The sequence below is a fragment of the Bradyrhizobium sp. UFLA05-112 genome, assembly GCF_053572325.1.
The window spans coordinates 1-54177 of record NZ_JBANBK010000007.1; the positions used below are offsets into that span (position 1 = coordinate 1).

63 protein-coding genes and 1 pseudogene (1 of these 64 only partly in view) are annotated in these 54177 nt (G+C 64.3%); 34 read left to right on the top strand and 30 right to left on the bottom strand.

Annotated elements, in window-relative coordinates:
• From SO180_RS05695 to SO180_RS05710, 4 genes and pseudogenes are all read left to right on the top strand, one after another.
• Window positions 1-246 (top strand): annotated as a pseudogene (locus SO180_RS05695) (AAA family ATPase); the annotation flags it as partial.
• Complete coding sequence (locus SO180_RS05700; protein WP_449377842.1) at window positions 243-1451, top strand: vWA domain-containing protein; 1209 nt, start codon at window positions 243-245, stop codon at window positions 1449-1451. The pseudogene SO180_RS05695 and the gene SO180_RS05700, both read left to right, overlap by 4 nt.
• Window positions 1452-1464: 13 nt before the next feature.
• Complete coding sequence (locus tag SO180_RS05705; RefSeq protein ID WP_449377843.1) at window positions 1465-2364, top strand: XdhC family protein; 900 nt, start codon at window positions 1465-1467, stop codon at window positions 2362-2364.
• Complete coding sequence (locus SO180_RS05710) at window positions 2324-2812, top strand: SRPBCC family protein (protein WP_449377844.1); 489 nt, start codon at window positions 2324-2326, stop codon at window positions 2810-2812. Before SO180_RS05705 ends, SO180_RS05710 begins: the two co-directional genes overlap by 41 nt.
• Here the strand turns inward: SO180_RS05710 and SO180_RS05715 are convergent.
• Both SO180_RS05715 and SO180_RS05720 read right to left on the bottom strand, forming a co-directional pair.
• Window positions 2787-3359 (bottom strand): DUF1700 domain-containing protein, encoded by a 573-nt coding sequence (locus SO180_RS05715; protein WP_449377845.1) that lies wholly within the window; start codon window positions 3357-3359, stop codon window positions 2787-2789. The two genes, SO180_RS05710 and SO180_RS05715, sit on opposite strands and share 26 nt — an antisense overlap.
• Entirely contained in the window at window positions 3356-3685 is a 330-nt protein-coding gene (locus SO180_RS05720) for a PadR family transcriptional regulator (RefSeq protein ID WP_449377846.1), read from the bottom strand. The genes SO180_RS05715 and SO180_RS05720 overlap by 4 nt, the downstream gene beginning before the upstream one ends.
• A 96-nt stretch (window positions 3686-3781) precedes the next feature.
• On the opposite strand from SO180_RS05720, the gene SO180_RS05725 reads away from it, so the two are divergent.
• Window positions 3782-4867: a serine hydrolase domain-containing protein gene (locus SO180_RS05725; RefSeq protein ID WP_449377847.1), complete on the top strand. Its 1086-nt coding sequence runs from the start codon at window positions 3782-3784 to the stop codon at window positions 4865-4867.
• Here SO180_RS05725 and SO180_RS05730 read toward each other — a convergent pair whose 3' ends face one another.
• From SO180_RS05730 to SO180_RS05765, 8 genes are all read right to left on the bottom strand, one after another.
• Window positions 4868-5902, bottom strand: coding sequence for a D-alanine--D-alanine ligase family protein (locus SO180_RS05730; RefSeq protein ID WP_449377848.1), 1035 nt, complete (start codon window positions 5900-5902; stop codon window positions 4868-4870). It lies immediately after the preceding gene.
• Window positions 5899-6927 carry a putative zinc-binding metallopeptidase gene (locus SO180_RS05735; RefSeq protein ID WP_449377849.1) on the bottom strand — a complete coding sequence of 343 codons (1029 nt, stop codon included), beginning with the start codon at window positions 6925-6927 and terminating at the stop codon, window positions 5899-5901. Before SO180_RS05735 ends, SO180_RS05730 begins: the two co-directional genes overlap by 4 nt.
• 218 nt (window positions 6928-7145) lie before the next feature.
• The gene (locus SO180_RS05740) at window positions 7146-8099 is read right to left on the bottom strand and encodes a ribose-phosphate pyrophosphokinase (RefSeq protein ID WP_449377850.1); all 954 of its coding nucleotides are present in this window, start codon (window positions 8097-8099) and stop codon (window positions 7146-7148) included.
• Window positions 8100-8290: 191 nt separating this feature from the next.
• The gene (locus SO180_RS05745; protein WP_449377851.1) at window positions 8291-8908 is read right to left on the bottom strand and encodes a hypothetical protein; all 618 of its coding nucleotides are present in this window, start codon (window positions 8906-8908) and stop codon (window positions 8291-8293) included.
• 102 nt (window positions 8909-9010) lie between these two features.
• A complete protein-coding gene (gene pgeF / locus SO180_RS05750) occupies window positions 9011-9790 on the bottom strand; it encodes a peptidoglycan editing factor PgeF (protein ID WP_449377852.1) in 780 nt (259 codons plus the stop codon).
• Entirely contained in the window at window positions 9787-10905 is a 1119-nt protein-coding gene (locus tag SO180_RS05755) for a class I SAM-dependent methyltransferase (protein ID WP_449377853.1), read from the bottom strand. The genes pgeF and SO180_RS05755 overlap by 4 nt, the downstream gene beginning before the upstream one ends.
• A 21-nt stretch (window positions 10906-10926) precedes the next feature.
• Window positions 10927-11769, bottom strand: a complete 843-nt coding sequence (gene lgt / locus SO180_RS05760) for a prolipoprotein diacylglyceryl transferase (protein ID WP_449377854.1) — start codon at window positions 11767-11769, stop codon at window positions 10927-10929.
• Between the two features lie 205 nt (window positions 11770-11974).
• Complete coding sequence (locus SO180_RS05765) at window positions 11975-12706, bottom strand: dienelactone hydrolase family protein (RefSeq protein WP_449377855.1); 732 nt, start codon at window positions 12704-12706, stop codon at window positions 11975-11977.
• Window positions 12707-12879: 173 nt separating this feature from the next.
• Between SO180_RS05765 and SO180_RS05770 the strand changes: the two genes are divergently transcribed.
• The 4 genes from SO180_RS05770 to ychF all read left to right on the top strand — a co-directional run bounded on the left by SO180_RS05770 (window position 12880) and on the right by ychF (window position 16004).
• On the top strand, window positions 12880-13143 hold the full coding sequence (locus SO180_RS05770) for an accessory factor UbiK family protein (protein ID WP_449377856.1): 264 nt from the start codon (window positions 12880-12882) through the stop codon (window positions 13141-13143).
• Between the two features lie 237 nt (window positions 13144-13380).
• Window positions 13381-14106, top strand: coding sequence for a 50S ribosomal protein L25/general stress protein Ctc (locus SO180_RS05775; protein WP_449377857.1), 726 nt, complete (start codon window positions 13381-13383; stop codon window positions 14104-14106).
• A 60-nt stretch (window positions 14107-14166) separates the two neighbouring features.
• Window positions 14167-14772, top strand: coding sequence for an aminoacyl-tRNA hydrolase (gene pth / locus SO180_RS05780; protein ID WP_449377858.1), 606 nt, complete (start codon window positions 14167-14169; stop codon window positions 14770-14772).
• Between the two features lie 134 nt (window positions 14773-14906).
• The gene (gene ychF, locus SO180_RS05785; RefSeq protein WP_449377859.1) at window positions 14907-16004 is read left to right on the top strand and encodes a redox-regulated ATPase YchF; all 1098 of its coding nucleotides are present in this window, start codon (window positions 14907-14909) and stop codon (window positions 16002-16004) included.
• 119 nt (window positions 16005-16123) lie between these two features.
• On the opposite strand, the gene SO180_RS05790 is transcribed toward ychF, so the two are convergent.
• Window positions 16124-16417, bottom strand: a complete 294-nt coding sequence (locus SO180_RS05790) for a DUF4282 domain-containing protein (RefSeq protein WP_449377860.1) — start codon at window positions 16415-16417, stop codon at window positions 16124-16126.
• Between the two features lie 156 nt (window positions 16418-16573).
• Here SO180_RS05790 and SO180_RS05795 point away from each other — a divergent pair, with 156 nt between their 5' ends.
• From SO180_RS05795 to SO180_RS05805, 3 genes are all read left to right on the top strand, one after another.
• Entirely contained in the window at window positions 16574-17026 is a 453-nt protein-coding gene (locus SO180_RS05795) for a MaoC family dehydratase (protein WP_254098346.1), read from the top strand.
• A complete protein-coding gene (locus SO180_RS05800; protein ID WP_449377861.1) occupies window positions 17026-17508 on the top strand; it encodes a MaoC family dehydratase in 483 nt (160 codons plus the stop codon). Before SO180_RS05795 ends, SO180_RS05800 begins: the two co-directional genes overlap by 1 nt.
• Window positions 17509-17703: 195 nt before the next feature.
• Window positions 17704-17850, top strand: a complete 147-nt coding sequence (locus SO180_RS05805; protein WP_027523110.1) for a hypothetical protein — start codon at window positions 17704-17706, stop codon at window positions 17848-17850.
• Between the two features lie 43 nt (window positions 17851-17893).
• Here the strand turns inward: SO180_RS05805 and SO180_RS05810 are convergent, their stop codons facing one another.
• The 3 genes from SO180_RS05810 to SO180_RS05820 all read right to left on the bottom strand — a co-directional run bounded on the left by SO180_RS05810 (window position 17894) and on the right by SO180_RS05820 (window position 19793).
• Complete coding sequence (locus SO180_RS05810) at window positions 17894-18031, bottom strand: hypothetical protein (protein ID WP_449377862.1); 138 nt, start codon at window positions 18029-18031, stop codon at window positions 17894-17896.
• A gap of 257 nt (window positions 18032-18288) precedes the next feature.
• The gene (locus SO180_RS05815) at window positions 18289-18705 is read right to left on the bottom strand and encodes a hypothetical protein (RefSeq protein WP_449377863.1); all 417 of its coding nucleotides are present in this window, start codon (window positions 18703-18705) and stop codon (window positions 18289-18291) included.
• A 182-nt stretch (window positions 18706-18887) separates the two neighbouring features.
• Entirely contained in the window at window positions 18888-19793 is a 906-nt protein-coding gene (locus tag SO180_RS05820) for a hypothetical protein (RefSeq protein WP_449377986.1), read from the bottom strand.
• Between SO180_RS05820 and SO180_RS05825 the strand changes: the two genes are divergently transcribed.
• Window positions 19735-20004 carry a hypothetical protein gene (locus SO180_RS05825; protein ID WP_449377991.1) on the top strand — a complete coding sequence of 90 codons (270 nt, stop codon included), beginning with the start codon at window positions 19735-19737 and terminating at the stop codon, window positions 20002-20004. The genes SO180_RS05820 and SO180_RS05825 overlap by 59 nt on opposite strands.
• Window positions 20005-20085: 81 nt before the next feature.
• Here the strand turns inward: SO180_RS05825 and SO180_RS05830 are convergent, their stop codons facing one another.
• The 3 genes from SO180_RS05830 to SO180_RS05840 form a co-directional block, all read right to left on the bottom strand.
• On the bottom strand, window positions 20086-20526 hold the full coding sequence (locus SO180_RS05830) for a nuclear transport factor 2 family protein (RefSeq protein ID WP_449377864.1): 441 nt from the start codon (window positions 20524-20526) through the stop codon (window positions 20086-20088).
• 182 nt (window positions 20527-20708) lie between these two features.
• Window positions 20709-20975: a hypothetical protein gene (locus SO180_RS05835; protein ID WP_449377865.1), complete on the bottom strand. Its 267-nt coding sequence runs from the start codon at window positions 20973-20975 to the stop codon at window positions 20709-20711.
• Window positions 20976-21152: 177 nt separating this feature from the next.
• The gene (locus tag SO180_RS05840; RefSeq protein ID WP_449377866.1) at window positions 21153-21602 is read right to left on the bottom strand and encodes a nuclear transport factor 2 family protein; all 450 of its coding nucleotides are present in this window, start codon (window positions 21600-21602) and stop codon (window positions 21153-21155) included.
• Window positions 21603-21902: 300 nt separating this feature from the next.
• Between SO180_RS05840 and SO180_RS05845 the strand changes: the two genes are divergently transcribed.
• Window positions 21903-22133, top strand: a complete 231-nt coding sequence (locus SO180_RS05845) for a hypothetical protein (RefSeq protein WP_449377867.1) — start codon at window positions 21903-21905, stop codon at window positions 22131-22133.
• Window positions 22134-22211: 78 nt separating this feature from the next.
• Window positions 22212-22598: a hypothetical protein gene (locus SO180_RS05850; RefSeq protein ID WP_449377868.1), complete on the top strand. Its 387-nt coding sequence runs from the start codon at window positions 22212-22214 to the stop codon at window positions 22596-22598.
• Between the two features lie 182 nt (window positions 22599-22780).
• On the opposite strand, the gene SO180_RS05855 is transcribed toward SO180_RS05850, so the two are convergent.
• The 5 genes from SO180_RS05855 to SO180_RS05875 all read right to left on the bottom strand — a co-directional run bounded on the left by SO180_RS05855 (window position 22781) and on the right by SO180_RS05875 (window position 28329).
• Complete coding sequence (locus SO180_RS05855) at window positions 22781-23482, bottom strand: hypothetical protein (protein ID WP_449377869.1); 702 nt, start codon at window positions 23480-23482, stop codon at window positions 22781-22783.
• Window positions 23483-23766: 284 nt separating this feature from the next.
• On the bottom strand, window positions 23767-26718 hold the full coding sequence (uvrB, locus tag SO180_RS05860; RefSeq protein WP_449377870.1) for an excinuclease ABC subunit UvrB: 2952 nt from the start codon (window positions 26716-26718) through the stop codon (window positions 23767-23769).
• 87 nt (window positions 26719-26805) lie between these two features.
• Entirely contained in the window at window positions 26806-27036 is a 231-nt protein-coding gene (locus tag SO180_RS05865; RefSeq protein ID WP_449377871.1) for a hypothetical protein, read from the bottom strand.
• 46 nt (window positions 27037-27082) lie between these two features.
• Window positions 27083-27313, bottom strand: a complete 231-nt coding sequence (locus SO180_RS05870) for a hypothetical protein (protein WP_449377872.1) — start codon at window positions 27311-27313, stop codon at window positions 27083-27085.
• Window positions 27314-27414: 101 nt separating this feature from the next.
• Window positions 27415-28329: a LysR substrate-binding domain-containing protein gene (locus SO180_RS05875; RefSeq protein ID WP_449377873.1), complete on the bottom strand. Its 915-nt coding sequence runs from the start codon at window positions 28327-28329 to the stop codon at window positions 27415-27417.
• 180 nt (window positions 28330-28509) lie between these two features.
• On the opposite strand from SO180_RS05875, the gene SO180_RS05880 reads away from it, so the two are divergent.
• From SO180_RS05880 to SO180_RS05890, 3 genes are all read left to right on the top strand, one after another.
• Window positions 28510-29289: a TSUP family transporter gene (locus SO180_RS05880; protein ID WP_449377874.1), complete on the top strand. Its 780-nt coding sequence runs from the start codon at window positions 28510-28512 to the stop codon at window positions 29287-29289.
• Window positions 29286-29516, top strand: a complete 231-nt coding sequence (locus tag SO180_RS05885) for a hypothetical protein (RefSeq protein WP_449377875.1) — start codon at window positions 29286-29288, stop codon at window positions 29514-29516. Before SO180_RS05880 ends, SO180_RS05885 begins: the two co-directional genes overlap by 4 nt.
• A gap of 178 nt (window positions 29517-29694) precedes the next feature.
• Entirely contained in the window at window positions 29695-30390 is a 696-nt protein-coding gene (locus tag SO180_RS05890; protein ID WP_449377876.1) for a glutathione S-transferase family protein, read from the top strand.
• A 15-nt stretch (window positions 30391-30405) separates the two neighbouring features.
• Here SO180_RS05890 and SO180_RS05895 read toward each other — a convergent pair whose 3' ends face one another.
• Window positions 30406-30636 carry a cysteine-rich CWC family protein gene (locus tag SO180_RS05895; RefSeq protein ID WP_449377877.1) on the bottom strand — a complete coding sequence of 77 codons (231 nt, stop codon included), beginning with the start codon at window positions 30634-30636 and terminating at the stop codon, window positions 30406-30408.
• Between the two features lie 101 nt (window positions 30637-30737).
• On the opposite strand from SO180_RS05895, the gene SO180_RS05900 reads away from it, so the two are divergent.
• The 3 genes from SO180_RS05900 (at window position 30738) to hmuQ (ending at window position 34024) form a co-directional block, all read left to right on the top strand.
• Window positions 30738-32342, top strand: a complete 1605-nt coding sequence (locus tag SO180_RS05900; RefSeq protein WP_449377878.1) for a DUF1800 domain-containing protein — start codon at window positions 30738-30740, stop codon at window positions 32340-32342.
• Window positions 32339-33559 (top strand): DUF1501 domain-containing protein, encoded by a 1221-nt coding sequence (locus SO180_RS05905; RefSeq protein WP_449377879.1) that lies wholly within the window; start codon window positions 32339-32341, stop codon window positions 33557-33559. The genes SO180_RS05900 and SO180_RS05905 overlap by 4 nt, the downstream gene beginning before the upstream one ends.
• Before the next feature lie 141 nt (window positions 33560-33700).
• The gene (hmuQ, locus tag SO180_RS05910) at window positions 33701-34024 is read left to right on the top strand and encodes a heme-degrading protein HmuQ (RefSeq protein ID WP_449377880.1); all 324 of its coding nucleotides are present in this window, start codon (window positions 33701-33703) and stop codon (window positions 34022-34024) included.
• A 16-nt stretch (window positions 34025-34040) separates the two neighbouring features.
• On the opposite strand, the gene SO180_RS05915 is transcribed toward hmuQ, so the two are convergent.
• From SO180_RS05915 to SO180_RS05940, 6 genes are all read right to left on the bottom strand, one after another.
• Complete coding sequence (locus SO180_RS05915) at window positions 34041-34982, bottom strand: aldo/keto reductase (protein ID WP_449377881.1); 942 nt, start codon at window positions 34980-34982, stop codon at window positions 34041-34043.
• A gap of 254 nt (window positions 34983-35236) precedes the next feature.
• Window positions 35237-35692 carry a GNAT family N-acetyltransferase gene (locus SO180_RS05920; RefSeq protein WP_449377882.1) on the bottom strand — a complete coding sequence of 152 codons (456 nt, stop codon included), beginning with the start codon at window positions 35690-35692 and terminating at the stop codon, window positions 35237-35239.
• A gap of 156 nt (window positions 35693-35848) precedes the next feature.
• On the bottom strand, window positions 35849-36661 hold the full coding sequence (locus tag SO180_RS05925) for a PAS-domain containing protein (protein WP_449377883.1): 813 nt from the start codon (window positions 36659-36661) through the stop codon (window positions 35849-35851).
• A gap of 178 nt (window positions 36662-36839) precedes the next feature.
• Entirely contained in the window at window positions 36840-36986 is a 147-nt protein-coding gene (locus SO180_RS05930) for a hypothetical protein (protein WP_449377884.1), read from the bottom strand.
• A 76-nt stretch (window positions 36987-37062) separates the two neighbouring features.
• Entirely contained in the window at window positions 37063-37239 is a 177-nt protein-coding gene (locus SO180_RS05935) for a hypothetical protein (RefSeq protein WP_449377885.1), read from the bottom strand.
• A gap of 145 nt (window positions 37240-37384) precedes the next feature.
• A complete protein-coding gene (locus tag SO180_RS05940) occupies window positions 37385-38035 on the bottom strand; it encodes a glutathione S-transferase family protein (RefSeq protein ID WP_449377886.1) in 651 nt (216 codons plus the stop codon).
• 518 nt (window positions 38036-38553) lie between these two features.
• Here SO180_RS05940 and SO180_RS05945 point away from each other — a divergent pair.
• The 7 genes from SO180_RS05945 to SO180_RS05975 all read left to right on the top strand — a co-directional run bounded on the left by SO180_RS05945 (window position 38554) and on the right by SO180_RS05975 (window position 47062).
• Window positions 38554-39756, top strand: a complete 1203-nt coding sequence (locus tag SO180_RS05945; protein ID WP_449377887.1) for a pyridoxal phosphate-dependent aminotransferase — start codon at window positions 38554-38556, stop codon at window positions 39754-39756.
• A 158-nt stretch (window positions 39757-39914) separates the two neighbouring features.
• Window positions 39915-40394 (top strand): DUF992 domain-containing protein, encoded by a 480-nt coding sequence (locus tag SO180_RS05950; RefSeq protein ID WP_449377888.1) that lies wholly within the window; start codon window positions 39915-39917, stop codon window positions 40392-40394.
• Window positions 40395-40635: 241 nt separating this feature from the next.
• Complete coding sequence (locus SO180_RS05955; RefSeq protein ID WP_449377889.1) at window positions 40636-42684, top strand: elongation factor G; 2049 nt, start codon at window positions 40636-40638, stop codon at window positions 42682-42684.
• A gap of 213 nt (window positions 42685-42897) precedes the next feature.
• Window positions 42898-43731 carry a shikimate dehydrogenase gene (locus tag SO180_RS05960; RefSeq protein WP_449377890.1) on the top strand — a complete coding sequence of 278 codons (834 nt, stop codon included), beginning with the start codon at window positions 42898-42900 and terminating at the stop codon, window positions 43729-43731.
• Between the two features lie 56 nt (window positions 43732-43787).
• A complete protein-coding gene (locus SO180_RS05965; protein WP_449377891.1) occupies window positions 43788-44414 on the top strand; it encodes a hypothetical protein in 627 nt (208 codons plus the stop codon).
• Between the two features lie 119 nt (window positions 44415-44533).
• Window positions 44534-45193: a single stranded DNA-binding domain-containing protein gene (locus SO180_RS05970; protein WP_449377892.1), complete on the top strand. Its 660-nt coding sequence runs from the start codon at window positions 44534-44536 to the stop codon at window positions 45191-45193.
• A 324-nt stretch (window positions 45194-45517) separates the two neighbouring features.
• Window positions 45518-47062, top strand: coding sequence for a L,D-transpeptidase (locus SO180_RS05975; protein ID WP_449377893.1), 1545 nt, complete (start codon window positions 45518-45520; stop codon window positions 47060-47062).
• Between the two features lie 167 nt (window positions 47063-47229).
• Here SO180_RS05975 and SO180_RS05980 read toward each other — a convergent pair whose 3' ends face one another.
• Window positions 47230-48366, bottom strand: coding sequence for an alpha-hydroxy acid oxidase (locus tag SO180_RS05980; RefSeq protein WP_449377894.1), 1137 nt, complete (start codon window positions 48364-48366; stop codon window positions 47230-47232).
• Window positions 48367-48456: 90 nt separating this feature from the next.
• Between SO180_RS05980 and SO180_RS05985 the strand changes: the two genes are divergently transcribed.
• From SO180_RS05985 to SO180_RS06010, 6 genes are all read left to right on the top strand, one after another.
• On the top strand, window positions 48457-48624 hold the full coding sequence (locus SO180_RS05985; RefSeq protein ID WP_449377895.1) for a hypothetical protein: 168 nt from the start codon (window positions 48457-48459) through the stop codon (window positions 48622-48624).
• 225 nt (window positions 48625-48849) lie between these two features.
• Window positions 48850-50193: a phosphoglucosamine mutase gene (gene glmM / locus SO180_RS05990; RefSeq protein WP_449377896.1), complete on the top strand. Its 1344-nt coding sequence runs from the start codon at window positions 48850-48852 to the stop codon at window positions 50191-50193.
• Between the two features lie 266 nt (window positions 50194-50459).
• A complete protein-coding gene (locus SO180_RS05995; protein ID WP_449377897.1) occupies window positions 50460-51713 on the top strand; it encodes an MFS transporter in 1254 nt (417 codons plus the stop codon).
• Between the two features lie 225 nt (window positions 51714-51938).
• Window positions 51939-52766, top strand: coding sequence for an outer membrane protein (locus SO180_RS06000; protein ID WP_449377898.1), 828 nt, complete (start codon window positions 51939-51941; stop codon window positions 52764-52766).
• A 166-nt stretch (window positions 52767-52932) separates the two neighbouring features.
• Entirely contained in the window at window positions 52933-53808 is an 876-nt protein-coding gene (locus SO180_RS06005; protein ID WP_449377899.1) for an outer membrane protein, read from the top strand.
• A 72-nt stretch (window positions 53809-53880) separates the two neighbouring features.
• Window positions 53881-54177, top strand: partial view of a glutathione S-transferase family protein gene (locus SO180_RS06010; protein WP_449377900.1) — the 5' portion only. Its footprint extends 294 nt past the window's final position; only the first 297 of its 591 coding nucleotides appear in the window; it begins with the start codon at window positions 53881-53883; the stop codon falls past the right edge of the window.

Below are 54177 nucleotides of genomic sequence, written 5' to 3' on the forward strand. Positions count from 1 at the left end.
AGCCCGTCCCTGTCGCTCCAGATCGCGCGCATGGTCGAGGGCGTCCGCAAGGAAGAATTGCGGAAAGTACCTGGTGTTGCCGAGACGCTGGACTGGGCGGCCGCGCTCGTCGGCCTCGACATAAGTGATCTCCACGATGCGCCCGGAACCGTGCACGAAACGTTGATCTGCCTGTTGAAGACACATGAGGACCGCGCGCGTGTCACGCGCGAGGTGACGGAGCGCCTGCTCGGGAGGGTCGCATGAGCTGCTGCGGCGCAAGCCCGGAGTTCGATGATCTCAACGAGGTCTCCCGACTTATCTCCGCAAGGCTGGCGGCTTTCCTGCGCACCTTGCGTGACGCCGGCTTTCGGGTCGGGCTTGCGGAAGGGCAGGATGCCGCGGCGCTGATGTCGGCGGGCTATGCTGCGCGTCCGCGCCTCTTGCGCTCCGCGTTCAAACATCTGTTTTCGGCGCGGAAGTCAGACTGGGACAAGTTTGACGGCCTGTTCGACGCATTCTGGCTTGGCAAGCGCGTGCGTTCGCGCTCGCGGACGGTTGGCTCGGCGCAGGGCGCGAGCAGCCCGTCAATCAAGAACTTGCAGGATAGGGCGATGGAACAGCGCGACGATCGCCCGCTGACCGATCAGATTCCGTCATCCGACGATGCGCCGGATGGGCGCGGCCGCGAGGGGCGGATGGAAGGCGCCTCACGCGCGGAGAGCCTTGCCGAAGTCGACTTCCGCAAACTCAGAGACCCCGACCAGATCGCGCAGGCACATGAGGCCGCGGCGCAGCTCGCAAAAGTGATGCGCACGCGGCTAACGCGGCGCGATCTCGCGCGGCGGCGCGGCTACCGACTCGACCTTCGTCGCACCATCCACCGCAATATCAGCCATGGCGGCGTGCCGATCAGCCTGGTGAGGAGGCAGCGCAAGGACAAGCCGCTGCGGCTTGTTGTTCTACTCGATACGTCTGGCTCGATGAGCGCCTACACATCCGTGTTCCTGCGCTTCATCCACGGCGTGCTCGACGAATTCCACGAGGCCGAGGCGTTTTTGTTCCACACGCGCCTCGCCTACGTCTCCGACGCGCTGAAGGAGAAGGATGCGGGCCGCGCGCTCGACCGCCTCTCGATCATGGCGCAGGGCGCGGGCGGCGGCACGAAGATCGGCGAGAGCCTGCAAAGCTTCAACCGCTGGCACGCGCAGCGCGTGATCCATTCGCGCAGTTGCGTGATGATTGTGTCCGACGGCTACGAGACCGGCGATGCCGTATTGCTCGGACGGGAAATGGCCGCGTTGTCGCGGCGATGCCGGCGCATCGTCTGGCTCAATCCGATGATGGCGTGGGAGGGCTATGCGCCGGAGGCGAGGGGCATCAAGGCCGCGCTGCCCTATGTCGATCTCTACGCGCCCGCCAACACGCTGCAAAGCCTGCGCGCGCTCGAACCCTACCTGGCGAAGCTCTGACGGAGGCGACCAAATGATCAGTAACGCGACAGCGAATGTCGAAGTGCTGGATCTCGTCGCGCAGATGAAAGCCGCCGAGCATGCCTTCGTGCTTGCGACTGTGGTGCGCACCGTGTCTGTCACGGCAGCCAAAGCCGGCGCGAAGGCGATCATTGCGGCCGATGGCCGTATCGTCGCGGGCTGGATCGGCGGTGGCTGCGCCCGGGGCGCGGTGCTGAAAGCAGCGCGCGAGGCACTCGCCGACGGCGTGCCGCGCATGGTCTCGGTGCTGCCGGAGAATCTGCTCGCCGAGCTTGGCGTCAGCTCGGGCGAGAGCCGCGACGGCATCCGCTTTGCCAGCAATATGTGCCCGAGCAAGGGCACCATGGACATATTCGTCGAGCCGGTGCTGCCGCATCCCTCGCTCGTCATTCTCGGCGCGAGCCCGGTGGCGCTGTCGCTCGCGGCGCAAGCGCGCATGCTCGGCTTTCACGTCACGCTGGCGGCGCCATCGGCCGACCTGTCGTCGCAACCCGACGTGGACACGCTCATCGACGGTTACAGCGTGGGCGAATTGACCGAGGCAAAACGCTTCGTCGTGGTCTCGACGCAAGGCAAAGGCGACGAGGTCGCGCTGCGCGCCGCGGTCGCAACGGAGGCCGCCTATCATGCCTTCGTCGGCAGCCGCCGCAAGATGGCGGCGCTGCGCGCAAAACTGATCGCGGAAGGCGTCGACGCCGCCGCGATCGATCGCGTAAAGGCGCCGGCCGGACTCGATCTCGGCGCCATCACGCCGGAGGAGATCGCGATGTCGATCCTCGCCGAGATCACGCAAGCGCGCCGCCGCGGCCAGCGCGCCGCCACCTCGCTCACGGACAAGGAGAGGACCGACCATGCAGATGAACGACAGCCAGCGCATTCCCGCATCCCGTGACAAGGTCTGGGCGGCGCTCAACGATCCCGATCTGCTGAAGCAGTGCATCCCCGGCTGTCAGTCGCTGGAGGTGACCGGTCCAAACGAGATGACAGCGACCGTCGTCTTCAGGGTCGGCCCGGTGAAGGCAACCTTCGGCGGCAAGGTGACGCTCTCCGATCTTCGGCCACCGAACAGTTATCGCATTTCGGGTGAAGGCTCTGGCGGCGTCGCCGGCTTCGCCAAAGGCGGCGCCGTGGTGCGGCTGGAATCAGACGGCGCCGAGAGCACCGTGCTCCACTATGATGTCGACGCCCAGATCGGCGGCAAGCTCGCCCAACTTGGGGCGCGGCTGATCAACTCCACCGCGACCAAGCTCGCCGGCGAATTCTTCGCGTCATTTGCCGAGGTCGTCGGCGCGAAGGCTGGCGCAGACACCTCACTCACGCGATGGGCTGCTCAGGCTTGAGCAGCCGATAATGCAGGCGCGCGTAGCCGCCGAGCCATCTGACGGCGGCATTGAGCCCTAGCGCCAGCAAGGAAGCGAAGCCCACGCCGGTCGTGACCAGCGCGACGCCGGCAAGCCCGCGCAGGATCAGGTTGACGACCTGTCCGTCGCCCAAATGCTTGTAGACGCTAATCAGCAATCCGATGCCGACGATCCCGAGCACGAACATCACGAAAGCGATCACGAGCAGGATCAGCAGCACGGCGAGCAGCAACGGGAGCAACAGCAGGATATCGACCACGGCGAGGCCGCCAAGCGCGAACAGCGCGGCTGTCGAGTTGCGCAAGGAATGATGGTTCTCCCACCGGCGAAGCCCCGTCTCGGCGCGGAGCTCGCGCGCCAGCCGCCGGGGATCGCCGAGCGCGGAGGCGACCTCGTGCTCGACCCGGCCGGAGGCGCGCGCCTCCTCGAAATGGGCGGCGTAGTCGGCGAGGATGTCGTCGATCTCGGCACGGGGGAGCCCTGCGAGCCCGTCGCCGAGGATGTGCAGGAAATCGGCGCGGTTCATTTGGCGTCTCCGAGCAGCCGGTCCACGGCGTCCGAAAAGCTGCGCCATTCCCGCTTCTGCGCGGTGAAGGCGGCGCGGCCGGCGGCCGTCAGGCGGTAGTATTTGCGCGGCGGCCCGCTGCTGGATTCCTCGAGGCGGGTGTCGACCAGCCCGTCATCCTGCATCCGCCGCATCAGCGGATAGATCGTTCCTTCGCCCATGCCTACGCCGGCCGACAGCATGCTCGCGATCTCATAGGCATAGCTCTCGCCGCGCGCGAGTAGAGCGAGCACGCAGAGCTCCAGCGCACCCTTCTTGAGCTGAACCTGATTCGTCGAGTCGGCCATTTCCTCCTTGACTACACCGCTTTCAAAGAAGCTTATATAGCAAGGTACTATGTATTGCAAGGTACCTGTGTATACCCCATTCCGGAGAATGAACCCGTGACCCATCTCAATCGCCGCCATCTGCTGGCTGGTCTTGGCGCGAGCGTGGCTCTGCCACGGGCCATGCCTGCCATTGCCGCATCGTTCGATGCTGCCGAGCGCCTCTCCGGACTGGAGCGGGCCGGAAAGTTGCCCGGTTTGCACGCGTTTCTGGTGAGCCAAGGCGGCAAGCTCGTGTTCGAGCATTACGGTCAGGGCGAGGATGAGGCCTGGGACCGAGCGCTCGGCCATATCACTTTTGCACCGGATGTGCCGCACGATCTGCGCTCGGTCTCGAAGAGCATCGTCGGTCTCGCCTACGGCCTCGCGCTCGCCGAAGGCAAGGTGCCGCCGCCGGAGGCGAAGCTCTACGCGCAGTTTCCGGAATTTGCCGATCTTGCCGCACAGCCCGGCCGCGACAGGATCACGATCCATCATGTGCTGTCGATGACGCTGGGCTTCGAGTGGGATGAACTCACCATTCCCTATGGCGATCCGCGCAACAGCGAGATGGCGATGGAAGCCGCGGCGGATCGCTATCGGTTCGTCCTCGAGCGGCCGATCGTCGGCGAGCCGGGCGTGAAGTGGACCTATTGCGGCGGTGCCACGGCGTTGCTCGGCCGGCTCATCGCCAAGGGGACCGGCGAAGCCTTGCCGGCCTATTGCCGTCGCGTCCTGTTCGATCCGTTGGGCTTTGGCCCGTCCGACTGGAGCGTTGGCCGCGACGGCGAACCGCGTGCTGCGTCAGGGGCGCGTCTGTTGCCACGCGATCTCGTCAAGATCGGTCAACTCATGCTGGCGAACGGCAGCTGGAATGGAAAGTCCGTGGTTGCGGCGGATTGGGTGAAGCGCGTGACCACGCCTGTTGTTCAGACCAGGGTTGGCCGCGACTATGGCTATCAGTGGTACATGGGCGATTTCGCCACCGCGCGACCGTTGCACTGGTTCGGCGGTATCGGCTGGGGCGGCCAGTATCTGTATGTCATCCCGGCATGCGATCTCGCTGTGGTGATCCACTGCGGAAATTACAAGCGATCAGGCCAGGAGCAGGCCGCCGTGCTGGTTGCACTCTTGAGCGACGTCGTGTTGCCGGGCTTCACCTGATCACCCGAGGGACACGCCGGCCTTCGCCCGGCTGATGCCGAGGGTCAGGATGCGCTGCAGGAGGTCCGGATATTTGAGCCCGTCGTGCTGAGCTGCCGTGGCGAACTCCTGGCTCTTCGCGATTTCGGGATTTGGGTTTGCTTCGATGAAATACGGGGTGCCGTCGGCCGAGAGACGAAAATCGATGCGCGCGTATCCATCGAGTCCGAGCGCCCGATAGACGCGTTTCGCAGCTCGTTGAATGCGTGCGGTGACGTCGGGCGCCAGGTCTTTCGCTGGCCCGTCGACGATTCCGACGCGCTCCTGATAATCTGGATCGTGCTTGGCCTTTTCGGTAGCGATGTGCCGCGACCTGTGACCGCCCATGCTGCCGAATTTCAATTCCCAAACCGGTAGAACGCGCAAGCGGTTGTTGCCAAGCACGCCGACGTAGAGCTCCCGTCCCTCGATGAACTGCTCGGCGATGGCGGCGGTCTCGCTCCGATCGTGGATGAACGCTACCCGCTCGGCGAGCTTCTCGTCGGTATCGACGATCGATGCCTGAGAGATGCCGAAGGATCCATCGAGGTTCAGGCTCTTGACGATCAGCGGCAGCGCGAGACGAGCTGGCCGTTTGACCTTGCGGCGCATCGGGAAAACGGCGAAGGCCGGCACCGCGATCCGGCGATGATGCACCAGCGTCTTGGAAAGGTCCTTGCCGCGCGCCAGGATCAGGCCGCGAGGGTTGCAGCCGGTATAGGCGACCTTCATCAGCTCGAGATAGCTTGCGATGTGCTGGTCATATGCGACGTTGGAATGGAATTCTTCCAGCAACGTGAAGACCACGTGCGGCTTGAAGTCCTCGATCGCCACGCGCACTGGCTTGATTTCCTCCTGCGCACCGAGCGGGCGAACATCATGGCCGGCCGCGCGCAGCGTGCTCACGACGTCGTATTCAGTTTTCCACGCATTGATTTCCTGCGCCGTGTATCCGTCTGTGGTTTCCGGCGGCATGAAGTCCGGATGCATGAGCACGAGAATACGGAGGCGTCTCATAGCGCGATCCATTTGCGTCGTGATGGGCCGAACAGGGCGTGCATGGTCTTGGCGGTGACGAGCACGGTGAAGTCGAGAATGAGCTTCTGTTCAGCGCCAACCGCACGCAGATCGAGCTCGCGGCAGCGGGAAATCATGTCGTCAAGCACTGCGTCGAGCGTAAGCTGGTTCTCGCCCGTCCATCGCGCGACCAATTGCCTGATTTTTGCGCGATGCCGCCTGATCAGTACCGAAGCCGGCTTTGACGATTGATGCCGTGGGTCGGCGGAAAAGAGCCTTCGGAGGTCACGGTCGTAGGTCTTCGGCGGCGTGAAGGCGTAGAACGCCTGCTTCTTCTTGTAGTGGTCCTCCAGCGTCTCGCTGAGTCGACTCAGTGGATCGATGCGCTGCCGCGTTGTGATTGCCGGTCGCTGTCCCGCGATCTCGGCCATCAGCTCGTCGACATATTCGAGCTTCTTCAACGCCGGCCAACCGGCATATCGCGTCCGCCAGTTCGAACGCGGCCGCAGCCACACCGCAAAAGTTTCGGCGAAATCCTCGTCCGGATGGCTCTGCGCGTACCAGAGCCTAAGATGCTGGACGTAACGCCGGCTGGCCGGATTGGGTCGGTAGTAGCGCGGGTAGTGTTTCGATGAGGGGCCGAACAGCTGCTGCCAACGCCGGCGCCGCTGCAGCTGGTAGCCGTGCTGCACGGCATGGCCGGCCTCGTGTCGAAGGATGGCCATGCATTCGCGCCAGGTTCCGCCCTCGACGTCGAACATCATTTTCTTCTCGAGCTTCATCAGCCGGGGATGTGCGAGATAGAACGGGACGGCGATGCCTGGCACATCTGCCGGGCTAAACCATTCGCTCGATATCCATGCGTGTGGCCGCAGCCGGATGCCCCGCTCGTCGAGTTCCTCGTGAAGCGTGCCGACACAATCCTCAAGCCAGGTGCCTTCGACCGTCACCCTCAAACTGCTCAGGCGTTGCTGAAGCAACTGCTCATCCGACAGCTTTTCCCAAGCAAATTTCCGGCGTGGCATCAGGCATCCAGAAGGCAGCGATGACTCGGTATCTGGATGATGTCACGGGCCGCTGCGCGCAACAACCAATCTTCCAGGCGTGCGGCAGCTGCGTCAGTCCCAGACTGTAGATCGTAGGGTGGGCAAAAGCGAAGCGTGCCCATCGCTTGCATCGCAAAAGAAAAGGTGGGCACGGCGCTTCGCGCCTTTGCGCACCCTACGACGCCGTGTAGCGAAAATCAGTCGAACAGGCTCGACACCGATTCTTCCGCTGCGGTGCGCGCGATCGCATCCGAAATCAGGCTGGCGATCGGCAGCGTGCGGATGTTCGGAGACTTGATCACCGCATCCGTCGGCAGAATCGAGTCGGTGATCACCAGCTCTTTCAGCTTCGAGGAGGCGATGCGGGCGGCCGCGCCGCCGGAGAGGACGCCGTGGGTGATATAGGCGTAGACGTCCTTGGCGCCCTTGGCGATCAGCGCATCGGCCGCGTTCACCAGCGTGCCGCCGGAATCGACGATGTCGTCGACCAGGATGCAGGTGTAGCCGGCGACGTCGCCGATCACGTTCATGACCTCGGATTCACCGGGACGCTCGCGGCGCTTGTCGACGATCGCGAGCGGAGTGTTGATGCGCTTGGCAAGCCCACGCGCGCGCGCCACGCCGCCGACGTCGGGGGAGATCACCATCACCTTGGAGAGGTCGAACTTCTCCTTGATGTCGCGCACCATTAGCGGCGCCGCATAGAGATTGTCGGTCGGGATGTCGAAGAAGCCCTGGATCTGACCGGCATGCAGATCGAGCGTCATGACGCGGTCGACGCCGGCTTGGGTGATCAGGTTCGCGACCAGCTTGGCCGAGATCGGCGTGCGCGAACCCGATTTACGGTCCTGCCGCGCGTAGCCGAAATAGGGCAGCACCGCGGTGATGCGGCGCGCCGACGACCGGCGCAGCGCGTCGGTGATGATCAGGAGTTCCATCAGATGGTCGTTCGCGGGGAACGAGGTCGATTGGATGATGAAGGCGTCCGAGCCGCGGACGTTCTCCTGGATCTCGACGAAGATCTCCATGTCGGCGAAGCGTCGTACCACCGCTTTCGTCAGCGGCAGGTCCAGACCTTGCGCGATCGCTTGCGCGAGCGCCGGATTGGAGTTGCCGGCAACCAGCTTGATTGAGCCGTTTTTGGCCGACATGATCGCTTCCTCCCGCGCCTTGCTGGACACGACGTTCAACATCTCGGATACCCATGGAGCACGGTTTCGACGGGCGAGCAAATATCAGGCCCAAGGCCGCACTGGCAACCCGGGATGCTACGATATCCCGTCGAAAATCCTGAGTCCGGCCAACGCTTTGGCCGGTAGTTGGGATGAGGGTTTAGCGCTGGTTATCGGTCAGCATAGCCAAGCGCCGCGGCAGGCATCTCGGCGTTCTCTGAGGTCGGCGACATGCTTGCCACCGCGGGGCCCCGCAGGTCCGGGGCGGTCGTCGGCGCATCAGACGGGGTCCCGTTGATCATGTTGGAAAGTCCGCTGAATCCAGCCTGCGCGATCTTCCGCAGGACCATGTCGTCGGCGGCCGACCAGGGGTCGCGGCCGGCCTTGCCGCCAGGTTCCTCACCGGACAGGCGCAGCGCCCGCTGCTGGCTGGCATCATAGACGTCCCAGACCCAGGCGATCATGGTTTTGCCGCGGACGACCTGAGCCGAGAGATAGCTGCGCACACGGTAGGCAGACGTGCCTTCGCGCGAGACCACCGTCAGGCTGCGCAGCTTCGATTCGCTGTCGAGCACGCCGACCATGCGGTCGAACACCTGCGGCGGCGGCCCGTCGATGGATTCGAAGGCCACCGTTGTCCCGCTGCCGCCACTCGGCGGCGCCATCGCATAGGAGTTGCTCGCCGCCCCGCCGCCGGCACAGCCACCAAGCGCACACGATGCCGCCAGCAGCATGGCCGCCAGCGCGCGCGTGCCCGCGCGGCGCAATAATGATGACGCTTCCCACATTATGGAGGGCAGCGATATCGTTAAAATGCATTAACGTCTAGGGCGAGGGAGCCACAGGTCACCGCCATTCCGGGGCTGGTGAAGCACATGTTGCCGTTGTGTTCACGCTTCGAGCGCGATCGCGTGGATGTGGCGGCCGTAGTCCGGCTCCTTGCGATGCACCGAGCGGCGATAGCTGAAGAACCGCTCGTCGGCATAGGTGTCGAGGCCGAGATCGTCGATCATCAGGATGCCGGCGGCCTCCAGCCGCATCCGGATGAAGCCTGCGAGATCGAACATCGCGTGGCCTTCGCGCACCGAGGGAATGAAGAATACCGCGTTGTCCGCGTCTGTCTCGATGAAGCGCGCGACGAACTCGTTGCCGACTTCATAGCTCTCCTGGCGGATCAGGGGCCCGATCGCAGCGATGATGCGGCCGCGCTCGGCACCGAGCTTTTCCATCGCCGAGATCGTGGACTCCAGCACGCCCGTCAGTGCGCCCTTCCAGCCGGCATGTGCGCCGCCGATCACCCGCGCGTTCGGATCGACGAAGAGCACCGGCCCGCAATCCGCTGTGGAGACGCCGAGCGCGAGGCCGGGCGTGCGCGTAACCATCGCATCGCCTTTCGGCCGCGGACCGCTCGGCCAGGCGCCATCGGCGACGAGCACGTCGGGCGAGTGGATCTGGTGCAGGCTGATGAAACGTTCAGGCCGAACGCCGACATGCTCGGCCATGCGGCGGCGGTTCTCCGCAACAAGGGCCGGATCGTCATTGGAGCCGAGGCCGCCGTTGAGCGCGGCATAGATGCCGCTGGAGACGCCGCCCTCGCGGGTGAAGAAGGCATGGCGCAGGCCGGGCACGGCCGAGAGCAGCGAGGAGCCAAGGGTCGTGCCAAGCGTCATGATGCGTCGTCGCCTTCCTCAACAGGGTCGAAGGCCGCGAGCGAGGTGAGCCGCGGCTCGGAGATGGCGAGCACCTTGAACATCGAGCCCATGCCGCCGCGGCCGGTATCGGTCAGTCGCTTCAGCGCTGCGGCGATGTCGGCGGAGACGTCTGGCGTCGCCTTTTGCATCAGTGCCGCCGCACGAGTGTCGACGCCGAGGCGCTTCAAGAACTCGCCCTGCGTCACCGGGCCATGGACGCGGGCGCCGACGTCCTCGGCGGCGCGCGACAGCGCCTGGAAGTCGACATGGGCGGTGACGTCGGCCTGGCCCGGCGCCTTCAGGGGATCGGCAAAGGTGTGGCGCGCGATCGCCTGAAAGGTGTCGCCGGCATCGCTGCGCAGGTGGCCGTAGTCGACAATCAGCGCCGCGCCGTCCTGGTCGCGCACGCGGCTCGCGAGCTTCATGATCTCGGCATCCGGCCGCCATTCGAACACCGCGCCGACGGGCGCTGCCCGCACCAACGGCGGTAGCAGCACGTCGAAGCGCGGGGTCGGATCAGCGGCGGCGCCGAACTGAAGCTTGCCGCTCGCATCGACATCGACGACGCGCTCGTGCCAGCCGCTTTCGCGCTTCACCATCTGGTGGATCGGCAGCACGTCGAAATATTCGTTGGCGAGGATGATCGAAGGGCCTTCGGGCACGTCGTCGATCCTGTCGTGCCACGTGATGTTGCGCACGCTCGACAGCGTCGCCTTCTGCCGCTCGCGCAGCACGGGATTGACGTCGACCATGTGGACCTGGAGCGCCTGGTAGAGCGGCGGCAGCACCCGGAGCGCGCGCAGCGCGTCCGCCATCATGGTGCCGCGGCCGGGCCCGAGCTCGATCAGCCGCAACAGTTGCGGCGAGCCCATCTGCTTCCACACCGACGCCGTCCATAACCCCAGAAGCTCGCCGAACATCTGGCTGACTTCCGGCGCGGTGGTGAAGTCGCCTTCACGCCCGAGCGGATCGCGCGAGATGTAGTAGCCGTGAAGCGGGTGCATCAGGCACAGCTCCATGTACCTCCACACCGGCATCGGGCCGGAGGATTTGATCAGCGCCTTGATCTCGTTCAGCAGCGGCGAGTCGGTCACAGCCTGTGTTCTCGAAATGAATTAACGAATGGCTTGAAGCGGTTTGGGCGTACCGCGCCGCACTGCAAATACAATAAGGATGGCGCCGACGATAAGCATGGGGATCGACAACAGCATGCCCATGGTTAACCCGCCCCACAAAAATCCGAGCTGTGCGTCCGGCTCGCGAAAATGCTCGCCGATAATTCGGGTGAGGCCGTAGATCAGGACGAAGCTGCCGAGGATCATCCCCGGCCGTTTCAAGGCGCCGAGACGGATCATCACCGCGAGCACGGTGAACAGCAGAATGCCTTCCATGCCGGCTTCATAGAGCTGGCTCGGATGGCGCGGGATGTTGCCGCCGGTCGGAAAGATCATCGCCCAGGGCAGGCTGGGATCGGCAGCGCGGCCCCACAGCTCGCCATTGATGAAATTGGCGAGCCGCCCCAGGAACAGGCCGATCGGCCCCACGGCGGTCGTGATGTCGCCGAGCGACAGGATCGAGATGCCGTTCCGGCGCGCAAACCACATCACCGCGACGACGCAGCCTAGGAAGCCGCCATGGAAGGACATGCCGCCTTCCCACAATTTGAGGATCGCCGAGGGGTGCTCGATGAAGAAAGGCAGGTTGTAGAACAGCACATAGCCGGTGCGGCCGCCCAGGATGATGCCGAGTGTCACCCAGAGAATGAAATCGTCGAGCTGGACCAGTGAGATCGGAGCGGGTCCAGCCCAGAGTTTCTCCTTTTTCAGGAGTGAGCGTGCGTAGAGCCAGCCGATCACGATCCCGCCGATATAGGCGAGCGCATACCAGCGGATGGCGAACGGCCCGATCGCAATCGCGATCGGATCGAAGGAGGGGAAGTTGATCAGAAGAAGCGGCATCGCGCCTTGGTTCTAGAAGGTGAAGGTCGGTATGTAACGGAGACGGAGGTGCGCTCCCTCCCCCGCTCGCGGGGAGGGTGGGGGAGAGGGTGCTTCCGCCGAAAGATTCCCAGCGAGGATAGAGCTCTCACCCGGCGCGGTGCGCCGACCTCTCCCGCAAGCGGGAGAGGTGAAGAGAGATCGTGGCCGCACCGATCCATTCCGTTCACTCGAGATTGCGGCGATAGAGCGCCAGCAGACGCTCCCAGTGTCGCTCGGCGGCGTCGCGGTGATAGACCGGACGCTTGGGGAAGGCGAAGCCGTGATGGGTGCCCGGATAGATCTCGACCTCTGCCTTCGCGCCTTCCACGGCCGCCTTCACCTTGTCGATGATCTCCTGCGGTGCGTAGATGTCGGTCTCGGCGCAGGCGAAATAGAGCTCGGCCTTGGTCTTGCTCGCCGCGAGATGCGGGCTGTTGGATTCGTCCGTCGCCAGATGCGTGCCATAGATCGAGGCGGCAGCCTTTACACGATCGGCAAAATGCGTGGCGGCGTTGATGGCGTAGCGGCCGCTCATGCAATAGCCGACGGTGCCGACCAGCTTGGTGTTGGCGGCTGCCTGGCCTTCGGCATAGGCGAGCAGCGCGCGCGTGTCGTCCATGATCGCGGGGATGTTGATCGAGTTCATCAGCTCGTACATGCGCTTGCGTTCCGGCGCATTCGGATCCGGCGGCACCGGCCCGATTTCCATCACGCCAGAGCGGTAATAGAGATTCGGCAGCATCACGTAGTAGCCGGACGTACCGAGCCTGCGCGCCATGTCGCGCAGCTCCTCGCGGATCGCCGGCGCATCCATGTAGAAGATGATGACGGGAAACGGGCCGCCGCGCTCGGGATGGGTGATGAAGGTGGTGGTCGAGCCGTCCTTGGTCGGGATCTCGATCTGCTGGTCGATCATGGTCTCGCGCTTTGCTTTCTGAGTCTTGTTATGCCCAGCCAATCAGTACGATTGCAAGGAAACCAGGGCATGACAAGGACGCGTCAGATGTGCCTGCGGGCCCTTGATCGGCCGTGCCCGGATTGCCATTGTCTTTCCGAGTTCAGTTCGCGCAAGGATATCCGGAGATCGCCATGACCCAGACCACCAACCGGTTTTTCGACGAGATCGGACGTCTCATGAATGACGCCGCCGGTGCCGCCCAGGGCGTCAAGCGCGAGTTCGACACGGTCATGCGCACCCAGGCCGAGAAATTCCTGCGCGACATGGACCTCGTGAAGCGCGAGGAGTTCGAGGCGGTCAAGGACATGGCGCGCCTCGCCCGCGAGGAGAATGAGGCCCTGAAAACCCGGATCGCGGCGCTGGAGGCCAAGCTCGGCGGAACGCCGGCGTCTTAACTGGCTTCGTTCCGGGGCAGGACCGAACCCGGAACCTCGAGATTCCGGGTTCGCTCGCTGTCGCGAGCGCCCCGGAATAACAGTGTACTCGGATGCCCATTCTCCTTGTCATTTCCGCAGCTTCCGGCTAAAAGCCCACCACGTCCGCAGCCCCCGCACCCCTGGAGGCTTGCTGCGGCGACAGCCATGGGCCGCGTTGCGGCCCATTAACTTTTGCAAAAACAAGGACTTAACGTTATGGCGACCGTCAAGGAATTGAAGGCGACCGCACGTCCGAAGAGCGGCAAGGGGGCCGCCCGGGCAGAGCGTCGCGCCGGGAGAGTGCCCGGAGTGATCTATGGTAACAACCAGCCCCCGCTCCCGATCTCGGTTGACGATCGCGAACTGCGCCAGCGCATCCTCGCCGGCCGGTTCCTCACCACGCTTGTCGACATTGACCTCGAAGGTAAGAAGCATCGCGTGATTCCGCGCGACTTCCACCTCGACCCGGTCAAGGACTTCCCGATCCATGTCGACTTCATGCGTCTCGGCGAAGGCGCCACCATCCGCATCAGCGTGCCGCTGCATGTCGTGAAGGCCGAAGGCTCGCCCGGCGTGAAGCGCGGCGGTACCGTCAACATCGTCGCGCACGCGATCGAGCTTGAGTGCGGTGTCGAGAACATTCCGCAGTACGTCGAGGCAGACGTCGGCACGCTCGAAATCGGTCACTCGCTCCATCTGTCGGACATCAAGCTGCCGACCGGTGTCAAGGCGCTGACCCGCGAGGACGCGACTCTCGTCACCATCGTGCCGCCGTCCGGCTACGCCGAAGAGCAGAAGGCGGCGGCTGCGGCTGCGGCCGGTGCTGCGGCTCCGGGTGCTGCGCCTGCAGCGGCTCCGGCGGCTGGTGCGGCGGCTCCGGCAGCGGGTGCTGCCCCGGCAGCGGCTGCGAAGGCTCCCGCTGGCGGCGACAAGAAGAAGTAATCTTTTGGAGAGCTGGCGCGCGGCTTCTCACCGCGCGCCAGGCGAGGGGCGCGCCGCGTCATGCGACTCTTTGTTGGGCTCGGCAATCCCGGCGCGAGATACGCACGCAACCGGCACAATATCGGCTTCATGGCCGTCGACGAGATCGCGCGGCGTCATGGTTTTGCACCATGGCGCCGCAGATTTCAGGGCGAGACCTCCGAAGGCACGCTCGGGACTGAGCGTGTCATGCTGCTCAAGCCAACGACCTACATGAACGAGTCGGGCCGCGCCGTGCAGGAAGCCTCGAGCTTCTTCAAGATCGCGCACGGGGACGTCACCGTGTTCCAGGACGAGCTCGAGCTGCCGCCGGGCAAGGTGCGGGTGAAGATCGGCGGCGGCATCGCTGGCCATAATGGTCTGCGCTCGATCTCGGCGCATATCGGCAACGAGTATCGCCGGGTGCGGCTTGGCATCGGTCATCCCGGCGTCAAGGCGATGGTCCACAGTTATGTGCTGGCTGACTTCGCCAAGGCCGACGACGAATGGGTGACGACGCTGTGCGACGCCGTTGCCGAGCACGCCGCCCTGCTCGCCAAAGGCGCGGACGCGACATTCGCCAACAAGGTGCATCTCGCCATGCAGGCGAAGGGATTCTTGACCAAGGACGACAATAGCAAAGAGTAGGGTGGGTTAGCCCGGCCACGTTGGCCCAAGCTTCAACGAGCAACGGCAGAAGGCGTAACCCACCATGCCACGGCTACAAGAGTTGGTGGGTTACGCTTCGCTAACCCACCCTACGCACTGCGTTAGAGGACACGATGGGATTCAAATGCGGGATTGTCGGGTTGCCCAATGTCGGCAAGTCGACCTTGTTCAATGCGCTGACGGAGACGGCGGCGGCGCAGGCGGCGAACTATCCGTTCTGCACCATCGAGCCGAACGTCGGCGAGGTCGCTGTGCCGGATCCGCGGCTCGACAAGCTGTCGGCGATCGCGAAATCCGCGCAAATCATCCCGACGCGTCTGACCTTCGTCGATATTGCCGGCCTGGTGCGCGGCGCTTCCAAGGGCGAAGGCCTCGGCAACCAGTTTTTGGCCAATATCCGCGAGGTCGATGCGATCGCGCATGTCGTGCGCTGCTTTGAAGATTCCGACATCACCCATGTCGAGGGCAAGATCGCCCCGCTTGCCGACATCGAGACCATCGAGACCGAGCTGATGCTCGCCGATCTCGACAGCCTCGAGAAGCGCGTCGACAACCTCACCAAGAAGGCCAAGGGCAACGACAAGGACGCCAAGGAGCAGCTCGACCTCGTCAACCGCACGCTGGTGCTGCTGCGCGACGGCAAGCCGGCGCGCCTTGTCGAGCGCAAGGCCGAGGAAGAGCGCGCCTTTTCGATGCTCGGCCTCTTGTCGTCGAAGCCCGTGCTCTATGTCTGCAACGTCGAGGAAGGCTCGGCCGCCACCGGCAACGCCTTCTCCAAGGCAGTCGAGGAGCAGGCTGCGAAGGAGGGCGCCGTCGCCGTCGTCATCTCCGCCAAGATCGAATCCGAGATCGCGACGCTATCGCGCGAAGAGCGCGTCGACTTCCTGGAGACGCTGGGTCTCGAAGAAGCCGGCCTCGATCGCCTGATCCGTGCCGGCTACACCCTGCTCGACCTCATTACCTATTTCACGGTGGGGCCGAAGGAAGCGCGCGCCTGGACCATCCATCGCGGCACCAAGGCGCCGGCGGCGGCCGGTGTCATCCACACCGATTTCGAGAAGGGTTTCATCCGCGCCGAGACCATCGCCTATGACGACTACGTCGCGCTCAATGGCGAAGCCGGCGCCCGCGATGCCGGCAAGCTGCGCCTCGAAGGCAAGGACTACACCGTCGCCGACGGCGACGTGATGCATTTCAGGTTTAATACGTAGACGAAGATCGCGCTTGCGTAGGCAAAGGCGCGCGGCCTGCGCGCCGTGCCCACCATCTCTCCGGGAATGCGGCAGAAGAGGTGGGCACGCTTGGCTTTGCCCACCCTGCGATTCCGTCCTCACCGCACCCCGCCCTGCTCGCGGATGGCGCCGAGATGCTCGTTGATGCGGAAGACGATCAGGATGAACTCCGCGACGATGCGCGAGAACACGATGCCGACGATGACGCTCGCAATCGACGAGAGCACCACCAGAAATCCGCCGAACGGGCTGATCGCCATTGCTGCGAGCCCTGAGAAGATGCCGGAGATGCCAAACAGGCAGATCAGCGCGATCACCAGCCAGTAAAAGGTCTTGATGATGGTCGGCGTGATGAAGCGGTCCCACTGAAACAGGTCGCTGAACGTGAACATTCTCTCTCCCCCGGCAAATCGGACCTGACCCGCGTCGATCCGACTCAAGGCAGGCAAGCCCTGCCGCATCGAATGTAGCACGAGCCATGCGGGCGGGCGGGTTGAGATTGCCGCAAAGTGCGGCCACAATCTGTCATCCCTGCTGATCTCACCAAGATGACCCTGACCTTCGAAGACTTTCCCACCGGCCGTTTCGGTACGTTCGGCCCGCGCCATGTCAGCCGCGACGAGATCTTGGCCTTTGCCGCCGAGTTCGATCCGCAGCCGATGCACCTCGACGAGGAGGCTGCCAGCAAAAGCATGCTCAAGGGCCTGTCCGGCTCGGGCTGGCATCTGTGCTCGCTGATGATGCGGATGATGGCCGACGGCTTCATCACCCGCGCGGCCTCGCTCGGCTCGCCCGGCGTTGACGAGGTACGCTGGCTCTCGCCGTTGCGCCCGGGCGACGAACTGACCCTCGATGTCGACGTCGTGGAGGCGCGGGCCTCGAAGAGCCGGCCCGAGCTCGGCATCGTCAAGTTCAAATGCACCGCGCGCAACGCAAGAGGCGAAGCATTATGTGAAATGACCTCGCCGATCCTGATCAAGCGGCGCGAAGGGCTTAAGTGATGCGGTTCTTCGAAGACATATCGATCGGCCTGCGCCGCGAGATCGGCTCGTACACCTTCACCGCGGAAGCCATCAAGACATTCGCCGCGAAATTCGATCCGCAGCGTTTCCACCTCGACGAGGAAGAGGGCAAGAACTCGCTGTTCGGCGGGCTTGCTGCGTCCGGCTGGCATGTTGGCTCCGCCTGCATGAGCCTGCTCGTCGCCGACGGCCAGCGCCTTGCGAAGGAAGCTGCCGCACGCGGCGAGAAGATTGCGGTGTGGGGCCCGTCACCAGGCTTTCGTGACCTGCGCTGGATCAAGCCGGTGCTCGCCGGCGATACCGTGAGCTTCGTCAGCGAAGTTACCGACAAGCGCGTCTCCGCCTCGCGCCCCGGCTGGGGCATCCTGCAAGGCATCACGACCGGTACCAACCAGCGCGGCGAACAGGTGTATGCGATCGCCACGACGGCCTTCGTGCCGATGCGCGGGCAGGTCGGTTAGACCAGTTCCATTCTGAACGACCAAAATGCGCTGCAAGTGTTGCCCGCGCGCTATGGACGGGATTGGCGCCCACTGCCATAAGCCTCGCATGCGGTTCGTCGCGAAGCATTTCGCGGAACCATTGATTTGCTAACCAATTGTGAACCTGTCGCTGTCTATTTGAACCAACGGGATAGAGGACAGGGGACGAGGACCATGGCAGACCGCGGCGCACTCAAGCTGGTCGGATTCATCTTCGCCACCGCAACGCTCGCAGTGATGCTGATTGCCGGCATGGTGGTGCGAGGCTATGCCGATGGCGGCTATACGCTCGAAGCTTCGACCGTCGCGGCCGACCGCTAACCGTTCATTAACCCATCACATCGCCGGCGCGAGGCGATGCCGTTCATCGGCTGTAGACCAGCGCCAGGATCACGATCGCGACCACCAGCAGTCCGACGAAGCGCAGCATGATCGTGCCGAACTGCGTCGGCGCGGGGCGCAGCGGAATGGGGTCCGTGTTTTCGGGCCGAATGCTTTCCATTTGAAACTTTGTCCCTGCTAAGCCCCGCTAAGGGGGCCGGCAAATGCGGTCCGCGCTAGGCTTTGGTCGCAGCAAGGCAGTGGAAAGTTCAAATCAAGATTTCGCAGGTGGTGGCTGCAAAGCTTGCCACATTCGTGGTCGTGATGCCCTGCGCAGGCTTTCGCGGGTGATGACGCCTGCAATTGGGATGCATCTTCCAGAAGTAAAACCGCCGCACTCCCGGGGGGACGCGGCGGTCAAACGTTGCGTTACGGCGATCAGCTGTTGCGCAAGCCGTCGGCGGCGCGTTTCCACTGCGCGACGTTATCGGAGATCATGCGAGTCGACTTCATCGCGGCCTGGCTGAGCTGGGCGTAGCCGGAGATCTCGCGCTGGACGCGCTGGCCTTCGGCATGCAGCAGGTCGCGCAGGCTCTCGAGCTCGGAGATCAGGTTCTCGATCTCGGCGAGCGAAGTGCCGGCGACGCGCTGGATCAGCGAGTTGACGTTGGTGACGGTCGCTTCCGCCGACGAATCGAGCGCCGGCTCGCTGCCCGCGGCCGGGCGGCGCAGATAGGCGATGTCGTTGCGCACGAAGTCGCGGATGCCGGCCTCGACCTCAGTGACCGCGGCGAGGTTGCTGTCCGTGACCTCGGTCTCAGTTGATTCAATCTTTTCCGAACGAATGGCGTTCATCGTTGTTTCCCTGTTCGCGTTGGGCGCAGCGCGAGTGTCCCCCGCACGACGACGTCTGTAAGGCGGGACGCATCAGGGCGTCTGATTTTGACCGCATATGGGCCGAGATGCGGCAAGGATCGACCATTCGGCGGCTTTGCCGTGGCGGCGCTTCGTCTTCCGCAGGCGGGGAGACGAAGCCATCACCAGCTCTTCTTGAACCCAGCCGTCAGGCTCTTGTTCGTGGTGCCCTGCGCGGTCTCGCCGACGGAGCCGGAGACGGTGACGTTGTCGAACAACTTCTGTTCGGCGCCAACCTTGCGCAGCCATTTGTCGTCTGATGTCGACATGGTCTGGCCGGCGATGATGCTCGTGCCGGTCTCGCCGAAGGTGACCTTGGCGGACTGGTCGGTCTCGTAATTGCGGGTGGTGCGGCCGGCGATGCCCGGAATCGGCGTCGTGCCCTGCTGGTTGACGCTGTAGCCGTTCTGCAGCGTCAGGGAATGCTCGTCCGATAACGGCACCGATTTGCTGAGAGAGGCGCCGAGCCTGCTGTTTTCGGCGCCGGGATCGACGCGGGCTTCCACGGCGGTCTTGTCCCAGATCGCGCCCGCGCCCGGTGCGGTCGCCGTGGCCCAGGCGCTGCCGGAGGATTGCGGCACGCTGCCGCCATTGGCGGCCTTCTCCGCCAGAAGCTCGGACATCGTGGTGGGCTCGCGCGCCACCGTCATGTCGGCGCCGACCTGGGTATTCCAAAACGGGGTGATCGATTGCTTCACCGTCACCGCCGATGTCCCGTTGGCGCGCCGGTCGTTCGACCAGTTCGGCTCGCCATTGGCCGCCTGCGCGCGCTTCTTCGCCGCCATCAGCTCATTGAGCGTGGCGGCGTCGATGTTGAGCTGGCTCCAGTCGAGCTTGTCGACGTCGATGCCTTTCAGCACGTCGGGATCGTTGACGTCGGCCGTTTCCTCGGCCTCCTCGGGCGCGGCGGCGGCCTGGTCGGGCTGCATCGGGACGATCTGCGCCGGCACCACCGTCATGGATGCCAACATGAACGCGGCCGCCAGCATCGGCAGCCTGGTCCAGCCAAACCCTGTCGAGAATTCCATCGTCCTGCCCGCAAGCCCACCGCATGATCGGGAAAACTGTGCGGGGTTTTCCGACACGATCATGCGATTCATTCCGCATCCACGATGCGGAGATATCGTCGCAAAATTGTGGCGGCAAGGCTTGAAGGACAAGGGGAGGGCGAAACGTCACATCAAAGGGAAGACCAACGGGCCGCGCGCAAAAGCGCACGCCCGGCGACATGGCGACTAGCGGAACGACCCAGCGGGGCTGGTGGCCAGGCGCTCACGCGCGCGTCGTCGGGCCCGGGAGAGACGGGACCCGTTGGTGCCCTCACCCCAACCGGCTCATCTTCGGCAGATGAATGGGACGGCCGAGCGCCTGCTCGACGAGATCGAAGGTGTCGACCAGCACGCGCATGCTGAGCAGCCTGCCGGCCTTGAACTGCGCGAACTGCGCCACCCGCAGCGAGATCGGCTTGTCGGAATCGAGCGCCGTGAGCGAATAGCGCAGCATGGACGAGGCGGAATCCACGCCCAGCATGATGGTCTCGCGGTCGAAACGGCGGACGCGGAAATTGTCCGCGATCTGACGTATGACGTCGAGCACGGCCTCCTTGCCGTGGCGGGCGCCGAGGAAGGGAAACATGTCGATCGGGCCGTAGATCGCCCAGTCGACGTCCTCGTCGATCAGGGTCTCCAGATCCTCAAAGTGCCGGTCGTTGATCGCGCCATGCAACGCGCGCGAGAAACGCCAGAGACTGTGCTCTGTCATTTGGGTCGTTCCTGAAACTGGCTGCAAAAAAACGGAAAACAACCCCATGCACAGTAGGCGCCGCGGGGTTGCCGAATTCATTTGTAGGCAAACAAATAGGCGCGATTTGCGAAAACGCAATTCACGTTTTTGCAATGCGCAATTGAACGCGCTTTGTGAAATTTACAATAGAACCCCGTAATTTACCGGTCGGTCCGGGCGACGGGTTCCCGCTCGACCGCGATCGCGTCATCGCGCATCGCAAGCAGGCCGAACAGCACGGCGCCGGCGATTCCGCCGATCCCGGCCCCCAGGGGCATGAAGGTGAAGAACACCAGCATGCCGCTATAGCCCTCGAAATTCGTGGTCTTGAAGATTTCGACCCAGGCGAGTCCGGCCCCGATGCCGAGCGCGGCTCCGGCCAGCGACCCCAGAAACAACCCCAAAACGGCAAGCAACGCGATTTTCATCGGCCCGCATTCAGTTAGCCGGCGTCCACAACGCCCCGAGATGGGTCTGGGCAAAAAGAAGGGAGGTTCAATGGGAGTTCCGCCCTGCCCGCTGCAGTGTGAGCGAAGCGCCCGCACATGCGATGTCGTCCTGGCGAAAGCCGGCTTTCGCGAGGACGACCTTGAGGAGACAGCGCGCTACCCCTCGATCCGCTCGCCCACGATCAGCGGAGCGATCTCACGCTCGAGCACCTGCTGCACCAGATCATAGGAATCGATGATCTCGCGGATCTCTGATACGAGCCCGTCGCGCAAGCGATAGAATACGGCCATGTCGAACTGCACGATGCGCTCGTTGGTGCGCTTCCTGAAGAAGGCGCGCAAGTATGTCGCGACCTCTTCGCCGTCGGAGACGACATGCGCCGCCTCGTAGCGGATTTCGGAGTAGCGCGACCACACCGTCTGCCAGAGTTTTCGCAGCTCGGCCTTGCCGTGCCGCGGCACCATGTGCGGCAGCACGTCGATCGGCACGTGGGTGAGGAAGTCGACGTCGTCGGTGCAGCACGCCAGCGCGGCATCGAGGTCGCCGCGCGCAAAAGTCTCGAGGAGATGCAGCACGCGCTGCCTGTTCAAACTCTCAACCGTCATTCTCCGCCCGCCCTCGTTGGCCCGCGCATAGCAAAACTATCGCGGCCCGCCCAACACCAGCAATCCGCAAAAACACCGGGGATTACAGGGGTTTTGACGCGGCGGCGCAATATCAGGTTCGTGACATGCAATTGCAAATTGTGTGACTATTTTCCTGCAAGGATTTCTGGTGCGGGATGCGCCTCTGCGATGACGTGACAGACGTGGTGGGCGGCGCCTGGTGCCATGCCGATGGTTCAGGGAACTCCGGCGCCGCTGCGTTCGTTGGAAAGGCGACATCGAACCCGGAGGCACAAGTCCATGAAATTCCCGCTTCTCATCCTCGCCGCCACGCTCTCGCTCGTCGTGCCGCCGGCCGCCAACGCCAAGGGCTGCATCAAGGGCGCCGTTGTCGGTGGCGTCGCCGGTCACTATGCGGGCCATCACGGCGTGCTCGGCGCCGCGGCCGGCTGCCTCTACGGCCGGCATCATGCCAAGGAGCAGGAGAAGCAGCAGCAACAGAGCCAGGTGAACGGGCAGGGCAAGCTGTAGCGGAGCTCGTGACCCAGCTCACATCAGGGGACGCCGGCAAGGGCTAGTGTCATACGCGTGTCATCAGGGAGACGCGCCATGGCCGTGACTGCCGCCGCTCGGAAATCCCGCCTGCAAAACCTGCTCGAAGGCCTGGCGTTGACCGCGATCTTGCAGAGCTTTCCGACCTTTGCGACCGCCGCGCTGATGCTCAAGCTCGCCGGCAACAAGGACCTCGTCGGCGACGCCGGCGTCGCAATGTTCGTGATCGGTGCCTCGCTGGTCCAGGCGGTGCTCGCGGTGTCGCTGGGGCCGAAGCTCCCGAGCCTGTTCAAGCTGATCTACGAGCCAAAGTTCTTCGATGGTCAATTGTCGCTGTCCGACAAGATCGCCGAGTGGCGGACGCAGCCGACCGCTTCGCTGCAACTGCTGACGATCGTGCTGATGCTGTCGGTGCTGGCCGTAGTCGTGGCGAGCGTCGGGTAAGCGCGATGAGATCGGATGCAGACCGCGTTGCAGGTGCGCTCCATCTCCCGCTTGCGGGAGAGGGCGGGGGAGAGGGTTTTTCCGCAATCGGGATTTCCTGAGTGGAGAGAGCCCCCACCCGCGTCGCTTTGCGCCGCGACCTCCCCCGCAAGCGGGAGAGGTAGGGCGAGCCCGTGGCTCAATCAGACGACGACGGTGGTCGGCGTCCGCAGCCACGCTTCGTGGGTGATCGCCACCATCGACGGCACGTCGATAATGCCGATGCTGCCCCAGGTGAACATCGCGTAGGCGGGTTGTGAACCGTCGATGCCTGATGGCACCGAGGTATCGAGCTGATGTGCCAGCCAGCTCATGGTGCCGTAGCCGCACAGGCTCACGCAATGATCCTCGTTATTGTCGGCCGTGTAGCCGGTGGCGAACCAGCCAGTCTTGAAGTTGTGCGCGCGGCAGGTGGTCTCGAGCTGGTCGGCGGCGACGCCAATCTTGACCGGACCGTGATACAGCGCGCTCTTCAGCACCGCCGGGTTGGTCCAGTCGACCGTGCTCGCGTGGCCGTCGTCATAGGAGTGGTCGCTCTGGCTGAAGCCTTCCTTCTGCATCGCCTTCAGTACGTTGATGAGCACCGCGCCCTCGTAGACGCCGTGGGCCTTCGCCCATTTCTCCACCTCGGCGTCGCTGATGAAGATCTCCGGCTTGTGGCAGGCCTTGGCGAAGGCCTCTTCCGCGGTCACGCAGTCGCCATGGAGGTCGTTGTGCCAGATCGAAAGCTTCTTGGGGAAGAACAGGTGATGCGCGGGGACGTGAGCCAGCGCCACATGCGGCATCGCCGCTGCCAGTTCGTGTCGCGGGCTCGGAATTGCACCACGTTTCACTGCCGTTGCCATGTCTATCGCTCCTGTAAGATTTCCACCCCAGCAACTCGTAATTGAAACGCGGAAATCCTTTGGTGAAGTAGGTCACACCGGCAGGCCGGCTGCTCACACTCCCGCTTCACAAGCGTGTGTGCAATTGTTGCGCGTAATGCGGACATATGTGCCGTTATCGGCTTGGCACGGTAATGCGTGCGGGGAGGCGGCAATCTCTCGTCGTCATTCCGGGGCGCCGCAAAGCGGCGAGCCCCGAATGCATCGCGGTTCTTGCTCCGTTGGTGAAATGCGAGCGGGTAGCTCTACCGCTTCTTCCACCCGCCCCGTCGTCCCGGCGCGCCGCCGGTCGACTTCGGCGCTGGGCCGAACTCCGGTCCCGACTGCCGCGAGTCGGTTGGCTGGATGATCCGGCTTTCGCCGCCGAACGGCTTTGCCGGCAGCGCGCGGTTCGCGCGGTAGGGCAGCGACTCCGGACCATGCATCTCGTCGAGATGCGGCTTGTGCACCTTTGAGCCGCCACTGGCTCCGCCGCTCGCTTTCAGCGCGGAGCCCACGGTCTTCTTCTTCATCGCGCTGACGGGAAGGTTGGCGGCGTCGCCGTATTTCTTCGTGCCGGCGTACGTACCGGCCTTGCCCTGCACGGTGCGTTGTTTTGCGGTCGGATCATCGACCACCGCGAGCTCGGTGGCGCGCAGGCGTTTGACCTCGTCGCGCAGGCGGGCAGCTTCCTCGAAGTTCAGGTCGGCAGCGGCCTCGCGCATGCGCGTCTCGAGATCGGCGAGCACGGCCTCGAAATTGTGGCCGATGGAAATGACGTCGTCGGTCATGTCATGGCCGCCGACCTCCACCAGCACGTGGTCGCGCTCGTAGACGGAGTTGAGGATGTCGCCGATCTGCTTCTTCACGCTCTCCGGCGTGATGCCGTTGGCGTTGTTGTACTCGACCTGCTTCTCGCGGCGGCGGTTGGTCTCGGCGATCGCGCGCTCCATCGAACCGGTCATCTGGTCGGCATAGAGGATCACCTTGCCGTCGACATTGCGCGCGGCGCGGCCGATGGTCTGGATCAGCGAGGTCTCGCTGCGCAGAAAACCTTCCTTGTCGGCGTCCAGGATCGCGACCAGCGCGCATTCGGGAATGTCGAGGCCCTCGCGCAAGAGGTTGATGCCGACCAGCGCATCGAACGCGCCGAGCCGCAGATCGCGGATGATCTCGATGCGCTCGATGGTGTCGATATCGGAGTGCATGTAGCGCACGCGAATGCCCTGCTCGTGCAGATATTCGGTGAGGTCCTCGGCCATGCGCTTGGTCAGCACCGTGATCAGCGAGCGATAGCCGGCCTGCGCGGTGGCGCGGACCTCGCCGACGAGATCGTCGACCTGGGTGCGGGCGGGGCGGATGTCGACGGGCGGATCGATCAGGCCGGTGGGGCGGATCACCTGCTCGACGAACACGCCGCCGCTCTCGTTGAGCTCCCAGCCGCTGGGCGTCGCTGACACCGCGACCGTCTGCGGCCGCATCATGTCCCACTCCTCGAACCGCAAGGGGCGGTTATCCATGCAGGAGGGCAGGCGGAAGCCGTATTCGGCGAGCGTTGCCTTGCGGCGGAAGTCGCCGCGGAACATGGCGCCGATCTGCGGAATGGTGACGTGGCTCTCGTCGGCGAAGATCAGCGCGTTGTCGGGGACGTATTCGAACAGCGTCGGTGGCGGCTCGCCGGGCCGGCGTCCGGTGAGATAGCGCGAATAGTTCTCGATGCCGGCGCAGCTTCCCGTCGCCTCCATCATCTCGAGGTCGAAGGTGGTGCGTTGCTCCAGCCGCTGCGCTTCCAGGAGGCGTCCCTGGTCGTGGAGCTGATCGAGCCGCTGCTTCAATTCGAACTTGATGGACTTGATCGCCTGCACCAGCGTCGGGCGCGGCGTCACATAGTGCGAGTTGGCGTAGATCTTGATGAATTCGAGCTCGTCCTGCTTGTGGCCGGTGAGTGGATCGAACTCCTCGATATTCTCCACGGTGTCACCGAACAGGTTCACGCGCCAGGCGCGGTCCTCATAGTGCGCCGGGAAGATGTCGATGACGTCGCCGCGCACACGGAAGGTGCCGCGGGTGAAATCGGCCTGGGTGCGCTTGTATTGCAGGGCGACGAGGTCGGCGATGAGCTGGCGCTGGTCGATGCGCTCGCCCTTCTTCAGCGCGAAGGTCATCGCGGTATAGGTCTCGACCGAGCCGATACCGTAGATGCAGGACACCGAGGCGACGATGATGACGTCGTCGCGTTCGAGCAGCGCGCGCGTCGCCGAATGGCGCATGCGGTCGATCTGCTCGTTGATGGACGAATCCTTCTCGATATAGGTGTCGGTGCGCGGGACGTAGGCTTCGGGTTGGTAATAGTCGTAATACGAGACGAAGTATTCGACCGCGTTGTCCGGGAAGAAATTCTTGAACTCACCGTAGAGCTGGGCGGCGAGCGTCTTGTTCGGCGCGAGGATCAGGGCAGGGCGCTGCGTCGCCTCGATCACCTTTGCCATGGTGTAGGTCTTGCCCGAGCCGGTGACGCCGAGCAGAACCTGCGAACGCTCGTTGCGCTCGACGCCTTCGACGAGCTCGGCAATCGCCGTCGGCTGGTCGCCCTTTGGCTGGTATTCCGACTTGATCTCGAAGCGCACGCCGCCTTCGGACTTTTCCGGGCGCGGGGGCCGGTGCGGCGTCCACACCCGCATCGAGCCGTCGTCCTTGCGGAACTCCGGTCGTCCCTCGCGGATCAGCGTCTCCAGCGCGTCCGCGGTGGCCTTGACGCCCAGCGCCTCCATCTTGCTGCGCGGTGGCCGTGCCAGAGCCTCGGCATCGTCTTCCTCGGTGGGCAGCCCGAGTTGACGCGCCAGTTCCGGATCGAGGAACGGTACGGTCGCGGCAGTGCCGTAATTGGCCTGCGGCGCTTCCTCGAACGCACCAGCCTCTCCGCTCCCTCCCCCCTTGGTCGGGGAGGGGGGTGAGCCACGAGTCGAATCCTGCGGAAAATCCTTCGGAGTCGAGGCGCGCGCGCGATGCGCTGCGGCCTCGCCGCCGGCGCGACGGTCGCGCGAATTGTCCGGCGGCGGCTGGAGCCCCGTGGACGAGCCGATGCCGCTCTCGCCGCGATTGATCGCGGGATTGAGCAGCTCGGCCAGCGCCGGCCCGATTGGCTGCACGTCGGGTCGATGTGCTTTGGATTTCGGGGCTTTACCGGATTTTTCGGGGGGAGCAGGTTTCTTCGCCATGCCCCGAATATGGGACGAGTCCGCCGCTCAGGAAAGGGCGAATGCCCCTGCACGGGTCAGCCTGCTGACAGCAGGTTGGCAGCAGACTCACGCCGCCGGCAGCGAGCCGTCGTCTCCGACGGCCGCTTGCGGCTCGACAATGTCGAGATGGATCCCGCCGCAGTGCGTGCAGCGCATGGTCCAGTACTCGCAGCCAGCCCGGCCGCCGATCACGCGGAGCACGGTGAGCTCTCCGTTGCATTCCGGGCAGCTCGACAGCACGGAGCGTTCACAGGATTGGGCCAGCGGTTGCGTTTCTTCGAACTCGATCTGCGACATGACTTCAGTCCTCGTTCTGCCGCCGTGCTGTGTCAAAAGTCCCCGGTCAAAGGTCCTCTTCGTCCAGCTCCGTCCGCCGTCGGAAACGGTCGATATGGTGCTTGGCATCGGCAATCGCGGCTTCCGGATCGGGCCAGGCGAAGCCGACCTCCATCGCCGGAAACAGCACGCCGTCGATGGCGAGCAGGCTCAAGTCCGCGCGCCGGATACGGGCATGCCACAGGCCCTTGCCAGCCTCGAACGATTCAATGTCAAAGCCGTCGTAAAGTGTCGTCATAGTGGTAGTCCCCAATTTCTCGTTGGAGGGTTAGGAGACCACGTCCGCGCAAAGGCGCGTGTGAAGCCGTTCACACGAGGGCGGCTTTTTCGTTTTTCGTTTCAGGCGCGCGCGGCGAGGCGCCCACCCCTGCGCTTGCGCGCCGCGGGTTCCGCAGCGGTGCGCATGATCCAGCGGCGGAACGCGGCAAAGTCGCGCTGCTCGGTCTGGAAGCTGCGATACACCAGATACCAGCGCATGCCCTTGGGCACCGAGAGGTCGAACGGCGCCACCAGCCGGCCGGCGGCGAGATCGTCGTCGATATAGGGGCGGATGCCCATGGCGATGCCGAGCCCGTCGACCGCGGCCTGGAGCGCCTGCCCGTAGAACTGGAACTCGGGCCCGCGCGCGGTGATGCGGCTGACATTTGCCGCCTTCAGCCAGAGCGGCCAATCCTCCGGCGAATGCGCGACGCGGATCAGGCTTGGGCCCTTGAGGTCGGCCGGCCGCTTCAGGGATGTGGCGAGGCGAGGTACGCAGACCGGCGTGAGATCGCCGGCAAACAGCGGCTCGGCGACCAGCCCCGGCCAGTCGCCGGTGCCGAGCTTGATGCCGCAGCTCCAGTCCTCGCCGAACGGGACCGCGGCGCCGCCGGTGGTGAAGCGCACCTCGATATCCGGCTCCTCGCTGCGGAATTCGGAGAGACGCGGGATCAGCCAGCGCATCGCAAAGGTGTGGCCGACGCCGATGGTCAGCACGCGCACGCTGGAGGGCGCCGTCACCTGCGCGGTGAGGCTCGCCAGCGCGTCGAAGATCGGTGTCAACCCGCTCTGATAGGCGCGGCCGGCTTGCGTGAGCACGAGCTTGTTGGCCTTGCGCTCGAACAGCGCGACGCCAAGCCGCTCTTCGAGCAGGTGCACCATGCGGCTGACCGCGGCGGCCGAGACGCTCAACTCGATGCCTGCGGCGGCAAAGCTGCCGGTCCGCGCCGCCGCCTCGAATGCCTTGATGCCGTTGAGAAAGAGCAGCCGCCGCAAAAACATACCCTCAGGAAAGCTGATGCCAGGCCAAGATAACTCAGTTTGCGAGAGTTCCACAAGCGAGTCACAAGAATGAGTGCAATTCCAAGCTGATCTTGAGGTGCCTGCGCCTTCCCGCAAGGGCGGCGCGAGAGGCAGCTTGCGTCCCAGACTTGAGCCACCACAGGAGATCCCGTCGTGACGCCCATCATGATCGCTGCCCTTGGATTGCTGATGGTCGCCACCGCGTTTCTGTCGGGGCTGTTCGGCATGGCGGGCGGACTGATCCTGATCGGCGTGCTGCTGGCGCTGATGCCGCTGCCATCCGCGATGGTGCTGCACGCGATCACGCAGATCGCCTCGAATGGCTGGCGCGCGCTGCTCTGGCGCGCGCATATCCGCTGGCGGCCGGTCGGGGTCTATTTGATCGGCTGCGCCGTTGCGCTCGCGGCATGGTCGATCTCCCGCTACGTGCCGGACAAGCCGACCGCGCTGCTCCTGCTCGGCGTCACCCCGTTCATGGCGCGGCTGCTGCCGTCGAGCGTCAAGCCCGACCCGGACAGTGTCTGGCAGGGCACCGTCTACGGCACGATCTGCATGGGATTGATGCTGATGACCGGCGTCTCGGGGCCGCTGCTCGACACGTTCTTTCTGGGCGGTGAATTCGGCCGGCGCGAGAAGGTGGCTACCAAGGCGGTGTGCCAGGTGGTGAGCCATTTCACCAAGCTGATCTATTTCGGCGGCGTGATCGACCAGGCGGCTTCGCTCGATCCCGTTCTGGCCGGCGTCGCGATCGTGGCCTCGATGCTCGGAACCACGCTGGCGCGGCGTATCCTGGAGGCGATGAGCGATCAGCAATTCATCGCCTGGTCGATGCGGCTGATCACCACAATCGCATGCTACTATATCGCCTATGGAAGCTGGCTCCTGGTTCGCACGCCCGTGATGGCGGCCTTTGACAACGGAGGTGTGCAATGACTGACAGCGCAGACCCGCTGGTTCTGGATTTCGTCGAATGGATCGCGCGCGAGCCCCGCGTCTATGCCGAGGTGATTTCGACCTGGAAGACGTCGTGCCCACGCCTGACCATCTGGGAAGACGCCGCCGACCGCGGCTATGTCGCACGCGAGACGCTGCCCGGCATGGGCCTGATCATCGCGGTGACGGAAGACGGCGAGAGGTTCTTGCGCGTCAACGGAAGGTGAGGCCTCTCCACATCGTCATTGCGAGCGTCAGCGAAGCAATCCAGAATGGGAGACCCTCACCCTGAGGAGCGCGCATCTTGCGCGCGTCTCGAAGGGCGAGGTCGATAATCGGGCCTTCATCCTTCGAGACGCGCGTTCCGCGCTCCTCAGGAAGAAGGTCTGGCTGGGAAGACCGCTCATGTCACTCAAACTCTTCGAACTCGTCGGCACCGACGCAGCGCGGCCCTTCAGCCCATATTGCTGGCGTACGCGCATGGCGCTTGCGCATAAGGGCCTCGCCGCGGACACCCTGCCCTGGCGCTTCACCGAGAAAGCCGCGATTGCGCCACACGGCTCGCAAAAGGTGCCCGTGCTGCTGCACGACGACAGGCCGGTCGTCGATTCCTGGACCATCGCCAACTATCTCGAAGACACCTTTCCAGATCGCCCGTCGCTGTTCGGCGGGGAGGGTGGCCGCGCGATGGCGCGGATGCTGAACGGGTGGGGCGATATCGCGATCGTCGGTGGCATCTTTCCGCTGATCATCGCCGACATTCCGCAGAATTTGGCGCAGGTCGATGCGGATTATTTTCGCCGGACGCGAGAGGCGCGTTTCGGCAAGTCGCTGGAGGAGATCATGGCGAGCCGCGACACCGCCGTCGTCGCCTTTCGCAAATCGCTCGACATCATGCGTCTCACTCTGAAAACGCAAGCCTTCCTCGGCGGCAACGCGCCGAACTACGCCGACTACATCGTGTTCGGTGGCTTCCAATGGGCGCGCGTGGTGAGCCCGTTCAAGCTGCTGGAGGCGGACGACCCCGTCTACGCATGGCGTGAAAAGCTGCTCGACGCGTTCGGCGGCATGGCGCGGAAGTCACCGGGGCACCAGGTGTAGGTTTCGTAGCCCGGATTACGCTTGCGCTCCATCCGGGCTACGTGCCGCCGCATCCGCGGCCGCCTTGCGCAGGCAATCGCGGCACAGGCAGTCCTCGCCCTCGACCGGCATCGGCAGCCGCGCAGGCTCCTCGGCGCACCAACAGGCACCGGACAATCCGCATGAAAACGCCGTGCCGCAGCGGGAACAGGCGATTTGACGCAAAGGTGCGGCGGGTGCGGTGAGGATTTCTTTCCGATTTGTCATCATTCGCGCCGAAGCTTCGCCGACATTTTCATGCCGGGTTCATCATTGACGGCGGTATAATAATCGCCGCGCATGCCGCTAGGAAGTGCAAGGACAGAACAATGGCCCGCGATCCGCAAGCCGCGCTCGTTGCCCTCAACCGGTTCGGCTTTGGCGCGCGCGGCGGCGCATCCGGCGACTTCGTCAATGCCGCGTCCGACCCGCGCGGCTTCGTGAAGGCGGAGCTCGGCCGGCCGAACGGCGTGCTGCTGGAGGCGCCGGGCCTGCAATCGACGCCGCAGCTCGGCCAGGCCGTGTTCGAATATCAGGCACAGGTGAAAGCGGCGCGCGAGGCTGCCGCCAAGGCCGGCACGCCAGATGAATCGAAATCAGGTGAAGCGAAACCAGGCGAAGCCCAGCAGCCGCCAGCGCAGCCCGCACCAGCCGATCAGAAGCCCGCAGCGCGCCGGAATTTGTCGCTCAATGCCGTCGCGATGGACATCGCCGGCCAGTCGCCGGAGATGAAGGCGTCCGACGCCGCAGCAAAACCTGCTGAGGGCATGCAGCCCAATGCGCCGCCCCCGGCCACCGCGAAGCCTGCGCCGCAACCGCTCAATGTGATCCAGAAGACGTTTCGTGCCGAGGCTTTGGCGCGGCTGCAACGCGCCACGCTCGCCGATTGCGGCTTCACCGAGCGCCTCGTCGCGTTCTGGTCCAACCATTTCTGCATCTCGGCAGCCAAGGGCGAGCTGGCGCGGATCTGGGCCGGCGCATTCGAGCGCGAGGCGATCCGCCCCCATGTGCTCGGCCGCTTCGCCGACATGCTCAAGGCTGTCGAGCAGCATCCGGCGATGCTGTTCTTTCTCGACAACCAGCAATCGCTGGGTCCGGATTCGCGCGCGGGCCAGAACCGCAAGCGCGGGCTCAACGAAAATCTCGCGCGCGAGATCATGGAGTTGCATACGCTCGGCGTGAATGGCGGTTACACGCAGGAGGACGTCACCTCGCTTGCGCGCATCATCACGGGATGGACCTTCGCCGGCCGGCAGGGCCGGTTGGGCGAGCCCGGCAATTTCGTCTTCAACGCCAATGCCCACCAGCCCGGGCCGCAGGTGCTGCTCGGCAAAACCTATGACGCGGCGGGGCTGGCGCAGGGCGAAGCGGCGCTCGCCGACATCGCGCGCCATCCCTCGACCGCGACCTTCATCGCCACGAAGTTCGCTCGTCACTTCGTCGCGGATGATCCGCCGCCCGCGCTCGTGGCGCGCCTGCGCGATGTATTCACGAAGACCGACGGCGACCTCAAGGCGCTTGCGACAGCCCTCGTCGATTCCAACGAGGCCTGGACCGCGCCTCTGACCAAGATGCGTTCGCCTTACGAATTCCTGGTCGCGAGCGGCAGGCTGCTCGCGCGCGTGCCTGAAGATCCCGGACAGTACCTGGGCAGCCTCAATCTGCTCGGTCAGCCGCTGTGGTCGCCGGCCGGGCCGAACGGTTTTCCCGACACCAACGCCGCCTGGACCGCGCCCGAGGGCATGAAGCTCAGGCTCGACATCGCGGTCCAGATCGGCTCGCGGCTCGGCAACAATATCGATCCGCTTGACCTGCTGGAATTCGCCGCGGCAGATGCGGCCTCGACCGAGACGCGGCGGACCATCGAGCGTGCGGAATCGCGCCAGCAGGCACTGGCGCTGCTCCTGATGTCGCCTGAATTCCAGAGGAGATGACGATGGATTGCGCCGAGAATCGGCTCCTCACTTCGCGACGTGCGCTGCTGCTTGGTGGCGTCTCCTTCGCCGCCTGGGCGTATTTGCCGAAATTCGCGCGCGCGGCCGACGGCCGCGATCCGCGCCTGATCATGGTGATTCTGCGCGGCGCGCTCGACGGCCTTGCGACCGTCGCGCCGCTTGGTGATCCCGATTATGCCGGCCTGCACGGCTCGATCGCGTTGAGACGCGATGGTGAGCATCCTGCGCTCATGCTGGACTCGTTCTTCGCGCTGCATCCCTCGATGCCGGAATTCGCGCGCATGTATCGCGACAAGCATGCCGCGGTGATCCATGCGGTGTCGACGCCCTACCGCGACCGCTCGCATTTCGACGGCCAGGACGTGCTCGAAAGCGGCTATGCGGGCCCCGGCCGCGTGCAATCCGGCTGGCTCAACCGTGCGCTGGAAGCGCTGCCGCGCGGCGAGCGCGTCTCCAGCGGGCTTGCGGTCGGTCCCACCACGCCCTTGGTGCTGCGCGGCGCCGCGCCGACCGTCGGCTGGGCGCCGGTCGCGCTGCCGCAGGCCGATGACGACACCGCGATGCGGCTCGTCGATCTCTATCGTCACCGCGACCCCGCGCTTGCCTCTGCATTGTCGCAAGGCTTGCAGTTCGAGAAGGCGGCAAGCGGCGACGACATGAAGCCGAAGGGAGGCAACGCGGTCGCGCAGATGCGCCTGGTCGCGAAGGGTGCCGCAAAACTGATGGCGGCCGACGACGGCCCGCGCATCGCCGCGCTCGCTTTCGACGGTTGGGATACGCATGCCAATGAGGGCGGTCCGGTCGGGCGGCTCGCATTCCTGCTCGGCGGCCTCGACGGCGCGCTCGCCGAGTTCGAAAGCGGTTTGGGAGATCGCTGGCGCGACACCGTCGTCGTCGTTGCAACCGAATTCGGCCGCACTGCACGCATCAACGGCACCGATGGTACCGACCACGGCACCGGCACCATCGCGCTGCTCGCCGGGGGCGCCGTGAAAGGCGGCCGTGTGATCTCCGACTGGCCGGGATTGAAGCTCGCAAATCTCTACGAAGGCCGCGACCTCAAGCCGACGACCGACCTGCGCGCAGTCATCAAAGGTGTGCTGCAAGACCAGTTCGGCCTTGGTGATCGCGTGCTGGCGGAGACGGTGTTCCCCGACAGCGCCAGCGCAAGACCGATGAGAGGGCTGGTCGCATAACCAAGCACAGTCGTCATTCCGGGGCGCGCTTCAGCGCGAGCCCGGAATCCATCGCTCCGCGGAAAAATGGAATCCGGTCTGCGCCTTGCGGCGAATCCGGGAATGACGAGATAATCTGCGGAGCATCAGGAGACCAACTTCATGTACATCGCCATGAATCGCTTTCGCGTCGCCAAGGGGTCGGAAAAAGCCTTCGAGCAGGTGTGGCTGTCGCGCGACACGCATCTGGACAGGGTGCCGGGCTTCATCGAGTTTCATCTGCTGAGAGGGCCGGAAGCCGAGGACCACACGCTCTATGCCTCGCATACCGTGTGGGCCAACTATGCGGCATTCGAGGCCTGGACCAAGTCGGAGGCGTTTCGCGCCGCGCATCACAAAGCCGGCGACAACAAGCCGCTTTATCTCGGCCATCCTCAGTTCGAAGGCTTTGAGGTGATGCAGACCGTGGGGCGCGGCGGGAAGTAGCGCCGCGCTGCGAGCGTCAGCTCTTGGTGATCCCGTCGATCTCCGCGAGTTCGTCCGCGCCGAGCTTCCAGGCGATTGCCTTGACGTTCTCCTCGACTTGTTCGACGCGGGTGGCGCCTGCGATCACGCTCGCCACCTGCGGACGCGCGGCGAGCCAGGAGAAGGCGAGCTCGACCATGGTGTGGCCACGCGCCTTGGCGAAGGCCTGGAGTTTCTTGACGATATCCTCGTTACGCGGCGTGAGATAGCGCTCGCGCAGCGCCGGCGCCTTGGCAAAGCGCGTGTCGGCGGGAGCGGCCGCACCGCGCTGGTATTTTCCGGTCAGAAGACCGCTCGCCAGCGGGAAGAACGGCAATAGCCCGAGCTTGTACTCCTGCGCGGCGGGCAACAGGTCGTTCTCGATGTCGCGGACCACGAGGCTGTATTCGTCCTGGCAGGAGATGAAGCGGCTGACGTTCATCGCCCGCGCGGTGAATTCGGCTTCGGCGATGCGCCAGGCGGGGAAGTTCGAATTGCCGATGTAGCGCACCTTGCCTTGGCGCACGAGATCGTCGAGCGCGCGCAGCGTCTCCTCCAGCGGCGTCAGCGGATCGTAATCGTGCTGCTGATAGAGGTCGATGTAATCGGTCTTCAGCCGCTTCAGGCTCGCCTCGACCGCGCGCATGATGTAGCGGCGCGAGGCACCCTGCTTGGTGCCGTCGCTTGCCATCGGCTTGGAGAATTTGGTCGCGAGCACGATGTCCTTGCGGCGGTCGCCGAGCACGGTGCCCAAGACGGTCTCCGAACCGCCCATGCCGGCGTAGATGTCGGCGGTGTCGAACAGCGTGATGCCGAGATCGAGCGCGCGGTGGATCACCTTGCGCGAGGTCTCCAGATCAGTGCGCTGGCCGAAATTATTGCAGCCGATGCCGACGGCGGAGACGCGCAGGCCGGAGGCGCCGAGATTACGGATTTCCATGGGAGGAGGTCCTGTCAGAGGAGCGTGCGGGCAAGGGGCCATTCTGACGACCACGCGCTCGGCCAGCAAGGCGACGGCCGCGGTGCTGCCATGCGCACAAAAAAATGCGGCCCCGGTCAGACGCGGCGACTGACGGGGACCGCTTGGGCGCTTGATCGGTGACGGGGGGCCTGATCAGGCGCAAGCGGAAGCCTAGCCCTGCAATGTTACGTGCAGGTGACAGCCGCGCTTATCCACAGGTTGCAGGCCGCGGCTCAGAAGATCCTGCGGTAGACGATGAAGCCGGAGCGCTCCGCGACCTTATCATACAGGCGCTGCGCGGTGAGGTTGGTCTCGTGCGTCTGCCAGTAGACGCGGGGCGAGCCCGCGGCCTTCGCCCGCTCATACACCGCGTAGATCAGCGCCGAGGCGACGCCCTGGCCGCGCGCGGCCTCCGCCGCGAACAGGTCCTGCAGATAGCAGGACGGCTCGACCGCAGTCGTCGAGCGGTGAAACAGATAGTGCGTCAGGCCGAGCAGTTGGCCGTCTTTGTCGGCGACTAGCGCATGCACCGGCTCATATGCATCGAAGAAGCGCTGCCACGTCATGCGCGTGATCTCGGCCGCGAGCGCGGTCGCACCAGAGCGGCCGTAGAACGCGTTGTAACCGTCCCACAGCGGCAGCCATTGATCGTAGTCCTGCCGGGTGACGGCGCGAATGGTGAGCGACATGGCGAAATTCCACGATCAAGGGGGGAGCAAGGCGCTAGCCAATCGATCCGTCGTTCTAACGGGATGATCGCCGCGCCGATCAATAACGCTTTAGGTTGTTTGGAGCATGATCTCTTCGGAAAACCGCTTCACACTTTTCCGGATCATGCTCTTGCGCTATTCGGCGACGCGCAAATAGCGGATCAGGTTGCGGCCGGTGGGATCGCGCAGCGAGCGATAGTAATCGGCGCGCGAGGGCGCATCGCCGTGGCGGACGAGGTCGGTCACCGGCGTGTAGCTCAGCATGCGTCCGCCGTCGGGCAGCGCGGCGCAGACGAAGCGCAGCACCTCGCCATTGCTGAGCTTGATGTTGATCGGCGTGGCGTCGCCCATCCTGACCATCTCCATCCGCACGGCGATGAAGGCGCTCAACTCATCCTCGGGCAGCTCGAAGGCGCCAGTGTCGCGGCCGTGATACATCAGCGCGATGAAAGGCGGCCGGCTCTCTGCCTTTTCGTCGGGCAGCGAGAAGTAGTCGCGGAAGGCGCGGTTGATGAACTCGGCGCGGGTTTCTGCATCGAGCAAAACAATGCCGATGTCGACCTGATCGAGCGCCGCCGACAGGCGCTCTGCCGTGGCGTAATGCCGGCGCTCCAGCGCAAAGGCGTCGAGCAGGCGCTCGCGCATCAGCCCGGTAATCCCTGCGGTGGCGGCCGCTGTGATCGCCAGCAGGCCGAGCCGGACGAGGTCGGTCGCGGCGTAGCCGGGAACGGTCTTGTTGTAGAGGAAGAACAGCGCCGTGCCGATCACCGCGACGGCTGCACTGGCCATTGCGGAGGCGAAGCCGGACAGCGAGCCGGCAAAGGCGACGATGCAGACGAACAGCGGTGCGGGTGAGGGGATGGGAAGATAGCGATCGAGCAGCAACGCCAGCAGCGTGGTCGCTGCCGTCAGCGTCGGACCGGATATCGCACGCCATCCGAGGCCCATGGCCCTATCTTGCTCCCTGACGAGCTAACGCGCGGAGAGTGGCCGATCGTTGCGCCGTCGCGGTGCGGTTTCGCGTGAGATGCTTAAGGCGTGACTGCGCCGGCGCGCAGAGCTTTCCGCAGATTTTAAGCCAAGTCGCCGTGCGTTCGAGCGAATGCTCAACATCAGCGTGTGTCCCTTACGCCGTCACATGGCTGTGCACGGCCGGGAGGTTCAGCGTCGATGTGCCCGTGCTCTTGCGCGTGCCGGCGAAAATCAACAGCGATGCCGCGACCAGGATGGCCGCGGTGAGGGTCGCTGCAACGATGATCACCGGTGACTTCATCGATGGCCTGCTGCGATGCCGGTGAGGGCGCGTTCGCGATGACGGCGCCCCGTGGTAGTCGAGGATGAGCCGCGGGTCAGCCGGCAAGCCCCATCGCCATGGTCGCCCGGGTCGTCAGTACCGTCAGGGCGACGATCAGGCACAGCGACAGCGCCGCGATCGCGAGCGAAGCCGCGACGGCACCTGTCAGCCGGGAAGAGACGACGGGGGCAGGTCGGCCCTGAAAGCCCACCACGCCGGACGTCCGAGTCATGGTCTAAATCCTTCAGCGTGCGAGCGAATCACTCGCGACGCAAACCAATGTCACAATTTCAACAGGCAATATTGGGGCGGCGGTCGCGCCGAACATGGCGAAATCGCGGCAAAGGTTAACGTTGTGCCCGGTATCCTGGACCCGCTCAGGCGCTTGCGGCGATGCTCGCTGGATCGTCGATATCGGCCGGCCGCCAGTCCATCGACACGAAGCCGGGCGCCTGCTCGACCCGCTTCAGCCAAGCCCGGACCGCCGGGAAGGTCGAGAGGTCGAAGTCGCAGCGGTCGGCAAGATGGGTGTAGCCGTAGAGTGCGATGTCGGCGACGGTGAGCTGGCGCGCGGCAAAATACTCGGCGGTCTTGAGGTGGTTTTCCATCACCTGGAGCGCGCCATAGCCACGCTCCATCCAGTCCTCCAGCGCGTGGGTCTGGAGATCGCGGCCGCCCTTGACCAGAGATAACCAGAAATAGGCGGCACCGATATTGGGCTCGAGCGCGTGCTGCTCGAAGAACATCCATTGCAATGCCTCGGCGCGGTCGATGCGTTGCTCGGGCGCGAGCGGCGTGCCGCCGGCCACGTACCAGAGGATGGCATTGGACTCAGCGAGGTAGCGGTCGTCGCCGACCTCGAGCAACGGCACTTGTCCGGAAGGATTCTTCGCAAGAAAATCCGGCGTGCGGCTCTCGCCGCGCAGAATGTCGATCTCGATTGCCTGGTAGGGTACGTTCAACAGCGCCAGCGCAAGGCGGACCTTGTAGCTGTTGCCGGAGCGTTGCATCGAATAGAGCTTGTACATTCGAGAGGTTCTGATCCGGTGACGGGAAGGCGCCGCTTGTTGCCCTGCAACGCGGCTAAACAATGATGCCGTTGCGAATCCGCCGCAAGGGCCGCGCGCTAGAAAAACTTGAAATCGCTACTGCACTGCAACGCTGCAAAAAATCATTTCAACACGACAGAACAATTCGCATCACGCTTGCGTCAGGTTGTGCTCATCTCGCGCCTGGAATGGTTGCGGTATCATCCGCGCGATCAGTTTGCATCGTTAGGTTGCATGCCCGCGTCAGAAATGGCGGCTCGCAGCTTCGATAAGGAACGAAATTGCTCGGAGGACAATGCTTGCCGGATATGAGCCATTTCGGCGGCAAAGTTTAGGAATATTGCGCAAATCCGGGCCTCGTTGGTGCCGATCCGTAAACTTTTGCCCTGACCGGGCCGAAGTTTCTTGCGGTGCAGCGGCACCCGTCCTAGGGTGCATCATTCCCACAATCAGAGTCGTGACACCCAAGGGCTCACGACGCTTGCCAGGAGATGATGATGTCCTTCCTTGCCGCTGCGCTCGACCGTGTGAAGCCGTCCGCGACCATCGCGGTCACGGATAAAGCACGCGCGCTGAAAGCGGCGGGCCGCAACGTCATCGGCCTCGGCGCGGGCGAGCCCGACTTCGACACGCCCGCCAACATCAAGTTGGCCGCGATCCGTGCCATCGAAGCCGGCAAGACCAAGTACACCGCGGTCGACGGCATCCCCGAGCTGAAGGAAGCGATCATCGCAAAGTTTCAGCGCGAGAACGGCCTCAGCTACAAGCCGAACCAGGTGATCGTCGGCACTGGTGGCAAGCAGGTGCTCTACAACGCGCTGATGGCGACCATCAATCCGGGTGACGAGGTGATCATCCCGGCGCCCTATTGGGTCAGCTATCCTGAGATGGTCGCGCTCGCTGGCGGCGAGCCCGTGCCGGTGGTCTGCACCGCCGCGACCGGCTTCAAGCTCCATGCCGAAGCGCTCGAGCGCGCGATCACGCCGAAGACCAAATGGGTCATCCTCTGCTCGCCGTCGAACCCGACCGGCGCGGCCTACACCAAGGCCGAGCTGAAGGCGCTCACCGAAGTGCTGGTCAGGCATCCCCATGTCTGGGTGATGACCGACGACATGTACGAGCACCTCGTCTATGACGACTTCCAGTTCACCACCGTCGCGCAGGTCGAGCCGAGCCTCTACGACCGCACGCTCACCGTGAACGGCGTGTCCAAGGCCTATTGCATGACCGGCTGGCGCATCGGCTATGCCGGGGGTCCGGCGCAGCTCATCAAGGCGATGTCGACCATCCAGTCGCAATCGACCTCGAATCCCTGCTCGATCGCGCAGTGGGCCTCGGTGGAAGCGTTGAACGGTCCGCAGGATTTCATCCCCGCGAACAACAAGGTGTTCAAGGAGCGCCGCGATCTCGTCGTCTCCATGCTCAACCAGGCGAACGGCATCGAGTGCCCGCGCCCCGAGGGTGCGTTCTACGTCTATCCGTCCTGCGCGGGCACGATCGGCAAGACCGCGCCGTCGGGCAAGGTGATCGGAAACGACGAGGTGTTCGTCACTGAGCTCCTCGAGAGCGAAGGCGTCGCGGTCGTGCAGGGCTCGGCCTTCGGCCTCGGTCCGGCCTTCCGCATCTCATACGCGACCAAGACCTCCGATCTCGAAGACGCCTGCAAACGCATCCAGCGCTTCTGCGGCAACCTGCGTTGAGCCGCCGAATGAATGAAACAAAAGGCCCGCTTTCAGGCGGGCCTTTTTTTTGAACCGCAGGCGATCTGGAACCACCAAGATTATTGTGGCATAGAGCATCGCGCGCCGCGTGTGCGGCGCACTCTCTGCTCGCATCACATCACAGCCGGAGACTTTCCATGCGCCGTTCACTCCTCCTCGCCGGGCTTGCCGCGTCTGGCCTCGTTGCGTCCGTCGCGGGTGCGAGCGCGCAGCAGCGGATGGTGCAGGTCGGCGTGCTCGAATGCCGCGGCGGCGCCAGCATCGGCTTCGTGGTTGGATCAGTGACCAACCTTGGCTGCGTGCTGCGGGCCGAGGGCTTGCCGGAGGATCGCTACGTCGCGACCATTCGCAAAGTCGGTCTCGATCTCGGCATCACCCAGGAGACGGCGCTGGCGTGGGGCGTGTTCGCGCCCGTCGACCGTCTCGGGCCTGGCGACCTCTCGGGCAACTATGCCGGCGCGCAAGGCAGTGCGTCGGTCGGCGTCGGCTTAGGGGGCAACGTGCTGGTCGGCGGCTCCAATAATTCGATCGCGCTCCAGCCGCTCAGCGTGCAGGGCCAGGTCGGACTCAACGTCGCCGCGGGCCTCGAAAGCCTGGAACTCCGCCCGGGTCGCTAACTCGCGGTCAATTGTAGTTGAGTCCACGCCAGCCGAGGAGCTCCGTACACCTCTCCCTGCTTGGGAGAGGTGCGACGTTCCGAGGCGCCGTGCCGGACCTGATCTCATCAATCGCTGAGACTTGATCTAACGGACGACGCACCGCAGCGACGTTTCGCGCTTGCCAAAATGGAGGGACCGGCAGAGCATCGACCTTTGCCGACCCAATCACGGGCCGAGCTCCACATGAAGGAGGCGGCGAATGGGACAAGACGTCAGAAGTCCCCGAGGTCCACGGTGCATTGCACTGGTGGGCCCTTTCCAAAGCGGTAAAACCACTCTTCTCGAAGCGATTTTGGCACGAACGGGCGCAATCCCGCGTGCCGGTAGCGTCGATGCCGGTACTTCGGTGGGCGACGCCACGGCAGAGGCCCGCCATCACAAGATGACCGTGGGCCTGACGGCTGCCACCACGAGTTTCATGGGCGACAGCTACACCTTCCTCGATTGTCCGGGTTCCGTTGAGTTCGCTCACGACATGCGCGCGGCGCTGCCCGCGGTCGACGCAGCGGTCGTTGTGTGCGAGGCGGACGAGAAGAAGCTGCCGCAGCTTCAGATCATCCTGCGCGAGCTGGAGGAGATGAAGATCCCGCGCTTTTTGTTCCTCAACAAGATCGATCGCGCCAATAAGCGCATTCGCGAGACGCTCGAGACGTTGCAACCGGCCTCCCGCGTGCCGCTGGTGCTGCGCCAGATTCCGATCTGGAGTGGCGAGCTGATCGAGGGCTTCGTCGATCTCGCGCTCGAGCGCGCCTTCGTCTATCGCGAGCACAAGGCCTCCGAGGTCATCGCGCTCGAAGGCGGCAATCTCGACCGCGAGAAGGAAGCCCGCTTCTCGATGCTGGAGAAGCTCGCTGATCACGACGATGCACTGATGGAGCAACTGCTCGAAGACATCCAGCCGCCGCGTGATGCCGTGTTCGACGATCTCTCGCGCGAACTCCGCGAAGGCCTGATCTGTCCGGTGCTGCTGGGCGCGGCGGCGCGCGAGAACGGCGTGCTGCGCCTGATGAAGGCGCTGCGCCATGAGGCGCCCGGCATTGCCGAGACCGCCAAGCGGCTTGGCGCGCCCGATACCAAGGATGCGCTCGGCTATGTCTTCAAGACACTGCATTCGCAGCATGGCGGAAAGCTGTCGCTGACGCGGTTGCTTGCCGGCCATCTCGACGACGGCGCCACGCTGCAATCCGCCTCGGGTGGCGCGGGACGCATCTCCGGCATTCTCGCCGTCAACGGCGCCTATGATACCAAGCGCCCGTCGGCGGAGGTCGGCGACACGATCGCTCTTGGCAAGCTTGATGCGATCAAGACCGGCGACACGGTCTCGACCGGCAAGACCCAACCGTCTCAGCTGATCGCGGTCGAGCCGACGCCGCCTGTGCTTGCGATCTCGGTCGCGGCTACCGACCGCAAGGATGACGTCAAGCTTGGCCAGGCGCTTGCGCGGCTGCACGAGGAAGATCCCTCGCTGATGGTCGTGCAGAACGCCCAAACCCATGACACCGTGCTGTGGGGGCAGGGCGAGATGCACTTGCGCGTCGCCAGCGAGCGGCTGCGTGACCGTTTCGGCGTCAACGTCAAGTCTCATCCGCCGGCGATCGGGTACCAGGAGACAATCCGCAAGCCGATCGTCCAGCGCGGCCGGCACAAGAAGCAGTCCGGTGGCCACGGCCAGTTCGGCGACGTCGTGCTCGACATCAAGCCGCTCGCGCGTGGAGAAGGGTTCAAGTTCGCCGAGAAGGTGGTCGGCGGTGCGGTGCCTCGCAACTACATCCCGGCGGTGGAGGAAGGCGTCGTCGACGGCTTGACGCGCGGCCCGCTCGGCTTCCCCGTCACCGACGTCGCGGTGACGCTGACCGATGGCTCCTTTCACAGCGTCGACTCCTCCGATCTCGCGTTTCGCACGGCGGCGCGGGTCGGGCTCAACGAAGGCCTGCCGCAATGCCAGCCGGTGCTCCTGGAGCCGATCCATGTCGTCGAGATCGTCTGTCCGACGGATGCCACCGCCAAGATCAACGCGATCCTGTCGGCGCGCCGCGGCCAGATCCTCGGCTTCGACACCCGCGACGGCTGGAGCGGCTGGGACTGCGTGCGTGCCATGATGCCGGAGGCCGAGATCGGCGAGCTGATCGTCGAGTTGCGTTCGGCGACCGCCGGCTCCGGCAGCTTCACCCGCCAGTTCGATCACATGGCCGAGGTGACGGGGCGCGCCGCCGATCAGATCATCGCCGCGCATCGCGACGCGGCGTGACGGTGGCATTGCGTTTGACGGCCGGCCCCCGGGCCGGCCGTCAGCGTTCCTCTTTGTAAATTATTGGAGTTAGTGACCCTTGCTGGGCGCAGGTTTGCCGCTGGCCGCCCGCGGGCGACGCTCGCGTGCTTGACAGCGCGGGCCGGACGCGAAATGGATCGCCGAGAAATTCCCGGGAGGGATCGTTGCGAACCTGCGCCATCGAGGAAAACCGTGTCTAAGACGCCCGTAGCCTGTCTGATCGGATGGCCGGCGGCGCATTCGCGCTCACCGCTGATCCACCGCTACTGGCTGCGTACGCTCGGCATCGAGGGCGGCTATGTGATCGAGGCGGTGCCTCCGGACGACTTGCGCGACTTCGTGCTCCGGCTGTCGTTGCACGGTTTCGTCGGTGCCAACGTTACGATCCCGCACAAGGAAGACGTGCTCGCGCTCTCGATACCGGATGCGCGCGCCAAGGCGGTCGGTGCTGCCAACACGCTGTGGCTCGCGGGAAGCGAGCTGCATTCGACCAACACGGACGTCGAAGGCTTCATCAACAATCTCGACGCCAGCGCACCGGGTTGGGATGCGGCCGAGGAGGCGCTGGTGCTGGGTGCCGGCGGCTCATCGCGCGCGGTCGTGTTCGGCCTGCTCGAACGTGGCGTCAGCCGCGTCCATCTGGCCAACCGCACCATTGCGCGGGCCGAGGCGCTTGCGACGGCGTTCGGTTCGCGCGTGCAGCCCCTGGCCTGGGACGCGATCGGTGACGTGCTGCCGCGGGCAAGGCTGCTCGTCAACACGACCTCCCTCGGCATGCGCGGCCAGCCGGCGCTCGAACTCGAGATCGCGCGCCTGCCGCAACAGGCGGTCGTTGCCGACCTCGTTTATGTTCCGCTGATCACGCCACTGCTTGCAACCGCGCAGGCGCGCGGGCTGAAGACCGCCGACGGGCTCGGCATGCTCTTGCACCAGGCGGTGCGCGGCTTCGAGCTGTGGTTCGGCAAGCGGCCGCAGGTGACGGCGGAGCTGCGCGCGCTGGTCGAAGCCGATCTCACAAAATCTTGAGAGAATAGGACGCGGCCGCCGGGGTCCTGTCCTAGTGGGACAATCGGAGACTTTTCATGCCTGTTCAACGTGCAACTTTCACACGTCCGCTCGTCGCTGTCGCGATGGTGGGCCTGTCCACGCTCTATGCCGTCGCGCAGCAGGCGCCGGTGCCGACGCGGGTGCGTGGAACGATCGAAAAAGTCGACGGCGACGTGCTTGCCGTCAAGTCGCGCAGCGGCGAGGACGTCAAGCTTCGTGTCGCATCCGACCTGCGGGTCGCGGGGATCACCAGGATCGCCCTTTCCGATATCAAGGTCGGCTCCTTCATCGGAGCGACCACGGTGCCGGGACAGGATGGTGGCCAGAACGCCGTCGAGGTCCATGTCTTTCCGGAAAGCATGCGCGGCACCGGCGAGGGCTCGCGCCCCTGGGACCTGAAGCCGAACTCCAGCATGACCAATGCGACGGTGGCCGAAAGCGTGGTCGGCAATGACGGCCACACACTGCTGGTCAAGTACAAGGACGGCGAGAAGAAGGTGTTCGTCTCCGCCGATACGCCTGTGGTCACCTACGTGCCCGGCGAGAAATCGGACCTCAAGGCTGGCGCCAAGATCATCGCCTTCGTCAAGCAGCTGCCGGACGGATCGTTCGAGGCCAGCCGGGTCAGCGTCGGCCGCGACGGCCTGACGCCGCCGATGTGAGGCGCTCCCCGTGCGCGGGTCGGTTTTTGTGATCGGAACAAAGCGCAGGAAAGCGGAATAGGCATCCAGGTCCGGGGTTGCGATGATTGACCGGCGCAACCGCCCTGGAGAGACAGGCCATGCAGGAACTGATCACCCGGAGGCCATGCAGGCGCGTGGCCTCGCTCGCTACCATTGCCATTCTGTCTTCTACCATTCTGTCGTCTACCATTCTGACTTCGATCGCATCGGCGCAGCAGGCGCCGACGGTGCGTATCCGCGGGACCATCGAGGCCGTCGATGGCAACATGCTCGGCATCAAGACCCGCGAAGGCAGTGACGTGAAGGTGCGCATGACCGACAACGTCGCCGTGTTCGCGGTCGTGAAGACCGCGCTGTCGGAGATCAAGGAGGGCTCTTATATCGGCGTCACCGGCATGCCCGAGCCCGACGGGTCGCAGCGGGCGATTGCCGTGCACATCTTCCCGGAGAACCAGCGCGGCGCGGCCGAAGGTTTTAGACCGTGGGATGCACGCGCCAACTCGACCATGACGAATGCGACCGTGGCCGAGACGGTCAAGGGCACCGACGGCCAGAATATCCTGCTCAAATACAAGGACGGCGAGAAGAAGATCGTGGTGCCGCCGGACACGCCGATCGTCACCTTCGTCGCCAGCGACAAGTCCGAGGTGAAGCCGGGCGCCAAGCTCATCATCTTCGGCGCGGCCAAGAAGGAGGACGGCTCGCTCGAAGCCAATCGCGTCAATGTCGGCCGCGACGGAGTGACGCCCCCGATGTGACGGCCGGCGTCACTTCCGGGGCGACACGGCTCGTCGTCCGGACCTGGGTTTCAGGGAGCCATCAAAGCGTTAGACCGATCCGAGCCCGGTCGACCGGTCGACCCCAGCAGGCTGCGGGTGCGCCGGTAGCCTGTTGAGCCCGGTCCATTTTGGTCGAAAGCCACCCTTCCTCCCGCGCGGGCCGTCGTATATCAGAGATTTGCCATCGAACCTGCCGATAATCCTCGGGAGCCAATTGCGATGGCGATGGTTATTTAATCCAAAGATCGCAATCTGACCTTAAGTCGATGCTGAGCGCATGCGACTATTCAACCGGGGTACGGCATGGCAAATCGATTGACGACGGCGCAATCCACTCGGGCGATGCGGCGTTGGCGGCCTGCCGGCCTTGTGACGATCGCGGCGATGGCCGTGCTGACGGCGCTGGCCACCGACGCCGCAGCGGCGAAGCAGGCGCGCCCCGCAGCCGAAGCGGTTGCGCCGCGCGCGGCGGGCGAGCCGATCATGGCGATCGTGTCGATCAAGAGCCAGCAAGTCACCTTCTACGACGCCGACGGCTGGATCCTGCGCGCACCGGTGTCGACCGGCACCACGGGACGCGAGACGCCGGCGGGTGTCTTCGCCGTCATCGAGAAGGACAAGGATCACCACTCGACCATGTATGACGATGCCTGGATGCCGAACATGCAGCGCATCACCTGGAACGGCATCGCGCTGCATGGCGGGCCGCTGCCCGGCTATGCGGCCTCACACGGCTGCGTGCGGATGCCCTATGGCTTTGCGGAGAATCTGTTCGACAAGACGAACATCGGGATGCGGGTGATCATCTCGCCGAACGACGCCGCACCAGTCGATTTCTCTCATCCGACGCTGTTCGTGCCTAAGAAGGAGGCCATTGCCGCGGCCCCGGCGCGGGCTGATACGCTTTCCCGCGAGGCGGAGGAGGCCACCGGGGCCGCCGACGAGACGAAGAAAGTCGCCACGACGACGGCACGCGAGGCCGCATCGCTCCCGGCATTGCTGCGCAATCTGGAACGGCTCAAGAAGAGCGCTGATGCCGAGCTCGCATACGCCGACAAGGTCCTCGCCGCCGCAAAGACCGATCAGGCGAGGGCCCGGGCCGAGGAGCTGAAGCAAAAAGCTGCCACCAAGGCTGCCGACGCGGCGACGCAGCTCGACAGCGCCAAAGCGAACGCGCAGCCGAAGCGCGACGCCGCCGCTGCCGCCAAAGACGCCGCCAAGGCGGCGGCGACCAGGAAGGCCGACGCCGTCAAGGCGGCGACCGAGGCGAAACTCGCGCTCGAACCGGTCTCGGTCTACATCAGCCGATCGACGCAGAAGCTCTACGTGCGGCGCAATACGCATAAGCCGGCGCCGGACGGCGGCGGCGAGGTCTTTGATACGAGCATCGAGGTTCCCGTTGCGATCCGCAATCCCGACAGGCCGCTCGGCACTCACATTTTCACGGCGATGGCGAAGAGCGATTCGGGCCTGCGCTGGAGTGTGGTCACGATCGACAGCGGCGACGACGCCAAGGACGCGCTCGACCGCATCACCATTCCGCAGGATGTGCTTGACCGTATCGCGCCGACCGCTGTGCCGCGGTCCTCGATCATCATCTCTGACGAGCCTCTGAGCAGCGAGACCAACTATCGCACCGAGTTCGTCGCGGTGCTGAACAACCAGCCCCAGGGCGGGTTTATTACGCGCAAGCCGACGGCCCCCATGGCCGTTGCGAGCGACGACGGTTGGGACAACAACGGCGGCTTCGGTTTCTTCTTCCAGCCGCGTGACCCGAACCTGCAACCCGTCAATCCGCGCCGGCGCGGCGGCGGCCAATACTGGCAGCCGCAACAGGGCTGGTGGTAAGACGCGCGCTACGTCGCGCGCGGGTCGTCCTTCGCAAGACCCTCATGGTGAGGAGCGCGGAGCGCGTCTCGAACCATGAAGGCCGAGATCTTACCCGCGGCCATCCTTCGAGACGCGCGTTCCGCGCTCCTCAGGATGAGGAAAAGAGTGCTTGTGACGCAGTAGGACTAGACCGCGATGATGTGGTCGTCGATCTCGTCCACCCTGTTGACGCCGCACAGGCCCATGGTCGTCAGCAGCTCCTTCTGAATGATGTCGATCGCCTTGGCGACGCCGGCCTGGCCGCCGGCGCCCAGCCCATACGCATAAGCGCGACCGATCATGCAGGATTTTGCACCGAGCGCGAGCGCGCGCATGACGTCCTGGCCGGAGCGGATGCCGCCGTCGAACATGATCTCCATCTTGTCGCCGACCGCATCCGCGATCTCAGGCAGCACCTCGATCGACGACGGCGCGCCGTCGAGCTGCCGGCCGCCATGGTTGGAGACGACCAGGGCTTGCGCGCCGGTCTTTGCGGCCTCCTCGGCATCCTCGACGTCGAGGATGCCTTTGATGATGAGCTTGCCCGGCCAGATGCTGCGGACCCACTCGACGTCCTTCCAGCTCAGCGATGTGTCGAACTGCGAGGCGGTCCATTCTGCGAGGCGATTGAGATCCTCGGTGTTCTTCACGTGGCCTGCGATGTTGCCGAAGGTGCGGCGCTTGCCGCGCAGCACGCCCGAGACCCAGGTCGGCTTGGTCGCGAAATCGACGAGTTTCGACAGCGACCACTCCGGCGGCACCGTCATGCCGTTCTTGATGTCGGCATGGCGCTGCCCGATCACCTGGAGATCGACGGTAAGCACCAGCGCGCTGCACTTGGCGGCAATCGCGCGCTGGATCAGGTCCTTGATGAAGCCGCGATCCTTCATCACGTAGAGCTGGAACCAGAACGGCTTCTCGACATTGGCGGCGATGTCCTCGATCGAGCAGATCGACATCGTCGACTGCGTGAACGGAATGCCCGCAGCTTGCGCTGCGCGGCAGGCGTGGATCTCGCCGTCGCCGTGCTGCATGCCGAGCAGCCCGACCGGCGCGAGAACGAGCGGCATCGTCGAGGGCTCGCCGAGGATCATGGTCGAGGTGTCGCGCTTGGAGACGTCGACCAGGATGCGCTGGCGAAACTTGATCTGCTGGAGATCGTCGCGATTGGCGCGCAGCGTTTCCTCGGCATAGGAGCCGCGGTCGCAATAGTCGAAGAACGCTTTCGGCACGCGCCGCTTGTGCAGCGCACGTAGGTCTTCAATGCAGGTGATATGCTTCATGACGTTCCCCGGCCCGTCCTTGCGTCGACGGATTTAGGGGTCATCTAGCATGGATGGGTGCTCAGCCAAATTGTTTGCGAAGAGGCCGCCATGACCAGACCGCGATCCGCGCCGAAATCCAGCGAGGCCGATGAGAAGCATCGCCTCGACGAGGCCCTCGAGGAAGGATTGGAGGAGACTTTTCCTGCCTCCGACCCCGTCAACGTCACTCAGCCCCCTCCGACCCGCGGCGACCAGCACGTAAAGCGTTCCGTTTAGGCACGGGTTCCAGCCTCGCAAGGCCTCTTGGGCAAGAGTTTCAGCGTTAACAACAGGTTATTGGGCTGGCGGCGGGCCGGGTTCCGTAACGATTCATTATATTTCTTGAAGCCAATTTAGCTGTGATGGCATTATAAGAACGCCAGCGAAATCAGGAATGGCGGAGCCGTGCATGGCATCCGCTAGTTGCATTGGGGAATCCTGGTTGCCGCGTGGGGGACTCATATGAGCCGCAAATATTTCGGGACCGACGGGATTCGAGGTCGCGCCAACGGACTGATCACACCGGAGCTCGCGCTCAAGGTCGGCCAGGCCGCCGGCCTTGCATTTCAGCGTGGTGACCATCGCCATCGGGTCGTGATCGGCAAGGACACGCGCCTGTCCGGCTACATGATCGAATATGCGATGGTCGCGGGCTTCACTTCCGTCGGCATGGACGTGCTGCTGGTCGGCCCGATGCCGACGCCGGCGGTCGCGATGCTGACCAAGTCGATGCGCGCTGATCTTGGCGTCATGATCTCGGCCTCGCACAATCTGTTCGAGGACAACGGCATCAAGCTGTTCGGTCCGCAGGGCTTCAAGCTGTCCGACGACGTCGAGAGGCAGATCGAGCAGTTGCTCGACGAATCCCTCGACAAGAAGCTTGCACAAAGTGCGAGCTTGGGCCGAGCCCGCCGCATCGACGGCGTGCATGATCGCTACATCGAATTCGCCAAGCGCACGCTGCCGCGCGATCTGTCGCTCGACGGGCTGCGCGTCGTGGTCGATTGCGCCAATGGCGCTGCCTACAGGGTGGTGCCGGAAGCGCTGTGGGAGTTGGGCGCCGACGTCGTGCCGATCGGCGTCGAGCCCGACGGCTTCAACATCAACAAGGAATGTGGCTCGACCTCGCCGGAAGCGCTGTCGAGGAAGGTGCGTGAGATGCGCGCCGACATCGGCATCGCGCTCGATGGTGACGCCGATCGCGTCATCCTGGTTGACGAGCGCGGCCACATCGTCGATGGCGACCAACTGCTCGCGGTGATCGCCCAGAGCTGGAAGGAAGACGGGAGGCTGTCGCGGCCCGGCATCGTCGCGACCGTGATGTCCAATCTCGGGCTCGAACGTTTCCTGAAAGGGCAGGGGCTTGATCTCGTGCGCACGCCGGTCGGCGACCGCTACGTGCTCGAGCAAATGCTGAGCGGCGGCTACAATCTTGGCGGCGAGCAATCCGGCCACATCATCCTGTCCGACTACGCCACCACCGGCGACGGCTTCGTTGCCGCCTTGCAGGTGCTGGCGGTGGTGCAGAAACTGCGGCGTCCGGTCTCCGAGGTCTGCCATCGCTTCGATCCGCTGCCGCAGATACTGAAGAACGTCCGCTACAAGAGCGGCAAGCCGCTCGACGACAGCGACGTCAAGTCGGCGATCTCCGACGGCGAGAAGCGGCTCAACGGCCACGGCCGGCTGCTGATCCGCTCCTCGGGCACCGAGCCCGTGATCCGCGTGATGGGCGAGGGCGAGGACCGCATCCTGGTCGAGGAAGTCGTCGACACGATCGTCTCCGCGCTCGGACAGGCTGCGGCTTAGGCGCAGCTCCCTTCCTCCTCCCCTTGTAGGAGAAGGTGGCGCGTAAGTATCGTAGGGTGGGCAAAGCGAAGCGTGCCCACCGCTTCATTTCATTCGAGGATAGATGGTGGGCACGGCGCAAGTGCGCCTTTGCCCACCCTACGATTCCGGACTCGCGGACAGAGTCAAACCCACGCATCCCAGCCATGGGCGATTGGCGGTGGTTCGGCCGCCGTCAGCATCGTACCTGTGAGATCGCGGCAATCTGCCGCGCAGGGGTTGCTGTATTGAACAAGCCTGTCGTCGTCTCTGATAAAACGTTGACCGAGCCGGTCGTCGTGACCGATGTCGCGCCCGTCGCGAAGATCACGAGCGCAGGGCCGGCCTATGTCGTGCTCGCCGGCATCAGCTTCTCGCATTTTCTCAACGACACCATGCAGTCGTTGATCGCGTCGGTGTATCCGATCCTGAAGGACACCTACGCACTCGACTTCGCGCAGATCGGCATGATCACGCTGGCCTTTCAGTTCACGGCCTCGCTGCTCCAGCCGGTAGTCGGGCATTACACCGACAAGAAGGCGCAGCCTTACTCGCTCTCGATCGGCATGGCCTCGACCTTCTTCGGCCTGTTGCTGCTCAGCGCCGCGCATCAGTATCTCATCATCCTGGTTGCGGCCGCGATGGTTGGCCTCGGCTCGGCGGTGTTTCACCCGGAGTCGGCGCGCATCGCGCGGCTTGCCTCCGGCGGCCGCTACGGCTTTGCGCAGTCGGTGTTTCAACTCGGCGGCAGTTTCGGCACGTCGATGGGCCCGGTGCTGGCGGCGCTGATCGTGGTGCCGTTCGGGCAGGGCAGCATCGCCTGGTTCTCCTCGATCGCGTTTCTCGCGATTCTCATCCTCTGGCGCATCGGCCGCTGGTACGCGCCGCAGATCACGACGAAGAAGGAGAAGCCGATCCATGCGCATCCGGACGCGCCGAGCTCGCGGCGCGTCGCGGTCGCGCTTCTGGTGCTGGTGGCGCTCCTGTTCTCCAAGCAGCTCTACGTCTCGAGCCTGTCGAGCTACTACATCTTCTACCTGATCGACCGCTTCGGCGTGTCGACGCAGGCAGCGCAGATGTACCTCTTCATCTTCCTGGCAGCGAACGCGGTCGGCGCGTTCCTCGGCGGTCCGCTCGGGGATCGCTTCGGCCGCAAGATCGTGATCTGGATCTCGATCGTCGGCGCGCTGCCGTTCACGCTGGCGCTGCCCTATGCCGGGCTCTCCGCGAGCGCCGTGCTCACAGTGTTCATCGGGCTGATTATCTCCTCGACGACGTCCTCGATCATCGTGTTCGCGCAGGAGCTGGTGCCGCACCGCTTCGGGATGATCTCGGGCGTGTTCTTCGGCGTGGCCTTCGGAATCGGTGGCCTTGGCGCGGCCGTGCTCGGCAAGCTCGCCGACCACACCTCGATCGAGTTCGTCTATCAGATCTGCGCCTACCTGCCGGCGATCGGCCTGCTGGCTGTGTTCCTGCCAAAACTGCCGCAGCACGCGCGTTAATTCGACGTCTCGCAGGCCGCGGCACCTTCATACATCGTTAGTAATTGCTGCGCGCAGGCGCCGCAGTTTTGCAACGCTCTGGTCGCACGCGCGTGTGCGGTGAGAAAAAATCAACCTTAAAAATTAGGGTTAAGTGGCGCTTAAGCATTTAGTGCCATCGTCCGCCCGTGAGTTTCAGAAAGTGAGGCGTCCTTGTTTGCCTCACCGGCCAAAAGGACGAAGCCAATGCGTAGCGTTAAGTCTCTCCTTGCCGCGGGTGCGGCAACCTTGATCTCGTCGGTGGCGTTCGCCGCCGATATGCCGATTGCCGCGCCGCCCATGTACGCGCCGGCTCCGCCCGCAGACTTCGGCGGCTGGTATCTGCGCGGCGATATCGGCTTCAGCAACCAGCGCGTTGACCGGTTGAACAATGTGCTCGATGCCACCACGACTTCGTCGGTGCAGAACCTCAGCTTCAACAACGCAGGAATCTTCGGGCTAGGCGCCGGCTACCGGTTCAACAACTGGTTCCGTGCCGACGTGACCGGTGAATATCGGGGCAATTCGCAGTTCTTCGGCACCGACCGCATCACTTATCCCGGCGGCGTCGGCACCGACACCTATCACGCGACGAAGAACGAATGGGTGGTTATGGCCAACGCCTATGTCGATCTCGGTACCTGGTGGTGCATCACGCCGTTCGTCGGTGCCGGCATCGGCACGGCGCGGGTTGCGATCAACGGCTTTACCGATCAGAGCATCGCAAACAACGGCGCCGGTGCGGTGCCCGGTCTCGCATTTGGTGATAACGTTGCGAAGTGGAACTTTGCCTGGGCGGCGCATGCCGGTCTCGCCTACAAGGTTTCTCCGGCCTTCACGGTTGAGCTTGCCTATCGCTACCTCGACATGGGCGATGGTCTGACCGGCGACCTCAAGACATTCGACGGCACCAACAACGTCTTCAATCCGACGACGTTCAAGCACCTCACGTCGCACGACCTGAAACTCGGCGTGCGCTGGAATCTCGACAGCCCGCCGGTCTACGCGCCGCCACCGCTGGTCACCAAGGGCTGATCGGCCACTCGATCGCTTAAGACTTCTTAACGGCGCGGGAGGATCCCGCGCCGTTTTGCTTTGCGTAAAATTCATGGCCTGATCGTGTCGAAATCGCGCAACGCAACCATTGGTTAAGGTTAACGGGCCATGATCATCCGCAACAAGAGTTCGATGGAGCGTTGCGATGCGTGGGCTTTGGTTTGTGGCGGCGATATTGGGGTCGGTCTCTGCCGCACACGCGGCCGACATGCCGGATCTCCCTGTCCTGCGCGGCACGCTCACCGATGGCTTGAGCAGGACGACGCACACCTGGGACGGTTGGTACGCCGGCGGCCAGTTCGGCTTTGCCATCTCCGAAATGGACTTCAGCCACGCCCCGAAATCAATGACGGACTTCATGCTGCGCAACAGCGTGCTGCAGGATTCTGTCGGGGGATGGTCGCTGTTGCCCAAGAACCATGTTCAGTCGACGGGCTTCGGCGCCTTTGTCGGCCGGGACTGGCAGTTTTACGACGCAGTATTGGGTCTAGAGGCCAACTATAGCTACATGAACAACATGGCCTCGACGGCAAGCGATTCGATGGAGCGGTTGATCGTCAATCCCGACGGCGAAAGCCCGCCCACGGGCCATACGCATTCCTACGACACGTTGCTCGCAGGCGGCGCAAGTTTGCAGCTTAAGGATTACGTGACTCTGCGCGGCCGCGTCGGATGGGCAGGCGGAGACTTCATGCCTTATGCATTCGGCGGCCTCGCGATCGGACGGGCCGAAGTCTCGCGATTTGCGACTGTCTCCTACGTCCTATGGGACGACTATGACGTGACGGCGGGCGGTGTCACGACACACTACCACCAGCAGATCGGTACGGGCTCGATGACCCAAACCGAGCAGCGCACAAACTCCTTCATCTACGGTTGGACCGCTGGTCTGGGACTAGAGTATATGCTCTGGGATTGCGTGTTCCTGCGCGGCGAATGGGAGCATGTCGGGTTCTCGCCGGCCAAGAACATCTCCGTCAACCTGAACAATTTCCGTCTCGGCGCCGGCTACAAGTTCTGAGCGCAGCGCATAGCACCGGTTGACAGGACCGCTCTGCCCTGATGCTTTGTCGCTGCAATTGGAGCAGCGGCGATGAAGATCTACGGCGACACGAACTCCGGCAATTGCCTGAAGGTGAAGTGGGTCTGCGACAGGCTCAAGCTGCCGTATCAGTGGGTCGAGATCGACACGCGCAAGGGCGAAACGCGCACGCCGCAATTCCTGGAGATGAACGGTGCCGGCCAGGTGCCGACCGTCGCGTTCGACGACGGCCGCACGCTGGCGCAGTCCAATGCCATCATCCGCTATCTTGCCCGCGAAAGCGATCTCATTCCGCGCGATGCCTTTGCCGCAGCCAAGATGGACGAATGGCTGTTCTGGGAGCAGTAC

Bases quoted from the DNA above. Each gene is read 5' to 3' on its own strand.
- SO180_RS05975 (WP_449377893.1), top strand. From the start codon at position 45,518: ATGGCAAATCGATTGACGACGGCGCAATCCACTCGGGCGATGCGGCGT.
- SO180_RS05920 (WP_449377882.1), bottom strand. From the start codon at position 35,692: ATGTCGCTCACCATTCGCGCCGTCACCCGGCAGGACTACGATCAATGG.
- pgeF (WP_449377852.1), bottom strand. From the start codon at position 9,790: ATGACGCTTGGCACGACCCTTGGCTCCTCGCTGCTCTCGGCCGTGCCC.
- SO180_RS05925 (WP_449377883.1), bottom strand. From the start codon at position 36,661: ATGGGCCTCGGATGGCGTGCGATATCCGGTCCGACGCTGACGGCAGCG.
- SO180_RS05830 (WP_449377864.1), bottom strand. From the start codon at position 20,526: ATGACAGAGCACAGTCTCTGGCGTTTCTCGCGCGCGTTGCATGGCGCG.
- glmM (WP_449377896.1), top strand. From the start codon at position 48,850: ATGAGCCGCAAATATTTCGGGACCGACGGGATTCGAGGTCGCGCCAAC.
- SO180_RS05765 (WP_449377855.1), bottom strand. From the start codon at position 12,706: ATGATCGACCAGCAGATCGAGATCCCGACCAAGGACGGCTCGACCACC.
- SO180_RS05710 (WP_449377844.1), top strand. From the start codon at position 2,324: ATGCAGATGAACGACAGCCAGCGCATTCCCGCATCCCGTGACAAGGTC.
- SO180_RS05900 (WP_449377878.1), top strand. From the start codon at position 30,738: ATGGCCCGCGATCCGCAAGCCGCGCTCGTTGCCCTCAACCGGTTCGGC.
- SO180_RS05950 (WP_449377888.1), top strand. From the start codon at position 39,915: ATGCGCCGTTCACTCCTCCTCGCCGGGCTTGCCGCGTCTGGCCTCGTT.
- SO180_RS05715 (WP_449377845.1), bottom strand. From the start codon at position 3,359: ATGAACCGCGCCGATTTCCTGCACATCCTCGGCGACGGGCTCGCAGGG.
- SO180_RS05745 (WP_449377851.1), bottom strand. From the start codon at position 8,908: ATGTGGGAAGCGTCATCATTATTGCGCCGCGCGGGCACGCGCGCGCTG.
- SO180_RS05735 (WP_449377849.1), bottom strand. From the start codon at position 6,927: ATGCCACGCCGGAAATTTGCTTGGGAAAAGCTGTCGGATGAGCAGTTG.
- SO180_RS05935 (WP_449377885.1), bottom strand. From the start codon at position 37,239: ATGACTCGGACGTCCGGCGTGGTGGGCTTTCAGGGCCGACCTGCCCCC.
- SO180_RS05770 (WP_449377856.1), top strand. From the start codon at position 12,880: ATGACCCAGACCACCAACCGGTTTTTCGACGAGATCGGACGTCTCATG.
- SO180_RS05775 (WP_449377857.1), top strand. From the start codon at position 13,381: ATGGCGACCGTCAAGGAATTGAAGGCGACCGCACGTCCGAAGAGCGGC.
- uvrB (WP_449377870.1), bottom strand. From the start codon at position 26,718: ATGGCGAAGAAACCTGCTCCCCCCGAAAAATCCGGTAAAGCCCCGAAA.
- SO180_RS05730 (WP_449377848.1), bottom strand. From the start codon at position 5,902: ATGAGACGCCTCCGTATTCTCGTGCTCATGCATCCGGACTTCATGCCG.
- SO180_RS05870 (WP_449377872.1), bottom strand. From the start codon at position 27,313: ATGACGACACTTTACGACGGCTTTGACATTGAATCGTTCGAGGCTGGC.
- SO180_RS05705 (WP_449377843.1), top strand. From the start codon at position 1,465: ATGATCAGTAACGCGACAGCGAATGTCGAAGTGCTGGATCTCGTCGCG.
- SO180_RS05965 (WP_449377891.1), top strand. From the start codon at position 43,788: ATGCCTGTTCAACGTGCAACTTTCACACGTCCGCTCGTCGCTGTCGCG.
- SO180_RS05985 (WP_449377895.1), top strand. From the start codon at position 48,457: ATGACCAGACCGCGATCCGCGCCGAAATCCAGCGAGGCCGATGAGAAG.
- SO180_RS05940 (WP_449377886.1), bottom strand. From the start codon at position 38,035: ATGTACAAGCTCTATTCGATGCAACGCTCCGGCAACAGCTACAAGGTC.
- SO180_RS05895 (WP_449377877.1), bottom strand. From the start codon at position 30,636: ATGACAAATCGGAAAGAAATCCTCACCGCACCCGCCGCACCTTTGCGT.
- SO180_RS05825 (WP_449377991.1), top strand. From the start codon at position 19,735: ATGAACGCGGCCGCCAGCATCGGCAGCCTGGTCCAGCCAAACCCTGTC.
- SO180_RS05915 (WP_449377881.1), bottom strand. From the start codon at position 34,982: ATGGAAATCCGTAATCTCGGCGCCTCCGGCCTGCGCGTCTCCGCCGTC.
- SO180_RS05865 (WP_449377871.1), bottom strand. From the start codon at position 27,036: ATGTCGCAGATCGAGTTCGAAGAAACGCAACCGCTGGCCCAATCCTGT.
- SO180_RS05700 (WP_449377842.1), top strand. From the start codon at position 243: ATGAGCTGCTGCGGCGCAAGCCCGGAGTTCGATGATCTCAACGAGGTC.
- SO180_RS05790 (WP_449377860.1), bottom strand. From the start codon at position 16,417: ATGTTCACGTTCAGCGACCTGTTTCAGTGGGACCGCTTCATCACGCCG.
- SO180_RS06000 (WP_449377898.1), top strand. From the start codon at position 51,939: ATGCGTAGCGTTAAGTCTCTCCTTGCCGCGGGTGCGGCAACCTTGATC.
- SO180_RS05850 (WP_449377868.1), top strand. From the start codon at position 22,212: ATGGCCGTGACTGCCGCCGCTCGGAAATCCCGCCTGCAAAACCTGCTC.
- SO180_RS06005 (WP_449377899.1), top strand. From the start codon at position 52,933: ATGCGTGGGCTTTGGTTTGTGGCGGCGATATTGGGGTCGGTCTCTGCC.
- SO180_RS05890 (WP_449377876.1), top strand. From the start codon at position 29,695: ATGTCACTCAAACTCTTCGAACTCGTCGGCACCGACGCAGCGCGGCCC.
- SO180_RS05800 (WP_449377861.1), top strand. From the start codon at position 17,026: ATGCGGTTCTTCGAAGACATATCGATCGGCCTGCGCCGCGAGATCGGC.
- SO180_RS05805 (WP_027523110.1), top strand. From the start codon at position 17,704: ATGGCAGACCGCGGCGCACTCAAGCTGGTCGGATTCATCTTCGCCACC.
- SO180_RS05845 (WP_449377867.1), top strand. From the start codon at position 21,903: ATGAAATTCCCGCTTCTCATCCTCGCCGCCACGCTCTCGCTCGTCGTG.
- SO180_RS05820 (WP_449377986.1), bottom strand. From the start codon at position 19,793: ATGGAATTCTCGACAGGGTTTGGCTGGACCAGGCTGCCGATGCTGGCG.
- SO180_RS05905 (WP_449377879.1), top strand. From the start codon at position 32,339: ATGACGATGGATTGCGCCGAGAATCGGCTCCTCACTTCGCGACGTGCG.
- lgt (WP_449377854.1), bottom strand. From the start codon at position 11,769: ATGCCGCTTCTTCTGATCAACTTCCCCTCCTTCGATCCGATCGCGATT.
- SO180_RS05835 (WP_449377865.1), bottom strand. From the start codon at position 20,975: ATGAAAATCGCGTTGCTTGCCGTTTTGGGGTTGTTTCTGGGGTCGCTG.
- SO180_RS05930 (WP_449377884.1), bottom strand. From the start codon at position 36,986: ATGAAGTCACCGGTGATCATCGTTGCAGCGACCCTCACCGCGGCCATC.
- SO180_RS05945 (WP_449377887.1), top strand. From the start codon at position 38,554: ATGTCCTTCCTTGCCGCTGCGCTCGACCGTGTGAAGCCGTCCGCGACC.
- SO180_RS05885 (WP_449377875.1), top strand. From the start codon at position 29,286: ATGACTGACAGCGCAGACCCGCTGGTTCTGGATTTCGTCGAATGGATC.
- SO180_RS05980 (WP_449377894.1), bottom strand. From the start codon at position 48,366: ATGAAGCATATCACCTGCATTGAAGACCTACGTGCGCTGCACAAGCGG.
- SO180_RS05840 (WP_449377866.1), bottom strand. From the start codon at position 21,602: ATGACGGTTGAGAGTTTGAACAGGCAGCGCGTGCTGCATCTCCTCGAG.
- SO180_RS05815 (WP_449377863.1), bottom strand. From the start codon at position 18,705: ATGAACGCCATTCGTTCGGAAAAGATTGAATCAACTGAGACCGAGGTC.
- SO180_RS05795 (WP_254098346.1), top strand. From the start codon at position 16,574: ATGACCCTGACCTTCGAAGACTTTCCCACCGGCCGTTTCGGTACGTTC.
- SO180_RS05810 (WP_449377862.1), bottom strand. From the start codon at position 18,031: ATGGAAAGCATTCGGCCCGAAAACACGGACCCCATTCCGCTGCGCCCC.
- SO180_RS05970 (WP_449377892.1), top strand. From the start codon at position 44,534: ATGCAGGAACTGATCACCCGGAGGCCATGCAGGCGCGTGGCCTCGCTC.
- ychF (WP_449377859.1), top strand. From the start codon at position 14,907: ATGGGATTCAAATGCGGGATTGTCGGGTTGCCCAATGTCGGCAAGTCG.
- SO180_RS05955 (WP_449377889.1), top strand. From the start codon at position 40,636: ATGGGACAAGACGTCAGAAGTCCCCGAGGTCCACGGTGCATTGCACTG.
- SO180_RS05855 (WP_449377869.1), bottom strand. From the start codon at position 23,482: ATGGCAACGGCAGTGAAACGTGGTGCAATTCCGAGCCCGCGACACGAA.
- hmuQ (WP_449377880.1), top strand. From the start codon at position 33,701: ATGTACATCGCCATGAATCGCTTTCGCGTCGCCAAGGGGTCGGAAAAA.
- pth (WP_449377858.1), top strand. From the start codon at position 14,167: ATGCGACTCTTTGTTGGGCTCGGCAATCCCGGCGCGAGATACGCACGC.
- SO180_RS05720 (WP_449377846.1), bottom strand. From the start codon at position 3,685: ATGGCCGACTCGACGAATCAGGTTCAGCTCAAGAAGGGTGCGCTGGAG.
- SO180_RS05740 (WP_449377850.1), bottom strand. From the start codon at position 8,099: ATGTCGGCCAAAAACGGCTCAATCAAGCTGGTTGCCGGCAACTCCAAT.